The organism is Piscinibacter defluvii, from assembly GCF_004011805.1.
Taxonomy (GTDB): Bacteria; Pseudomonadota; Gammaproteobacteria; order Burkholderiales; family Burkholderiaceae_C; genus Piscinibacter; species Piscinibacter defluvii.
In genome coordinates this window covers 168,145-224,199 of the sequence record NZ_RCHJ01000013.1, presented here as the reverse complement: position 1 = coordinate 224,199, position 56,055 = coordinate 168,145, and the positions used below count along the sequence as shown (strand labels likewise).

The window sequence follows — 56,055 nt, the reverse complement described above, 5'->3', positions numbered from 1 at the left end:
AGGATCGTTGACGGCCATATCGGCGAGGACCTTGCGGTCGATGTCGATCTGGGCCTTCTTCAGGCCGGCCATGAACTTGCTGTAGGTCAGGCCGAGGCCGCGGCTCGCCGCGTTGATGCGGGCGATCCAGAGCTGGCGGAACACGCGCTTGCGGGTGCGGCGATCACGGTAGGCATACTGCCCGGCCCGCATCACCGCTTCCTTGGCGATGCGGAACACGTTCTTGCGGCGGCCGCGGAAACCCTTGGCCAGGGCCAGGACCTTCTTGTGACGCGCGCGGGCGGTGACACCACGTTTGACGCGAGGCATTTCTCTTCTCCTTTACCGGTTCAGTCGTCCGACACTCACAGACCCGCGAACGGCAGCATCTGCGCCATGTGGCCCATGTTGGTGTCGTGCACGTTGGTGGCGCCACGCAGGTGGCGCTTGTTCTTCGTGGACTTCTTGGTGAGGATGTGGCGCTTGAACGCCTGGCCGCGCTTCACGGTGCCGCCCGGACGGACGCGGAACCGCTTCTTCGCACTGCTCTTGGTCTTCATCTTGGGCATGACTGCTCCTTCTATGTTGCTGCGGCAGGCGCCGGGAACATCGCTCCCGTCTTGTCGGCCTGCAGCCGCTTCTGACAGCACCCCGGCGACCAGACCGCGGTGCTGAACCCTTCAAATCACTTCCGCTTGGGCGCCAGCACCATGATCATCTGGCGACCCTCGAGCTTGGGCATGTGCTCCACCACCGACACATCGGCCAGTTCATCGCGGATGCGCTCGAGCAGCCGCATGCCGATGTCCTGGTGCGTGATCTCGCGGCCGCGGTAGCGCAGCGTGACCTTGCCCTTGTCGCCGTCTTCCTCGATGAAGCGGCGCAGGTTGCGCATCTTGATCTGGTAGTCGCCTTCGTCCGTGCCCGGACGGAACTTCACTTCCTTGACTTCGATGACCTTCTGCTTGGCCTTGGCCTCTGCTGCGCGCTTCTGCTCCTGGTACTTGAACTTGCCGTAGTCCATCAGCCGGCATACCGGCGGATCGGCCTGGGCAACGATTTCGACCAGATCGACGTCCAGCTCGCCGGCCATGCGCAGGGCTTCCTGCAGGGGAACGATGCCCAGGGGCTCGTTCTCGGGACCGTTCAAGCGGACCTCGGGCGCCATGATCTCCCGGTTCAGCCGGTGCTTGCGCTCGGCGTTGGGGGTACGGCGGTCAGCAAAAGTAGCGATGGTGGTTACCTTTCAGCAGGCCCCCAAGGCAAGCAGAGGGTCGCAAAACGAACAAAAGCGCGCCTGGGTTCAGGCCTTCCGGGCGATGTCGTCGGCGATCCTGGCACGGAACGCATCGAGCGGCATCACACCCAGATCCTGGTTACCCCGGGCGCGCACGGCCACGGCCCCGCTTGCCTTCTCCTTGTCGCCCACGACGAGGATGTACGGGACCTTCTGCAGCGAATGCTCGCGGATTTTATACGTGATCTTCTCGTTGCGCAAATCGGCCGCCACTCTAAGTCCTTGTTTTTGCAGCGTTTTGACCACCTCCTCGGCGTAGTCCGCCTGGCCGTCGGTGATGTTGAGCACGCTGACCTGCTGCGGCGCCAGCCAGGCCGGCAGCGCGCCGGCATGCTGCTCGATCAGGATGCCGATGAAGCGCTCGAAGCTGCCGATGATGGCGCGGTGCAGCATCACCGGGTGGGCGCGGCCGCTCGTCTCCGTCACGTACTCGGCCTCGAGGCGCTGCGCCATGTTGAAGTCGACCTGCATCGTGCCGCATTGCCACGGACGGCCGATCGCATCCTTGAGCGTGTACTCGATCTTCGGGCCGTAGAACGCACCCTCGCCCGGCGAGATCTCGAACTCGCAGCCCGAGCGCCGCAGCGCCTCCATCAGCGCCTGCTCGGCCTTGTCCCACAGCGCGTCGGAGCCGATGCGGCTGTCCGGGCGCGTCGCGACCTTGTAGATGATGTCCTTGAAGCCGAAGTCGGCGTAGACCTTCTGCAGCAGCGTCGTGTAGGCCACGCACTCGTCGAGGATGTGGTCCTCGGTGCAGAAGATGTGGCCGTCGTCCTGCGTGAAGCCGCGCACCCGCATGATGCCGTGCATCGAGCCGCTCGGCTCGTTGCGGTGGCACTGGCCGAACTCGCCGTAGCGGATCGGCAGGTCGCGGTAGCTGCGCAGCTGCGACTTGAAGATCAGCACGTGGCCCGGGCAGTTCATCGGCTTGAGCGCGTAGTCGCGCTTCTCCGACTCCGTGGTGAACATGTTCTCGCGGTAGTTCGCCCAATGGCCCGTCTTCTCCCACAGGCTCTTGTCGAGGATCTGCGGGCCCTTGACTTCCAGGTAGCCGTTGTCGCGGTAGACCTGCCGCATGTACTGCTCGACGTTCTGCCACAGCGCCCAGCCCTTGGGGTGCCAGAACACCAGGCCCGGCGCGTGCTCGTCGATGTGGAACAGGTCGAGCTCGCGGCCGAGCTTGCGGTGGTCGCGCTTCTCGGCCTCCTCGAGCATCGTGAGGTACTTCTGCAGGTCGTCCTTGCTGGCCCAGGCCGTGCCGTAGACCCGCTGCAGCATCTCGTTGCGGTGGTCGCCGCGCCAGTAGGCGCCGGCCACCTTCATCAGCTTGAAGTGCTTCAGCTTGCCCGTCGAGGGCACGTGCGGGCCGCGGCACAGGTCCTCGAAGCCGCCCTCGCGGTACAGCGACACCGCCTCGCCGGCCGGGATGCTGGAGATGATCTCGGCCTTGTAGTCCTCGCCGATGGACTTGAAGTAGGCCACCGCCTCGTCGCGCGGCAGCACGCGACGCTCGACCTTCTCGTCCTTCTTCGCCAGCTCGGCCATCTTGGCCTCGATGGCGGCCAGGTCCTCGGGCGTGAACGGGCGCTTGTACGAGAAGTCGTAGTAGAAGCCGTTCTCGATCACCGGGCCGATCGTGACCTGCGCGTCCGGAAACAGTTCCTTCACCGCGTAGGCGAGCAGGTGCGCGGTCGAGTGGCGGATCACCTCCAGGCCTTCCGGATCCTTGTCGGTCAGGATCGACAGCGCGGCGTCGGCCTCGAGCCGGTGGCTGGTGTCCACGACCCTGGCCTCGGCGCCTCGGCCGACCTTGCCGGCGATGGCCGCCTTGGCCAGGCCGGTGCCGATCGAGGCGGCCACCTCGGCCACCGTCACGGGGCCGGGAAAGGAACGTTTCGAGCCGTCGGGCAGTTCAATCGAGATCATGCGGAATCCTTCGGGGCAACAAAAAAGCGCGGCGGGCGCCGCGCTTTGATGTGGGAGATGACGAAAAGGAAGATCGGGTCGTGGCGCGGCGGACGACTAGGCGAACGGGGTGCTCGTAGTCCGCGGTGTCATAACCAGGCTGCCTTTCTCGCTCTTGCTCGTTGGAGGAAGCCGCGATTGTAGCCGCTCAGAACGGCAGCAGCGACAGGTCGGCCGTGCGCTCGACGAACCAGGCCAGGCCCGTCAACATCGCCGCACCCGAGCCGCCCGCGATCGCCACGCGCGGGTAGAGCCGGTGGTCGCGCACGGCGTACAGCAGCGTCGCCACGGCCAGCACGATGGCCACCTGCCCGAGTTCGAGCCCGAGGTTGAACTGCAGCAGCGCCCAGGCGAACTGCGCGGCCGGCAGGTCCAGTTCACCCAGCACGCCGGCAAAGCCGAAGCCGTGCACCAGGCCGAACACGAAGGTCACCAGCACGCGCGGCCCGGGGAAGATCGGGCGCAGGTTGTCGATGGCCGCGAGCACGATGGTCAGCGCGATGGCCGGCTCGATGAACCATTCCGGCACCGCCACCCATCGGGCCGCGGCCAGCCCCAGCGTGATCGAATGCGCCACGGTGAAGGCAGTGACGATGCCCAGCACCGGCGCGAACGCGGCCGACCGGCGCGCCACCGGTCGCCAGCGCAGCCGGGCATCGGCGCCGCGCTCGCGCCGCATCACCGCCGGCACCAGCAGGCAGAGCAGGAACAGCAGGTGGTCGTAGCCGGTGACGATGTGGCGCACGCCTTCACCAAGCAGGGAGGCGCGCGGCCCGGCGGCGCCGCTGTCCGGCCGGTTCGGGTCGAGCACGCGCAGCGGCTCCCCCTGCCCGGCGTGCTCGACACGCAGCAGGCCGCGGTGTGTCGGGTCGATGTCGGCGAACAGCGTGTAGCGCACCGGCTGCGCATCGGCGAGCGCGCATGCCGAGCGCCAGTGCAGCACGGCATAGCTGCCGTCGCTGCGCCGCTCCAGCGCCGGGGTGCCTGCGTTCATCGCGCAACGACCGAACTGCACGTGCGCACGTGCCAGGCGCTCGATGGCCGGCCACGCGGCGCGCACCTCACCCCAGGTGAGCCGGCCGTCGCCGTCGGCATCGAGACCGAGCGCGGCGTCCAGGTCGCGCAGCGCGATGTCCAGGCGCGCCTGCACGCCGTCCGCGGCCGAGTTCAGCTGCACGTAGGCATCGCTCGCCTGGTGCGCCCGGGCGGCGCCGAGTACGGCGACGAACAGCACGACCATGCACAGCAGGCGCTTCATGACGGGCTCCTCTCGGCGTCGATGGTCCAGCGTGCATCGACCAGGCCCTGCGCCGCCGCGAGCCGCCGGGCCTCGTCCTGCGCCGCGCGGTCGCCGGCCCGCCGGGCGGCCTCGGCCAGCAGCCAGAGGTCGACCGGTTCGCGCTGCCGCGCCAGGTTGTCGCGCGCCAGCCGCACGGCGCGCGGCGCGTCGCGCTCGACCCGCAGCGCCAGCAGCGCGCGCTCGCGCCCATGCGTGAGCGCCGTCTGCGGCCGCAGCGCCGATTGCTCGAACCGAGCGCGCAAGGTGCGCGTTGCGTCCGCGTCGCCGGCGGCAGCGCGGCGCAGCAGCACCGCATCGCTGGCCGGCTGCGTGGCCAGCACGGTGCCCACTTCCGGCGCGCGGCCCTGTTCGAGCAGGAAATCGGCGTATCCGAGCGCGGCATACGGGTCGGCGTCGGCCTGCAGTGCGGCACGCCAGGCCACCTCGGCAGCCTGGGGCCGGGCGGCACGTTGCTCGAGCTCGGCCCGCGTCGTGTGCAGCCAGGCGCGCGTCGGACCGTCGAGGCCGGGGCGCTCGACCAGGCCTTGCAGCGTGTGCCGGGCACGCTCGAAGCCGCCGCGCAGGCCATCGTTCTCCGCCATGCAGGCGGCCGCATGCAGATCGGCGCGGGCACGCGCCACGCCGGCGCAGGCGCGGTGTGACTGTGCATAACGCCCCTGCACGCGGCGCACCGCGGCCAGCGTCAACCAGCCCTGGGCGTCGCCCGGGTGCCGGCGCAGCAGCACCTCGAGCTTGGCGGCCGCGGCGTCGAAGTCGTGCAGATGCTGGTCCAGGGTCGCCTGCAGCAGCAGCACCTCGCGGGGGGCGGTCTGCGCATCGGTCCAGTGGGCCAGCGCGGCCAGCGCCTGCCCGGCGAGGCGCGGGTCGCCGGTCGCACGGGCCTGCGCCAGCCCGGCGCGGGCGACGCTCACCGCGAGGCCCGCGTCGTCGGGCCGCTGGGCCAGTTGCCGGCGCGCCTGGGCCGCACCCCGGCCGGCCGACGGCAGCCGCTCGACGACCTCGTCGTCCCCGACCGGCACCAGCGGCTCGGCCCGCAGCACCCCGGCCGCCCCGGCCAGCAGTAGCCCGGCGAGCAGCACCGGCCACAGGCCGGCCCGGGTGAGCGGGCCGAGGCTCACAGCGCCTCCGGCTCGGTGTCGTCCGGACGCGGGGGCGCGAAGCGGCCCACGTCCAGCGCCTCCTTGTCCTCCGGGGCGATGCCGGCCAGGCGCTTCAGCCAGGCCACCATGCCGGTGCTGCTCGCGCTGGCGCTGTCGGGCACCGAGTCGGTCGGCGGCGTCGCCGGCGTGTCGTCCCCGCCCCCGCCGCCGCAGGCGGCGAGTGCGGCGACGAGTGCGAGCATCGACAGACGGATGGGAGTGTTCATCGCCGCCTCCCTCATTGCGCCGCCGCGCCCGCACCCGGGGTCGGCGTGAACAGGTAGGGGAAGCCCGGCAGCAGCGGCACGACCGCCTGGTCGACGCCGTCGTGCAGCTTGAAGGCGGTCGCGCCCAGCGGCGCGGCGGAGGGCTTGCAGGAGGTGCCGAAGCCGAGCGCATTGTTGTCGCCGTTGGCCACGCACAGGCCGCCCATCACCGCCACCAGCGAGATGTCGACCACGTCGTCCTTGGGCCGGCGGCCGTTCGGGTAACCCGCCAGGTCGACCGCCTGGCCGAGGTTCTGCGGCCCGCCGACGCGCAGGATCTCGCCGACGATGCCCAGCCGGTTCTGCTGCGCGAAGGGCACCGGCGGGATCGCGGTGTTCAGGCGCAGCATCTCCGAGGCCGTCACCTTGCCGGGCTGGTTGACGCCGGGAATGCCGGTCAGGAAGGTCGTCACGAGGTCGGTGCGCGGCAGGTTGGTGGGCGCGGTGTTCGGCAGCGCGAGCGCGATCTCCAGCAGCGCCGGGAAGGTCGGGTTGGTCACGTAGTCGGCGAACTGGCCGTCGTCCTTCGGCTTGCTGCCGTTGAAGCGGTCCTTGTCGGGCAGGCCGATCACCACCTCGTTGACCAGCGGCATGCCCAGGCGCGACACCTGCGTCCACGCGCCGCCGCTGATCGCGGTGGTCTGGTGGCCCTTCTTCGGCGTCGGGTCGAGCAGGCTGCCCTGGCGCAGGCTGGCGGTGGTCCAGGCGCCGATCACGGGCTCGCTGCCGCGCGTCAGGCAGCTCTTGTGGATCTCCACCGCCATCGAGGTGACGTTCGCGTCGTCGATGGTGTTGGGCACGGCGTTGATCAGGGCCGGATCGGTGATCACCGAGACCGGCGCGTTGACCAGGTCGAAGATCGTGCCGAGGTTGACCGCGAAGGCCTCCTTGCGCTGGCCGACGAACAGCTTCGCGGGCACGTTGCAGCCGGGCACGTTGACGTTGTAGATGTGCTTGGCCGCGTAGGCGGCGTAGTCGGGGATGGTCTTGGTGCCGATGTTGTCCACCGGCTTGTCGAACACCTTGGCGCCGCCGGCGGCGTTGGTGACCGCGGCGCGCTGGCCGCCGCGCCGGTCGCCGCGCACCACGTCGACGCTGAAGGTCTCGTTGACGTTCAGCGTCGCGGCGCGCGGGTCGCTCACGGTGCCGGCCTGGGTCAGCGCGATCGGCACGTTCTTGCCGCCGATCGGCAGCGCGATCGAGTTCAGCCTGTTGTCGAAGCGGAACTGGAAGCTCAGGTCCTCCTTCGCGTCGCCGTCGTTGTCGATGTGGATCTCGTACAGCGCGTTCGGATCCATCTTGAAGTAGTTCGGACCGCCGTACGGCGCCTGCAGCGGCTGGTAGTTGGCGATCAGCGTCACGAAGTCGCTGCGGCCGGCCTCGTAGCTCATGAACATGTAGAGGTCGGTGCCGTCGACCTTGGGCGCGGTGGTGATGAACGGAGCCTCGCGGTGGCTCGAGGCCTGCACGGCGAGGCTGCCGAACGCGGCGGCCACTGCCGCTGCGAGCGGCAGCACGCGGCGCGTGAAGCGGGAGAAGGTGCTCATGGGGTCGTCCTGGGTGTCCGGTGAAGCGGCCCGGCCGGGGCCGGGGGGTCACCGCGGCGAAGCCGTGGTGTGGACGGCCTTACGCCGGTCGTGACGGCGCGGATGGACGACCCGAGCGCGCCGCATGGCCTTGCATCCGGGCGGCGCAGACCTGCGTAGAAGAGCGGCCCTCAGGGCAGCGGCTTCACCTCGATCGAGCCGGGCGACTCCAGCCAGCGCGCGAAGTCCTCGGCCAGGCGCTCGCTCTCGCGCAACGCGCGGCTCCACTCGGCGATGCGCCCGGGCGTGTCGTCGGTGTAGCGCTTGAAGTCGCTGCGGTCGGGCAGCTTGCCGCCCGGCAGCGTCGCCACCCAGCCCGGCGCCGGCGACAGCAGCACCACGTTGTCGAGCCGCGCGCTGGCGCGGTGGCGGTGGCGCAGCGCCTTGTCCAGCCAGCCGGGCACCACCGACCTCTGGAAATGCGGGTACAGCACCAGGCCCTCGGGCATCGAGGCGTAGTCGAGGTGCAGGTGGTAGTCGGTGATGCCGCCGTCCCAGTAGGCGCCACGCGGGCCGCCCGGGATGTCGTGCACCGCCTCGAGCCAGAACGGGATCGAGCAGCTCGCCAGCAGCGCCGGCTGCAGGTTGCCCGGCGCGAGCGGCACGGATTGCGTGCGGTAGTCGTGCAGGTGCAGCGGCAGCGGATCGCGCGCGTCCGAGAAGATCACGCGCTCGATCCAGCCGCCCATCGCCTGGCGGCTCAGGGCGTTGGTGGCGAAGGCACCCAGGTAGCCGAGCGGTGTGCGCAGCCGCCCTTCGCGCCCGAGCAGGTGCCGGCCGCGGCTCGTGAACACATGCAGGCGGTAGCGCGGGTGCTGCAGCAACTGCGCCTCGCGCCCGCCGAAGCGCTCCGTCAGCCTGGCGCCGAACACCTCGCTGACCACCGCGGGACGCGGCGACTTGCCCGGCGCATGCGGATAGTCCTGCGCGATGTAGTCGGCCGCCAGTTGCGCGAAGGCCCGGTCCGGGTCGGCCAGGCAGGCGGTGGCCATGCGCCAGGCGCCGATCGAGGCGCCGAGCAGGTGCACGGTGTGGTCGGCGCGGGCCAGCCAGCGGCCGAACACGAAGCGGTCCAGCGCGTTCAGGATCAGCCCCTTGGGCCCGCCCGCCGCGGCGGGAACGGCGCGCACGTCCGCCGCTTGCAGGCCGTGCTCGCGCAAGTGCTTCAGCGCCCGCGCGCCGGCGTGGATCTCCAGGGCTTGCATGGGGCGCGACTGTATCGGCTCGCGGTTACCATCGCCGGCCATGGCGCATGGTCACGACCACGACCACGATCACGACGAGCACTCCTCGCTCGGCGAGATGGACCTGCGCGTGCGGGCGCTCGAGACCGTGCTGGCGGACAAGGGCTACATCGACCCGGCCGCACTCGACGTCCTGATCGACACCTACCAGACCCGGATCGGCCCGCGCAACGGCGCGCGCGTGGTGGCGCGGGCCTGGGCCGACCCGGCGTTCGCCGACTGGCTGCGGCGCGACGCCACCGCGGCCATCGCCTCGCTGGGCTTCACCGGCCGCCAGGGCGAGCACATGGTGGCGCTGGAGTGCAGCGACGACACACACCACCTCGTGGTCTGCACGCTGTGCAGCTGCTACCCCTGGCCGGTGCTGGGCCTGCCGCCGACCTGGTACAAGAGCGCGCCCTACCGCTCGCGCGCGGTGAAGGATCCGCGCGGCGTGCTGGCCGACTTCGGCGTCGTGCTGCCCGAGCACACGCGCATCCGCGTCTGGGATTCGACCGCCGAGGTGCGCTACCTGGTGATCCCGCGCCGGCCCGCCGGCACCGACGGCTGGAGCGAGGAGCGCCTGGCCACGCTGGTGACGCGCGACTCGATGATCGGCACCGGCCTCGCGCGCGCCCCCCGACCATGAGCTACACGACCCATGCCGACCTGGGCGGCCGCGACGGCTTCGGGCGCGTGCTGCCCGAGCCCGAGGGCGAACTGTTCCACGCCGCCTGGGAGCCGCGCGCGCTGGCCCTCACGCTCGCGATGGGTGCCACCGGCGCCTGGAACATCGACATGAGCCGCCGCGCGCGCGAGACGCTGCCCGACTACGCCGAGCTCGACTACTACCGCATCTGGATCGCGGCGCTGCAGCGCCTGCTGGCCGAGCGCGGCCTGCTGCAGAGCGACGAACTGGCCGCCGGGCGCGCGCTGCATGCCGCGCCGCCCTTGCCGCGCCTGCTGCGCGCCGACGACGTGGCGGCAGTGCTGGCGCGCGGTGCGCCCACCGAGCGGCCCGCGGCAGCGCCGGCCCGCTTCGGGGTGGGCGATGCGGTGCGCACCCGCGCCGAGGCGGCGGGCCACCACACGCGCCTGCCCGGGTACGCCCGCGGCAAGCGCGGCACGGTGGAGCGCGTGCACGGCGCGCACGTGTTCGCCGACCGCCATGCCCACGGCCTGGGCGAGCAGCCGCAGTGGCTCTACAGCGTGGCCTTCGACGCGGCGGAGCTGTGGGGCGACGCGGCCTGTCCCGGGTCGGTGGTCTGCATCGACGCCTGGGAGCCCTACCTGGAGGCTGCCGGGTGAGCCCCCTGCTGCCCGGCCAGCCCGCCCAGGGCGACGAGCCGGTGTTCCGCGAACCCTGGGAAGCACATGCCTTCGCGCTGGCCGTCACGCTGCACCAGCGCGGCCTGTTCAGCTGGCCCGAGTGGGCGGCCGCACTGGCCGCGCAGATCCGCCGCGCGCAGGCCGGCGGTGATGCCGACCTCGGCGACACCTACTACCACCACTGGCTCGCCGCGCTCGAGGCCCTGGTGGCCACCAAGGGCGCGAGCAGCGCCGGCGAACTGGCGCGCCACCGCGACGCCTGGGCGCATGCGGCGCAGCGCACCCCGCACGGCGCACCGATCGAGCTGCAGCCGCGCGATTTCGAGCCCTGAAGCGCGCGCATGGGCCGCTTCGTCCTGACCCGGCTCGGCCTGCTGATCCCGACCTTTCTCGGGACCACGCTGATCGCCTTCTTCCTGATCCGCCTGGTGCCGGGTGACCCGATCGAGACCCTGGCCGGCGAACGCGGCGTCGACGCGGCGCGCCACGCCGAACTGCTCAGGCTCTACGGGCTCGACCAGCCGCTGCCGGTGCAGTACGGCCTGTACCTGCTGCGCGTGCTGCAGGGCGACCTGGGCCGCTCGATGATCACCAGCAAGAGCGTGCTGGAGGAGTTCCTCGCGCTGTTCCCCGCCACCATCGAGCTGGCGCTGTGCGCGATGCTGTTCGCGCTGCTCCTGGGCATCCCGGCCGGCATCCTGGCGGCGGTGAAGCGCAACTCGGTGTTCGACCACGGCGTGATGGCGCTCTCGCTGACCGGCTACTCGATGCCGATCTTCTGGTGGGGCCTGCTGCTGATCCTGCTGTTCTCGGTGCAGTTCGGGCTCACGCCGGTGTCGGGCCGCATCTCGGTGCAGTTCTTCTTCGAGCCGGTGACCGGCTTCCACCTGGTCGACGCCTGGCTGTCCGGCGAGAAGGGTGCGTTCAGGTCGGCCGCGCTGCACCTGGTGCTGCCGGCCATCGTGCTGGGCACGCAACCGCTCGCCTCGATCGCGCGCATGACACGCTCGGCCATGCTCGAGGTGCTGGGCGAGGACTACATCCGCACCGCCCGCGCCAAGGGCCTGCCGCCGGCCCGCGTGATCGGGCTGCACGCGCTGCGCAACGCGCTGATCCCCGTGGTCACCGTGATCGGGCTGCAGGTCGGCATGCTGTTCACCGGCGCCATCCTGACCGAGACGATCTTCTCCTGGCCGGGTGTCGGCAAGTGGCTGATCGAGGCGATCGCACGGCGCGACTACCCGGTGCTGCAGGGCGGCCTGCTGCTGATCGGCGCGCTGGTGATGGCGGTGAACCTGCTCGTCGACCTGGCCTACGGGCTGATCAACCCGCGCATCGCCCATGCCCGCTGACACCTCCCTGCCCGCCGGCGCCGCCCCGGCCGCCCCGCCCGGGCCGCTGCGCGAGTTCTGGGCCAGCTTCAGCGCCAACACCGGCGCGGTGCTCGGCCTCGCGGTGGTGGTCGGCGTGCTGCTGCTGGCCGCCTTCGCGCCCTGGATCGCGCCGTACCCGCCCGACCAGACCAACCCGGCCGCGCTGCTCAAGCCGCCGGCTTGGCAGGAGGGCGGCAGCCGCGCCTGGCTGCTGGGCACCGACGCGATCGGGCGCGACCTGCTGTCGCGCCTGATCCATGGCGCGCGGCTCTCGCTCGTGATCGGCATCGCGGTGGTGGCGCTGTCCACCGTGGTCGGCATCGCGCTCGGGCTGGCGGCCGGCCTGTTCCGCGGCTGGTTCGAGACCGCGGTGATGCGGCTGATGGACGTGATCCTGTCGCTGCCCAGCCTGCTGCTGGCGATCGTGATCGTCGCGGTGCTCGGCCCCGGGCTGATGAACGCGATGTTCGCGGTGGCGCTGGTGGTGCTGCCGCACTACGTGCGCCTGACCCGCGCCGCGGTGATCGCCGAGATGGCCAAGGACTACGTCACCGCGGCGCGCGTGGCCGGTGCCGGCCGCTGGCGCCTGATGCTGCGCGAGGTGCTGCCCAACTGCGCCGCGCCGCTGATCGTGCAGGCCTCGCTGGGCATCTCCACCGCCATCCTCGACGCCGCGGCGATCGGCTTCATCGGCCTGGGGGCCCAGCCGCCCGCGGCCGAGTGGGGCACGATGCTGGCCGACGCACGTGAGTTCGTGCTGCGCGCCTGGTGGGTGGTCACCTTCCCCGGCCTCGCGATCCTGGTCACCGTGCTGGCCTTCAACCTGCTGGGCGACGGCCTGCGCGATGCCCTGGACCCGAAGCTGAAACGATGAGCCCCCTGCTCGAGATCGACGACCTGCATGTCGAGTTCGCGCTGCACGGCGCGACGCTGCGCGCCGTCGACGGCCTGTCGCTCACGCTGCGCGAGGGCGAGGTGCTCGGCATCGTCGGCGAATCCGGCTCGGGCAAGAGCGTGGCGATGCTGGCGCTGATGGGTCTGGTGGGCTTTCCGGGCCGCGTGCGCGCCGCGTCGATGCGCTTCGCGGGCCAGGACCTGCTGCGCCTGGGCGAACGGCAGCGCCGCGCGCTGACCGGGCGCGACGTGGCGATGATCTTCCAGGACCCCGGTGCGAGCCTGAACCCGAGCTTCACGATCGGCTTCCAGATCGGCGAGGTGCTGCGCCACCACCTCGGCATGGACCGGCGCGCCGCGGCGCGCCGCAGCGTCGAGCTGCTCGAGCAGGTCGGCATCCCGGCCGCCGCGAGCCGCCTGAACGACTACCCGCACCAGCTCTCCGGCGGCATGAACCAGCGCGTGATGATCGCGATGGCGATCGCCTGCAACCCGCGCCTGCTGATCGCCGACGAGCCGACCACCGCGCTCGACGTGACGATCCAGGCCCAGATCCTCGAGCTGCTGCGGGGCCTGCAGCGTGAACGCGGCATGGCGCTGGTGCTGATCACGCACAACATGGGCGTGGTGGCCGAGATGGCGCAGCGCGTGGCGGTGATGTATGCCGGCCAGCTGGTCGAGCAGGCGCCCAGCGAGGCGCTGTTCGCCGCGCCGCGCCACCCCTACACCGCCGCGCTGCTGGCTGCGCTGCCCGAGCGCGCCGCCCTCGATGCGCAGGGCCGTGCGCGCCTGGCCAGCATCCCCGGAACGGTGCCCGGCGCCTGGGACCGCCCAACCGGCTGCCTGTTCGCACCGCGCTGCGAACATGCGCAGGCGACCTGCAGCGCACCGCCGGCGTTGCGCGAGTTCGGCCCGCAGCGCGTGCGCTGCCACTTCCCCCTGGAGGTGCCGTGAGCGGCCCGATCGCCGAGGCGAGCGACCTGCAGCGGGTCTACACGATCCGGCGCGGCTGGGGGCGTGCACCGGCGCGGCTGCAGGCGGTGGACGGCGTGTCGTTCCGGCTCGAGGCCGGCCGCACGCTCGGCGTGGTGGGCGAATCGGGCTGCGGCAAGTCGACGCTGGCGCGCATGGTCACGCTGATCGAGCCGCCCGCCGGCGGGCAGCTGCAGCTGCTTGGGCTGGACGCCGTGCAGCCGCCGGCGGCCGAGCGCGCCCGGCTGCGGCGTGCGGTGCAGCTGGTGTTCCAGAACCCCTACGGCTCGCTGAACCCGCGCCAGAGGATCGTCACCGCGCTCGAGACGCCGCTGGCCATCCACACCACGCTGCCCGCCGCCGAGCGGCGCGAGCGTGCCGAGGCGATGCTCGCGCGCGTCGGCCTGCGGCCCGAGCATGCCCAGCGCTACCCGCACATGTTCTCCGGCGGCCAGCGCCAGCGCATCGCGATCGCGCGCGCCTTGATGCCCGAGCCGGCGCTGCTGGTGGCCGACGAGCCGGTCTCGGCGCTCGACGTCTCGGTGCAGGCCCAGGTGCTGAACCTGCTCGCCGACCTGCAGCAGCAGCTCGGCCTGGCCTACCTGTTCATCTCGCACGACCTGGCCGTGGTGCGCCACCTGTCCGACGAGGTGCTGGTGATGTACCTCGGCCGCGTGATGGAGCATGCGCCCAAGTCACGCCTGTTCGCGCGGCCGCTGCACCCGTACACGCGCGCGCTGCTCGGCTCGACACCGGGCCTCGGGCGCGAGCCGGTGGTGCTCACCGGCGAACTGCCCTCGCCGCTCGCCCCGCCGCCGGGCTGCGTGTTCCACACCCGTTGCCCGCGTGCGCAAGAACGCTGCCGCATCGAGCGCCCGGCGCTGCGCAGCCTCGACGGCACGCAGGTCGCCTGCCATTTCGCCGAGGAATCGGCCTAGCATCCACCCACCCGAACGACCCACCCACAAGGAGTCCGTCGCATGAACGCAGCCCACCGAGTTGCCCGCTTCGCCCCGATCGCCCTCGCCGCCTTGCTCGCCGCCGGCGCCGCATCGGCCAAGACGCTCGTCTTCTGCTCCGAAGGCAGCCCGGAGAACTTCTACCCCGGCATCAACACCACCGGCACCTCGTTCGACGCCAACAGCCAGATCTACAGCCGCCTCGTCGACTTCGAGCGCGGCGGCACGACGGTGGTGCCCGGGCTGGCCGAGCGCTGGGAGATCTCGAAGGACGGCCTGACCTACACCTTCTACCTGCGCAAGGGCGTGAAGTGGCATTCCAACAGGAACTACAAGCCGACGCGCGACTTCAACGCCGACGACATCGTGTTCGCGATCGAGCGGCAGTGGAAGGAGGAGCATCCGTACTTCAAGGTCACGAGCCCGAACCACTCGTACTTCAACGACATGGGCATGGGCAAGCTGATCAAGTCGCTCGAGAAGGTCGACGAGCACACGGTGCGCTTCACGCTCAACCGCCCGGAGGCGCCGTTCCTCTCCAACCTCGCGATGGAGTACGCCGGCATCCAGTCGAAGGAGTACGCCGACGCGATGCTGAAGGCCGGCACGCCCGAGAAGCTCGACCAGGAGCCGATCGGCACCGGCCCGTTCACCCTGGTGCAGTACCAGAAGGACGCGGTGATCCGCTACAAGGCCTTCGCGCAGCACTGGGGCGGCAAGGCCAAGATCGACGACCTGGTGTTCGCCATCACGCCGGATGCGTCGGTGCGCTGGGCCAAGCTGCAGAAGGGCGAGTGCCACGTGATGCCCTACCCCAACCCGGCCGACCTGCCGGCGATCCGCAAGGACCCGAACGTGGTGGTGCTCGAGCAGGCGGGCCTGAACGTCGGCTACCTCGCCTACAACACGCAGAAGAAGCCCTTCGACGACGTGCGCGTGCGCAAGGCCATCAGCATGGCCATCAACAAGCAGGGCATCCTCGACGCGGTCTACCTCGGCACCGGCATCGCGGCCAAGAACCCGATCCCGCCGTCGATGTGGTCCTACAACGACGCGGTCAAGGACGACCCCTACGACCCCGAGGCCGCGAAGAAGCTGCTCGCGCAGGCCGGCGTCGCCAACCTCGAGACCGACCTCTGGGCCATGCCCGTGCAGCGGCCCTACAACCCGAACGCGCGCCGCATCGCCGAGCTGATGCAGGCTGACCTGGCCAAGATCGGCGTCAAGGCCGAGATCAAGAGCTTCGAGTGGGGCGAGTACCGCAAGCGCATGCAGGCCGGCGAGCACCAGATGGGCATGCTGGGCTGGACCGGCGACAACGGCGACCCGGACAACTTCCTGCACACCCTGCTGGGCTGCGACTCGGCCAAGACCAACGGCAGCAACGTGGCCAAGTTCTGCTTCCAGCCCTTCGAGGAACTGGTGCTCAAGGCCAAGACCGCCAGCAGCCCGGCCGAGCGCACCGAGCTCTACAAGAAGGCGCAGGTGATCTTCAAGGAGCAGGCGCCCTGGTTCACCATCGCCCACGCGGTGCAGCTCAAGCCGGTGCGCAAGGAGGTGGTGGACTTCAAGCTCAGCCCGTTCGGGCGGCACAACTTCTTCGGCGTCGACCTGAAGGAGTAGGCCGGTGCTGCAGACGCAGCCCCTGCTCGCCGGGCCGCTGGCGGTGACGCTCTACCGCTGCAGCGCGCGTCTGGGCGAGCGGCCGTTCGCCGAGCAGTACGGCGGCTGGTCGGCCTCCTACGTGCTGCGCGGCAGCTTCGGCTGCCGCTGTCGCGGCCGGCACTTCGAGCTGGTGCCCGGCTCGGTGCTGCTGGGCCGGCCGGGCGACGAGTTCACCTGCACCCACGAGCACCACGCCGGCGGCGACGACTGCCTGGCCTTCGCGCCCGACGCGGCACTGGCCGACGAGCTCGGCGCCCGGCCGCAGCGCTGGCACTCGGGGGCGCTGCCGCCGCTGCCGGCACTGGTGACGCTGGGCGAGCTCGCGCGTGCCGCGGCCAGCGGCGCGGCCGAGGCCTCGCTGGAGGAGCTCGGCCTGCGCCTGGTGGCCCAGGTGGCAGCCCAGCTGCGCGGCGAGGTGTCCGCCCCGCTGCGCCCGGCTGCGGCGGACCGGCGTCGCGCTGTCGAGGCGGCCCTGTGGATCGATGCCCACGCGTCCGGGCCCTGCCCGCTGGCCCAGCTCGCCGCACAGGCGGGGCTGAGCCCCTGGCACTTCCTGCGCGTGTTCGCCGCGGTGCTGGGGGTCACGCCGCACCAGTACGTGCTGCGCAGCCGGCTGCGCCGCGCGGCGCGTGCGCTGGCCAGCGACGACCGCCCGGTCACCGAGGTGGCGCTCGAGGCCGGCTTCGACGACCTGTCGAACTTCGTGCGCAGCTTCGGCCGCGCCGCCGGCCTGTCGCCGCGGGCCTTCCGCCGCGCCGCGCGCGGCGACCGCAACTTTCTCCAAGACCGGCTGGCGCGTGCTTCGTAGCATGGCCTCGTCCATTCGACGAGGAGTCAGCCATGTTCGATCACGTCGGCCTGAAGGTCAGCGACCTGGCCGCCAGCACCCCCTTCTACCGCGCGGCGCTGGAGCCGCTCGGCCTGCGCCTGGAGTCCAGCGGCGAGGGCTACGCCGGCTTCGGCCCGGCGGGCGCGCCGCAGCTGTGGCTGCACGCCCATGCGGGCGCACGCGGGCCGGGCGCGCACGTCGCGCTGCGCGCGTCGAACCCGGCCGCGGTGCAGGCCTTCCACGCCGCCGCGCTGGCCCACGGCGGGCGCGACAACGGCCGGCCCGGCCTGCGCCCGGACTACGGCCCGAGCTACTACGCCGCCTTCGTGCTCGATCCGGACGGGCACAACATCGAGGCCGTCTGCACCGGCTGATACACTGCGCGCCGTTCGTCATCGGGGAGTAGCCGCCCTGCCGCCCGGCAGGGGCCCGCGTCAACACACTTGGCCCTTCCGGCCATGGCGCGGGCAGCTCCACAGCCTGGCAAGACCTTTGACCGCACTGCCTCCGCACGAGCCGGGGGGGCCGTGTGGTCATCGGAATCCCGCCGGCCCTGGAGACTCTCTTTCGTGGAAGCCTTCTTCGTGTCCACCGGCGTCGTTGCGCTCGGTGAGATGGGCGACAAGACCCAGCTGCTCGCCATCGTGCTGGCCGCGGCGTTCCGCCGCCCGCTGCCCATCATCCTCGGCATCTTCGTCGCGACCATCGTCAACCATGCGGCCGCCGGCGCGGTCGGCGGCTGGGTGGCCCAGCTGCTCGGGCCCGACCTGCTGCGCTGGGTGATCGGCCTGTCCTTCCTCGGCATGGCCGGCTGGATGCTGATCCCCGACGAGATCGACGCGGACGACGCCGCTCGCCGGCACCGCCACGGCGTGTTCGCCACCACCACGGTGGCCTTCTTCCTCGCCGAGATGGGCGACAAGACGCAGATCGCCACCGTGGCGCTGGCCGCGCGCTACACCGACATCGTGCCGGTGGTGCTGGGCACCACCTTCGGCATGATGCTGGCCAACGTGCCGGCCGTGTTCCTGGGCGAGAAGATCGCGCGCAAGGTGTCCATGAAGCTCGTGCACGGGATCGCCGCGGCGATCTTCGCGGTGCTGGGCGTGCTGACGCTGCTGAACGTCGGCCGGCTGTTCTGATCCGGGCAGCAACGCCATGGCCTATGCTGCGCGCGGCCATGACGGACGCTGCCTCCCCGCCTCCCCTGCCGCTCGGCCTGACCGTGGCGGCCGCCCAGTGGACCCTGGCGCTGAGCTGGACGGTCTACGTGGTCTTCCTGCCGACCCTGGCTGCACAGGCCGGCCTGGCGCCCTCGGCCGTGCTGCTGCTGCTGATGCTCGACCAGCTGGTGTTCGTGCTGGCCGACTATGCGTGCGGCGTGGCGTCCGACCGCATGCTCGCGCTGCAGGCCCGGCTCGGCCCGTGGCTGGTCGGGTTCACGCTGGTGTCGGCCGGCGCCTTCGTGCTGCTGCCGGTGCTCGCCCCCGCGGGCTCGCCGGCGCTGTTCGTCGCCGTCACCCTGGTGTGGACGCTGAGCTCGTCGGTGCTGCGCGCCCCGCCGATGAACCTGATCGGCCGGCACGCGCGGCGACCGGCCCAGCCGGCCCTGGTGGCGCTGGCGATGCTCGGGCTGGGGCTCGCGGCGGCGCTGGCACCCTGGCTCTCGCTCGAGCTCAAGGGCCGCGATGCACGGCTGCCCTTCATCGTGGCCAGCCTCGGCGTGTGTGCCGCGGCACTGGCACTGGCCGCTGCCGAGCGCCAGGTGCGCCGGCGCGCGGGTACGGCCACGGCCGCTTCGAGCCCGGCATCCGCCGCGCCACCGGGCGGCACGCCCGGGACCCTGCTGCTGGCGGCCGCGCTGCTGGCCGCGCTGTCGTTCCAGCTGCACACCAGCCTCAATGCCGCGGCGCAGTACCGCCGCTTCGTGCCGGCGGAGGCCCTGGCGTGGTGGCTGCCGGTGTTCTGGGCCGGCTTCAACCTGGCCTTGTGGCCGGCCATGAAACTCGCGCCGCGCCTGGGTGAGCTGCGGCTCGTGGCCGCGGCCGCGCTGATGGCCGCCCTGGCCGCCGTGGCCGGTGCCGCGGCGCCTTCGCTGGCCCTGCTGGCCGCCGCCCAGGCAGTGGCCGGCATGGCCTGGGCGGGGATGCTCGCTGGCGGCTTCATGGCCGCGCTGGCGCTCGGCCACGTGGGACGCGAAGGACGCTTCAGCGGCGCGCTGTCGTCCAGCCTCGCCGGCGCCGCGCTGTGCCGGCTGGCGCTGGTGGCCAGCGGCACGGCGACGGCGCTGCGCTCGGCTGGCGGCACGTGGGCGGATCTCGCCCCCGCGCTGCTGTGGCTCGCCGCGGCCGGGATGCTGCTGCAGGCGCGCGCCCGGGCAGGCGTGAAAGCCAGCACCGCGCGCGGCGCATCTCCGTTTTCCTAGGGCCTGTTCAGGGGGCGCTGGGGCCGCCCTCGTGTGAACAGACCCCAAGGCGGCCATTGCCACCCGCGACACCGAAAGCGCCACGGCCACGCCAAGCTTCCCGCCGCCGATCCGGCTCTGCCGGTCCGCCGGCGGGCGGCCCCCTCGGGGGGTAGCGAGCGACAGCGAGCTTGGGGGCTTCCTTTCAGCGCCGCTGCAGCTTCGCGAACGCCGCCGCCATCGCGCCCTGCGGCGCCGCCGCGCCGCGCGGCCCGGCGCGCTCGCCGCGCCCCGCCGGCTGGTAGCGGTTGTCGCCGCGCTCGCCCTTGGCCGCGGGCCTGGCATCCAGCTTCATCGTCAGCGAGATGCGCTTGCGGGCGAGGTCGACCTCGAGCACCTTGACCTTGACGATGTCGCCCGTCTTGACCACCTCGCGTGCGTCGTTGACGAACTTGTGGCTCAGCTGGCTCACGTGCACCAGGCCGTCCTGGTGCACGCCGAGGTCGACGAAGGCGCCGAACTGCGCCACGTTGCTGACCGTGCCTTCGAGCGTCATGCCGGGCTGCAGGTCCTTGATGTCCTCCACGCCCTCGTTGAAGCGCGCCACCTTGAAGTCCGGGCGCGGGTCGCGGCCCGGCTTCTCGAGCTCGGCCAGGATGTCCTTGACCGTGATCGCGCCGAAGCGCTCGTCGGCAAAGGCCTGCGGCTTGAGGGCGCGGATCACGTCGCTCTTGCCCATCACCTCGCCGATCGGGCGGCCCACGCTGGCCAGCACGCGCTCGACAACCGGGTAGGTCTCGGGGTGCACGCCGCTCTGGTCGAGCGGGTTGTCGCCGCCGCGCACGCGCAGAAAGCCGGCGCACTGCTCGAAGGTCTTGGCGCCGAGCCCGCTCACGTCCAGCAGCTGCTGGCGGTTGCGGAAGGCACCGTTCGCATCGCGCCAGCGCACGATGCTCGCGGCCACCGCGTTGGACAGACCCGAGACCCGCGCCAGCAGCGGCGCCGAGGCGGTGTTCAGGTCCACGCCCACCGAGTTGACGCAGTCTTCCACCACCGCATCGAGGCTCTTCGCGAGCTCGCTCTGGTTCACGTCGTGCTGGTACTGGCCCACGCCGATGCTCTTGGGCTCGATCTTCACCAGCTCGGCCAGCGGGTCCTGCAGGCGCCGCGCGATCGACACCGCGCCGCGCAGGCTCACGTCGAGTTCCGGCAGCTCCTTGCTCGCGAACTCGCTCGCGGAGTAGACCGAGGCCCCCGCCTCGCTGACCACCACCTTCTCGAGCTTCACGTCCGGCGCGAGCTGCTGCACGCGCTTGATCAGGTCGGCGGCGAGCCTGTCGGTCTCGCGGCTGGCGGTGCCGTTGCCGATCGCGATCAGGTTCACGCCATGCACGGCGACCAGCTTGCCGAGCGTGTGCAGCGCGCCTTCCCAGTCGTTGCGCGGTTCGTGCGGGTAGACGGTGGTGGTGGCCAGCACCTTGCCGGTGGCATCGACCACGGCCACCTTGCAGCCGGTGCGGATGCCGGGGTCCAGGCCCAGCACCACGCGCGGGCCGGCGGGCGCGGCCAGCAGCAGGTCGCGCAGGTTCTCGGCGAACACCTTGATGGCCACCTGCTCGGCGTTCTCGCGCAGGCGCGCGAACAGGTCGCGCTCCAGGCTCAGGCCGAGCTTGACCTTCCAGGTCCAGGCGATGGTCTTGCGGATCAGCTCGTCGGCGGGGCGCCTGGCATGGCGCCAGCCCAGGTGCGCGGCGATGCGGCCTTCCGCGAGCGTCGGCTGCCCAGGCACCACCTCCTCGTTCACCACCAGCTTGGCATCGAGGAACTCGAGCGTGCGGCCGCGGAACACGGCCAGCGCGCGGTGCGAGGGCACGTTCCGGATCGGCTCGTCGTAGTCGAAGTAGTCGCGGAACTTCGCGATGTCGGCGTGGTTCGGGTCCTTGCCCTCGAGCAGCTTGCTCTTCAGCAGCCCTTCCTCCCACAACCACTCGCGCAGCTTGCCCACCAGCACGGCGTCCTCGGCCCAGCGTTCGGAGAGCAGGTCGCGCACGCCGTCGAGCACCGCAGCGGCATCCGCGAAGCCGGCATCGGCATTGACGAACGCCGCGGCTTGCGCGAGCGGCTCGAGCGTGGGGTCGGCGAACAGCTTGTCGGCCAGCGGCTCGAGGCCCGCCTCGCGGGCGATCATGCCCTTGGTGCGACGCTTGGGCTTGTACGGCAGGTACAGGTCCTCGAGTTCCTGCTTGGTGGGCGCGGCCTCGATCGCGGCGCGCAGCTCGGGTGTCAGCTTGCCCTGTTCCTCGATGCTCCTGAGCACCGCGGCGCGCCGCTCCTCGAGCTCGCGCAGGTAGGCCAGGCGCGCCTCGAGCTCGCGCAGCTGGATGTCGTCCAGGCCGTCGGTGGCCTCCTTGCGGTAGCGGGCGATGAAGGGCACCGTGGCGCCGCCGTCCAGCAGCTCGACGGCTGCGTTCACCTGTGCCGGGCGAACCTTCAGCTCGGCGGCGATCTGCAGAAGAATCTTGTCCAACTCGGCAGGGCCCGCAGGGGGCCGGATCACGAAGCGGCGCAGTGTGCCACAGGGGGTCAGGCGCTTCGTGACGAGGCGTTGTGGTACGCCAGCGCGCCCGCGCCGGCCACCTTCGCGCCGGCGAAACACGCCGTCAGCAGGTAGCCGCCGGTGGGCGCTTCCCAGTCGAGCATCTCGCCGGCGCAGAAGATGCCGGGCAGCGCGCGCAGCATCAGCCGCTCGTCCAGCGCGTCGAAGACCACGCCGCCGGCGGTGCTGATCGCCTCGGCCACCGGCCGCGCTGCCACCAGCGTGACCGGCAGTGCCTTGATCGCCGCGGCCAGCGCGGCCGGGTCGGCGAAAGCTTCGCGCGGCAGCAGCTCGTGCAGCAGCGCGGCCTTGGCACCGTCGAGCTTCAGGCGGGTCTTCAAGTGGGTCGAGAGTGATCGCGAGCCGCGCGGCCGTGCCACCTCGGCAGCCACCCAGTCGGCGCTGTGGTCGGCCAGCAGGTCGAGCGTGGCCACGGCCTGCCCCTGCGCGGCGATCGTGTCGCGCAGCAGCGCGGAGGCGGCATAGACCAGCTGGCCCTCGAGCCCGGTGGCGGTCAGCACCGCCTCGCCGCGCTGCGCGAAGGGCCGGCCGTCCGGCGCACTGCAGCGCAGCGCGATGTTCTTCAGCGGCGCACCGGCGAAGCGGGTCTTCAGGTGCTCGCTCCAGGCGGCGACGTCGAAGCCGCAGTTGGCGGGCTGCAGCGGCGCCACGGCCACGCCGCGCTCGGCCAGGTGTGCCACCCAGGCGCCGTCCGAGCCGAGTTGCGGCCAGCTCGCCCCGCCGAGCGCGAGCACCACCACACGCGCGCCGAACGCACGCTCGCCGACCGGCGTGGAAAAGCGCAGCGCGTGCGCGCCGGCCGGCGCCTCGGCCCAGCCGGCCCAGCGGTGGCGCATGTGGAAGCGCACACCCTGGGCGCGCAGGCGGTGCAGCCAGGCGCGCAGCAGCGGCGCGGCCTTCAGGTCGACCGGGAAGACCCGCCCCGAGCTGCCGACGAAGGTCTCCACGCCGAGCCCGCGCGCCCAGTCGCGCAGGGCCTCGGGGCCGAAGGCGCGCAGCCAGGGTTCGACGGCAGTGCGGCGCCGCCCGTAACGGGACAGGAAGGGCTCGAGCGGCTCGCCGTGCGTCAGGTTCAGCCCGCCCTTGCCGGCGATCAGGAACTTGCGGCCGGCCGAGGGCATCGCGTCGAACACGTCCACCGGCAGGCCGGCCTGCGCCATCACCTCGGCCGCCATCAGCCCGGCGGGCCCGGCGCCCACCACCATCGCACCGGGCAGCATCTCGTCGTGAGTCATCGCGCGCAGTGTGACACCGGTGGCGTCAGGTCCGGCCGCGCCGCACGACCAAGGGCCCATGAAGACCACCCTGCCCCTGCTGCTGCTTGCCGCCTGCCCGCTCGCCCTCGCCGACACGCCCGCCTGCCAGGCTCGCAGCGGCGAGCGCATCGCGCCGGTGGTGGAGCTCTACACGTCCGAAGGCTGCAGCTCCTGCCCGCCGGCGGACCGCTGGCTGTCGCGCCTGGCGCGCGAGCCCGGCGTGGTGGCACTCGCCTTCCACGTCAACTACTGGGATTCGCTGGGCTGGCGCGACCGCTTCGCAACGCCCGAGTTCACGCGCCGCCAGGCCGAGCAGCGCGCGGTCAATGGCGCGCCGTACAACTACACGCCGCAGGTGGTGGTGCAGGGCATCGACAGCCGCGACTGGCACGCGCGCCCGGCACCGACCGAGATCGCGGGCCGGCCTCTGGTGGACATCACGCTCGCGGCACGGGGCGGCGGCTACGACGCCAGCGTCATGCCTCGCCCGGGCGCGCCGGTGCGGCTGGCAGCCTGGTGGGCGGTCACCGAGGACGGCCACCGCAGCGCCGTCGCCGCCGGCGAGAACCGCGGCGAGACGCTGCGCCACGACGCGGTGGTGCGCGAGCTGCACCCGGTACCGGCCTGGCGCGGCGCCACCTCGCTGCAGTTCGCGCCCGCGATGCCGGCACAGGCGGGCCATCCGCGCGCGGTCAGCCTGGTGGTCACCGACGCGGCAACCGGGCGGCCGCTGCAGGCGCTGCGGATCGGCTGTTAGGTCGCCGCGCGCAGCGCCGCACGCAGCTGCTCGCCCAGCTCGGGCTTCTGCGCGAACGGGTCGGTCGGGTTGCGGCCCTGCAGCACGTCCTCGAGCCGGGTCTGCACCATGCCCAGCGCCTGCGGGTGGCTGTAGATGTAGAAGCGGTTCGCGCGCAGCGCGTCGAACACCAGGCCCGCCACCTGCTCGGCCGTCACCTTGCCGCTGGTGACGGCCTTGTCGCTCATCGCCTGGGCGACGAGCTGGCTGCGCGTGGGCGCCGCGCCGGCGCGCAGCGCGTCGGGCCGGTTGCGCTCGCTGCGGTGGATGCCGGTGGGCACGAAGTACGGGCACAGCACGGCGGCATGCACGCGGTCGGTGACCAGCGCCAGGTCCTGGTGGAGCGTCTCGGTCAGCGCCACCACGGCATGCTTGCTGACGCTGTAGACGCCCATGTTGGGCGGGGTCAGCAGCCCGGCCATCGAGGCGGTGTTGACGATGTGGCCGCGGTAGAGCGGGTCGGCCTGCGCGGCCTCCAGCATCATCGGCGTGAACACGCGCACGCCGTGCACCACGCCCATCAGGTTGACGCCCAGCACCCACTCCCAGTCCTGCACGCTGTGTTCCCACACCAGCCCGCCGGCGGCCACGCCGGCGTTGTTGAACACCAGGTGCGGCACGCCGAAGGTGGCGCGTGTCGTGTCGGCCAGCGCCTCCACCTCGGCCGCCTTGGAGACATCCAGCCGCACGCCGATGGCCTCGGCACCCAGGCGCCGCAGGTCCTCGACCGCACGCTCCAGCGGCTCGGGCTGCACGTCGGCCAGCACCACCTTCATGCCCTCGCGCGCCGCGCGCCGCGCCGCCTCCAGCCCGAAACCCGACGCCGCGCCGGTGATCACCGCGGTGCGGCCCTTGAAGTCCGTCATGCCTGTCCTTGCACGGGCAGCGCCCGGTCGATGAGATGGTCGAAGTCGATGCCGGCCGGCAGCGTGCCGAACACCAGTCCCTCGGCGCCGCCCAGGCGGGCGCGGCAGAAGGCCTCGAACACGGCCGGCGTCGCATGGGCGTGCAGCAGCACGGCCTGCAGCGCGAGCGCGAGGTGCTGTGCCAGCCGGCGCGCCGAGGGCTCGTCGGCCAGCTCGTCGATGCGCTGCGGCAGGGCGTCGACGAAGCTGTCGCAGGCCGGGTGGGCGCCCCGTGCGGTGTCGAGCTCGGCACGCAGCGCGTCGACCACCGTGCCCGCGCGGCCGCCGCCGCGCAGTGCACGCAGCAGGTCCAGCGCCATGATGTTGCCGGCGCCTTCCCAGATGGAGTTGAGCGGCATCTCGCGGTAGATGCGCGCCATCGTGCCCTCGCCGTGCTCCTCGACGTAGCCGTTGCCGCCCAGGCATTCCATCGCCTCCTGGGCGAAGGCGGCGCCGCGCTTGCAGATCCAGAACTTGGCCACCGGCGTGAGCACGCGGCGCAGCGCGGCCTCGTGCGGATCGTCCTGGCGGTCGACCGCCCGCGCTAGGCGCAGCGCCAGCGCGGTGGCCGCCTCGGACTCGATCGCCAGGTCGGCCAGCACGTTCTTCATCAGCGGCTGCGCCAGCAGCAGCTTGCCGAAGGCGTGGCGCTGCGCGCAGTGGTTCAGCGCGAGGGAGAGCGCCTGGCGCATCAGCCCGGCCGTGCCGAGCGCGCAGTCGAGCCGCGTCAGCGTGCCCATCTCGAGGATCTGTGCCACACCGCGGCCTTCGTCGCCGACGCGCCAGGCCAGCGCGCCGTGGAACTCCACCTCCGAGCTGGCGTTGGCGTGGTTGCCAAGCTTGTCCTTCAGGCGCTGGATCTGCAGCGCGTTGCGGCTGCCGTCGGGCAGCACACGCGGCAGGAAGAAGCAACTCAGCCCGCCGGCGGCCTGCGCCAGCACCAGGAAGGCGTCGCACATCGGCGCGGAGAAGAACCACTTGTGGCCGGTGAGCCGGTAGCAGTCGCCCCAGGGCGTGGCCTCGGCGAACTCGGCGCGGGTGGTGTTGGCGCGCACGTCCGAGCCGCCCTGCTTCTCGGTCATTCCCATGCCCATCGTGACGCCGGGCTTGTCGGCGAAGGACACGAGCCGCGGGTCGTAGGCGGTGCTGGCGAGCTTGGGGAACCAGTCGGCCGCCAGCGCGGCGTTGGCGCGCAGCGCCGGCGTGACGGCGTAGCTCATCGACACCGGGCACAGGATCGACGGCTCCAGCTCGGTGAACAGCATGAAGGCCGCGGCGCGCTCGACATGCGCGCCCGGTCCGCGCGCCCAGGGCGTGCCGTGCAGCCCGGCGCCCACCGCCGCGGCCATCAGCGCGTGGTAGCTCGGGTGGAACTCGACCTCGTCGATGCGGTGGCCGAAGCGGTCGTGCGTGCGCAGGCGCGGCGGGTGCACGTTGGCCAGGCGCGCATGCCCCTGCATCGCAGCGCTGCCCAACAGCTGCCCGAGTGCATGGCGCGGCGCCTCGTCGGCGCCGGGCAGGTGAAACGCCAGCGCGTCGCGCAGCGGCCGGTTGCCGGCGTAGAGGTCATGGTCGACCAGCGGCCGCGGCTGGTTCGTGACCTCGTGGGTCATGTTCACACCAGCTTCACCAGCTGCTTGCCGAAGTTGCGCCCCTTGAGCAGGCCGAGAAACGCCTCGGGAGCGGCCTCGATGCCCTGCGCGATGCTCTCGCGGTACTTCAGCCGGCCGGCGGCCACCAGCGCGCCGAGCTCCTGCAGCGCCTGCGGCCACAGCTCCATGTGCTCGGAGACGATGAAGCCCTGCAGCAGCAGGCGCGACTTGACCATCAGCGCCGGGTAGCTCATCGGCACCGGCGTCCCGTCGTAGCTGCTGATCATGCCGCACACCGCGATGCGGCCGAAGTCGTTCAGGCGCAGCATCACCGCGTCCATCACCAGGCCGCCGACGTTCTCGAAGTAGCCGTCGATGCCATCGGGCGCGGCCTCCTTCAGTGCGGCCGAGAGCGACTTCAGGTCGCCGTGCGCCTTGTAGTCGACGCAGGCGTCGAAGCCCAGTTCCTCGACCACGTAGCGGCACTTGTCCGGCCCGCCGGCGATGCCCACCGCGCGGCAGCCGCGCACCTTGGCGAGCTGGCCCACCACGCCGCCCACCGCGCCGCTGGCGGCACTCACCGCGATGGTCTGGCCGGCCTTGGGCTGGCAGATCTGCGTCAGCCCGTACCAGGCGGTGACCCCCGGCATGCCGACCGCGCCGAGGTAGGCCGGCAGCGGCACGTGGGTGGTGTCGACCTTGCGCAGCGCGCCGGGCTGGTTCGCGTCGACCACGCCGTACTGCTGCCAGCCGCCCATGCCGACCACCTGGTCGCCGGCGGCGAACTTCGGGTGGCGCGACTCGAGCACCTCGCCGACCGTGCCGCCGATCATCACGGCATCCAGCGGCTGCGGCTGCGCATAGCTCCTGCTCGCGTCCATGCGGCCGCGCATGTAGGGGTCGAGCGAGAGGTAGTGGTGTCGCACCAGCACCTGGCCGTCCTGCAGCGCCGGCACCGGCGTCTCGACGAGGCGGAAGTTGTCCACGCTCGCCTCGCCCGTCGGGCGCGAGGCCAGCAGCCACTGCTTGTTCATCGTCATGTCGTGTTCCTCAGTCGGACGCGTTGAGCCGCTGGATGCGCCGCCCGCCCGCCGGCAGGCCGCGCAGGTACTTGAAGGTGCCGGTGGCATGCGCCACCAGCGCGCCCTGCTCGTCGACCACCGAGCCCTCGCAGAAGGCGAGCGACACGGTGCGCTGCAGCACGCGCGCCCGGGCGTGCAGCCGGCCGAGACCGGCGCGCATGAAGCTGGTCTTCATCTCCACCGTCACCACACCGTGCGATTCCGGGTGCTTCGGCTGGTTCGGGCTGCGCGCGGCATGCGCCATCGCCACGTCCAGCAGGGTCATCGTCACGCCGCCATGCGCGACGCTCCAGGAGTTGGTGAGCTCCTCGCGCAGCGTCAGCGCGATCTCGGCCTGGCCGGCTTCGCACACCAGCAGCTCGAAGCCGAGCAGCTCGACGAAGGGGATGTGCGAGAGGAACTTCATGGCCGGCCCGTCATCCGCCGCCGTGCACGGCCGAGACGCCGCCATCCACCGCCAGGATCTGCCCGGTGATGTGCTTGCCGGCGTCGCTGGCGAACAGCAGCGCCGCGCCCTTCAGGTCGTCGTCGTCGCCCAGGCGCCCGAGCGGGGCCATGGCGGCCAGCTTGTCGGCGCCGGTCTCGGCGATCGTCGCCCGGGTCATCCTGCTCGGGAAGAAACCCGGCGCGATGGCGTTGACGTTGATGCCGTGGCGGCCCCATTCGCCGGCCAGCGTGCGCGTGAAGTTGACCACCGCGCCCTTGCTCGCGCCGTAGGCGATGAACTGCGCGTCCATCGAGCCCGACAGCCCGGCGATCGAGGCGATGTTGAGGATGCGTCCGCGCCTGCGCGGGATCATGCTGCGCCGGCCGATCTGCTGGCACATCAGGAACAGGCTGCGCACGTTCAGGTTCATCACCTTGTCCCAGGCCTCGAGCGGATGGTCCTCGGCCGGCGCGCCCCAGGTGGCGCCGGCGTTGTTGACCAGGATGTCGATGTCGCCCAGGCGCCGCAGCGCCTCGCCGGCCACATGCTCGATGTCCTCGGGCTTGCTCATGTCGGCCGCGGCCCAGCGTGCATCGATGCCCTTGTCCTGCAGGTGCGCGACGGCGGACTCCAGCTCGTCGGCCTTGCGCGCGGTCAGGAACACCTTCGCGCCGGCCTCGCCCAGCGCCTCGGCGATCTGCAGGCCGAGGCCACGCGAGCCGCCGGTGACGAGGGCGTGGCGGCCGGTCAGGTCGAACAGTTGCTGCACGGGGGTGCTCATCGCGGGGTGCTCCGTCAAGGCTGGCGCAGCCAGCGGAAGAATGCCTCGTTGCTGGCCGGCCGGCCGAGGAAGCGGCGCATCAGCTCGGCCGGCGGCTGCTCGCCGCCCGGGGCGAGCACGGCCTCGCGGTAGCGCCGGCCGACCGCGGGGTCGAGCTTGTCGGCCGCGAACGCGCTGCGCAGGTCCTCGGCCTGGGCCAGGCTCCACTGGTAGGCGTAGTAGCCGGCCGCATAGCCGCCGGCGATGTGCTCGAAGCTCGCCGGGAAGCGCGAGCCCGGCACATGGCCGAGCGGCGTGGCCGATTCGAGCCGGGTCCACAGCGCCAGCGGCGTCTCGCGGGTGGCGCCGCCGGTGGGCCCGTACAGCGCCAGGTCGTAGCTCGCGAACAGCAGCTGCCGCATGGTGCGCCAGCCCTTGGCGAAATCGCGCGCACGCGCCGCGCGCTCGAGCGTGTCGCGCGGGATCGGCGTGCACTCGGCGCAGACCTGGGCGAACAGCGCCTGCACCGCCGGGTCGTAGACCCAGTCCTCCAGCATCTGCGACGGCGCCTCGACGAAGTCGAGCAGCACGTTGGTGCCGCCGTGCTGCGCGTATCGGGTCTGCGAGAGCAGCGCGTGGAAGGCATGGCCGGCCTCGTGCAGCAGGGTCTCGAGCTCGTCCAGCGACAGGCCGTGGCGGTCGAGGTTGGCCACCAGCGCGGCCACCGGCTGCACGCCGGCCGCGCCGGCGCGCACCGGCCACATCGCGGCATGACCGTACTTGTCGGGCCGCGGGTAGAGGTCGACGTAGAGCGTGCCCAGCGTCCGGCCGTCGGCCACCTCGACGATGCGGAAGGCCTGCGCGTCCGGGTGCCAGGGCGCCGGGCCGAGCGGCTCGGCGCGCACGCCGAACAGGCGCTGTGCGATCGCGAACACGAAGCGCAGGCTGGCCTCGGGCGGGAAATGCACGCGCAGCGCGTCCTGGTCGACCGCGAACTGCGCGCGCCGCACGCGCTCGAGGTGGTACTCGACGTCCCAGCGCTGCAGCACCGTCTGCGCCGGCTCGCTGCCGAGCAGCCGGGCCTTGTCGGCGCGCAGCAACGCCAGGTCGTCGGCCTCGCGCGGGGCCGCCACCTGGCGCACCGCATCGAGGAAGCTGCCCACCGCCGCCGCGCTGCCGGCCATGCGCCGGCGCAGCACGAAATCGGCGTAGCTGTCCAGGCCGAACAGGCGTGCGTACTCGCGCCGCAGGTCGGCCAGGCGCGCCAGCACGCGCAGGTTCTCGGCGCCGCCGCGGGCGTTCGCGGCGCGCCACAGGCGCTCGCGCGTGCCGGCGCGCTCGGCCTTCTGCAGCACCGGATCGAGTGTCGGGTAGTCGAGGCCGAGCAGCACGCGGCCCTGCGCGTCGCGCGGGGCGGTGCGCCACACCGACTCGGGCACACCGGCCAGTTCGTCGACGCGGAAGGCCACCCGGGTACGTTCCTCGCGCACGCGGCGCTCGAAGTCCTGGCCCAGGCGCGTCAGCTCGCGGTTGATCTCGCGCGCCCGCTGTCGCGCCGCCGGGGCGAGCGCGATGCCGGCGTCCTCGAAGGCGTCGAGCCGGTCACGCCGCGCCTGCGCGTCGATGGCATCGGCCGGCTCCAGCGCGAGCAGCCGCGCATGCACGCGGCGGTTCTGCAGGAAGGCGGCGAAGAAGCCCTGCACCGCGCTGCTGCAGCGCTCGGCCGCGTCGCGGATCGGCTTGGCCGGGTGCACCGCGGCCAGCAGGTCGAGCGGGCCGACCAGCGCCTCGGCGCGCTGCTGCAGCGCGTCCAGCGCCGGCAGCAGCGTGTCGGCCCGGGCCTGCTCGAGCGCGCGCTCGTCGGCCTTCAGGTCGCGCTGCAGGCGCCGGCAGTCGGCATCGATGCGCGCCGGGTTGTCCAGGGCCTGGAACGGGTCGACCGGCGGCGCGGCGCGCGCGGAGGCCCCGCCCACGGCCAGCAGCAAGGCCGCGACGGCGGACCGCAGCGCGCGCCTCACGGCTTGTCCTCCGGCCGGCGTGCGCGCACGACCACCAGCACCGCCCCGGCAAGCGCGACCACGCTGCCCAGGCCCACCAGGCTCCAGCCCAGCAGGTCGTCGCGGCGCTGCACCGCCAGGCCGAGGGCCACCAGGATCAGCCCGCCGTAGATCAGCACCCAGACCAGGGCTTCGAGTCGTGCCGTCGTCATCGTCAGAACCAGTCCTCGTGCATGGTGCGGCAGGTGTCGTCGCGGGTTTCGACGACCTTCAGCCAGGCCGCCACCAGCGGCAGATCGTGCCGGAAGAAATAGCGGCAGGCCGCCAGGCTGCCCTGGCGCAGCGCCTCGTCCATGCGCCCGGAGCGCGCCTGCGCGCACAGCGCGACGTCCAGCCAGACCCAGGCGATCACCACGTGGCCGAAGGCCTGCAGGTAGGGCGTGGCATTGGCCAGCGCCTCCTCGGGCTGCGCCGTGGCCCAGGCGGCCTTGGTGGCGCGACCGAGGTGCTGCAGCGCGCCGGCCAGTTCGTTGCCGAAGGCTGCGAGCGCCGGCTCGGCCATCGCGCGTTCGATCGTCGCATTGACGCGCCCGGCCAGCAGCTTCATCGCCGCGCCGCCGTCCATCAGCACCTTGCGGCCCAGCAGGTCGAGTGCCTGGATGCCGTGCGTGCCCTCGTGGATCATGTTCAGCCGGTTGTCGCGCCAGTACTGCTCGACCGGGAAGTCGCGCGTGTAGCCGTAGCCGCCGTGCACCTGGATCGCCAGGCTGTTGGCCTCCAGGCACCACTGGCTGGGCCAGCTCTTGGCGATGGGCGTCAGCAGCTCCAGCAGCAGGCCGGCCTGCGCCGCGTCCTCCGGCGTGCCGGTGCGCTGCTCGTCGACCAGTCGGGCGCAGTACAGCTCGAGCGCCAGCGCGCCCTCGCACCAGCTCTTCTGCGCCAGCAGCATGCGCTTCACGTCGGCGTGGCCGATGATCGGGATCGGCGGCTGCGCCGGGTCCTTGCCGGCCGCGCCGACCGGACGGCCCTGGGTGCGCAGCTTGGCGTAGGCGAGGCTGGCCTCGTAGCCGGCCATGCCGATCATCGCGGCGCCGAGGCCGACCGCGATGCGCGCCTCGTTCATCATGTGGAACATGCCCTTCAGGCCTTCGCCGGGGCGCCCCACCAGGTAGCCCACGGCACCGGCCCCGGCGCCGTCCAATCCGCCGCCGTGGCCGCCACGCACCGGATGGCGCCCTTCGCCGAAGTTCAGCAGCGTGTTCGGGATGCCGCGGTAGCCGAGCTTGTGGTTCAGGCCGGCGAGCGACACGTCGTTGCGCTCGCCGGTCAGCCGGCCCTCGGCGTCGACCAGCCATTTCGGCACGATGAAGAGCGAGATGCCGCGTGTGCCCGGCACCAGGCGCCCGTCGGGCCCCGGGATCTTGGCCAGCACCAGGTGCACGATGTTCTCGGTCAGCTCGTGTTCGCCGGCGCTGATCCACATCTTGGTGCCGCGCAGCCGGTAGCGCGGGCCGAGCGGCTCGGCCTCGAAGTCCGCGCCATCGGGTACGGCGCGCGTGCTGATGTCCGACAGGCTGGAGCCGGCCTGCGGCTCCGACAGGCACATGGTGCCGGCGAAGCGCCCGGCGTATTCGTGCACGGCGAAGGCGCGCTGCTGCGCCGCGCTGCCATGGGCCATCAGCAGGTTGGCGTTGCCGCTGGTGAGCATGTTGGCGCCGCCCACGCCGATGCCGGCCTTGGAGAAGAAGGCGTTGGCCGCCATCTCGACCACGCAGGGCAGCTGCATGCCGCCGACCGACTGGTCCTGCGAGGCGGCCAGCAGGCCGGTCTCGGCATAGGCGCGTGCCGCCGCCTGCGTGGCCGCGGGCAGGATCACGCGCTCGCCGTCGATCCTTGGCTCCTCGGCGTCGACCAGCCGGTTGAAGGGCGCGAACTTCTCGGCCGCGAGCGTCTCGCACAGGTCGAGCACCGCGGCGAAGGTCTCTCGGCCATGCTCGGCAAAACGCGGCCGCTCGCACAGCCGCTCGACGGCGAGCCACTCGTGCAGCAGGAAGTCGAGCGTGGCGCGAAAGCTCACAGCACCTCGAACACGCCCGCGGCGCCCATGCCGCCCCCGATGCACATGGTCACGCACACCCGCCTGGCGCCGCGCCGCCGGCCCTCGATCAGCGCATGGCCGGTGAGGCGCTGGCCGCTCACGCCGTACGGATGCCCGACCGCGATGGCGCCGCCGTTCACGTTGAGCCGGTCCATCGGGATGCCGAGCCGGTCGGCGCAGTACAGCACCTGCACCGCGAACGCCTCGTTCAGCTCCCACAGGTCGATGTCGGCCACCGTCAGGCCCAGGCGCTGCAGCACCTTGGGCACCGCGAACACCGGGCCGATGCCCATCTCGTCGGGCTCGCAGCCGGCCACCGCGAAGCCGAGGAAGCGGCCGAGCGGCTTCAGGCCGCGCTTCTCGGCCAGCGTCTCGTCCACCACGATGCAGGCGCCGCCGCCGTCGCTGAATTGGCTGGCGTTGCCGGCCGCGATCACGCCGCCGGGAAGCGCCGGCTTGATGCCCGCCACCGCCTCGACCGTGGTGCCGGGGCGCAGGCCCTCGTCCGCGCCGACCGTGACCTCCTTGGTGCGCAGGCCCATCACCGGGTCGGCCACGCCGGCCAGCACCGTGACGGGCACGATCTCGTCGGCGAACTTGCCGGCCGCCTGTGCCGCGCAGGCCTTCTGCTGGCTGCGCGCGCCGTACTCGTCCATGCGCTCGCGCGGGATCGCGTAGCGCCGGGCCACGGTCTCGGCGGTCTGCAGCATCGGCCAGTAGATCTCGGGCTTGTGCTCCTGCAGCCAGGGGTCGGCGAACAGGTGACGGTTCATCTCGTTCTGCACGCAGGAGATGCTCTCCACGCCGCCGGCGGCGTAGACCTCGCCCTCGCCGGCGATGATGCGCTGCGCCGCCATCGCGATGGTCTGCAGCCCGCTGGAGCAGAAGCGGTTGATGGTGATGCCGGCCACCGAGATCGGCAGCCCGGCGCGCAGCGCCACCTGGCGCGCGATGTTCCAGCCGGTCGCGCCCTCGGGGTTGGCACAGCCCATCAGCACGTCCTCGACCTCGCCGGGCTCGATGCCGGCGCGCTCGACGGCCGCCTTGACGGCGAAGCCGCCGAGCGTGGCGCCGTGGGTCAGGTTGAAGGCGCCCTTCCAGCTCTTGGCCAGCGGCGTGCGGGCGGTGGAGACGATCACTGCGCGGGTCATGGTGCGGCTTCCTCGGATCAGTTGAAGGTGCGGCCTTCGGCCACCAGCTTCGCCAGCAGCGGCGCGGGCTGCCAGAACGCAGCGTCGTCGTTCGGGTTGGCCGCGAAGCGCTTCATCGCCTGCACGACGTTGAACAGGCCCACCTCGTCGGCGTACTTCATCGGCCCGCCGCGCCACAGCGGGAAGCCGTAGCCGGTGAGGTAGACCATGTCGATGTCGGAGGCGCGCAGCGCGATGCCCTCCTCGACGATGCGCGCGCCCTCGTTGACGAGCGCGTAGACGAGCCGCTGCACGATCTCCTCGTCGCTCACCTTGCGCGGCGTGATGCCGAGTTCGGCGCGGTGCTTCTCGATCATCTCCACCACCAGCGGCGAGGGGATCGCGTCGCGCTTGCCGGGTGCGTAGTCGTACCAGCCGGCACCGGTCTTCTGGCCGAAACGGCCCATCTCGCACAGCAGGTCGGCTGTCTTGCTGTAGCGCAGATGCGGCTTCTCGACGTAGCGGCGCTTGCGGATGTACCAGCCGACGTCGTTGCCGGCCAGGTCGCCCATGCGGAACGGGCCCATCGCGAAGCCGAAGCGCTCGATCGCCTTGTCCACCTGCGCCGGCGTGCAGCCTTCCTCGAGCAGGAAGCCGGCCTGGCGCGAGTACTGCTCGATCATTCGGTTGCCGATGAAGCCGTCGCACACGCCCGAGACGACGCAGGTCTTCCTGATCTTCTTGCCGAGCTGCATCACCGTGGCCAGCACGTCCCTGGCGGTCTTCTCGCCGCGCACCACCTCGAGCAGCTTCATCACGTTGGCCGGGCTGAAGAAGTGCGTGCCGATCACGTCCTGGGGCCGCTTCGTGAACGCGGCGATCTTGTCGACGTCCAGCGTCGAGGTGTTGGTGGCCAGGATGGCGCCGGACTTCATCACCTCGTCGAGCGTGCGGAACACCTGCTCCTTGACGGCCAGGTCCTCGAACACCGCCTCGATCACCATGTCGGCCTCCTTCAGGTCGGCATAGCTGAGCGTCGTGCTCAGCAGCGCCATGCGCTGCTCGAGCTTGTCCTGCTTCAGCTTGCCCTTCTTGACCTGGGCCTCGTAGTTCCTGCGGATCGTCGCGACGCCCTTGTCCAGCGCTTCCTGCTTCATCTCGAGGATGGTCACCGGGATGCCGGCGTTCAGGAAGTTCATCGCGATGCCGCCGCCCATGGTGCCGGCGCCGATGACCGCGAGCTTGCCCACCGCACGCACCGGCGTGTCGGCCGGCACGTCGGGGATCTTGGTGGTGGCGCGCTCGGCCACGAAGGCGTGGCGCAGTGCGCGGCACTCGGGCGTCATCATCAGGTTGACGAAGGTTTCGCGCTCCAGGCGCATGCCCTCGTCGAAGGGCTTGGTGAGCGCATTCGCCACCGCGTCGACGCATTTCAGCGGCGCCGGGAAGTTCTTCGCCATCGCGCCGACGGTGTTGCGCGCGAACTGCAGGTAGGCCTCGGGGTTCGGGTGCGTCACCTTCAGGTGGCGCACCAGCGGCAGCGGCCGGCGCTCGGCGAACTCGAGCGCGAAGCTGCAGGCGCCCTCCAGCAGGTCGCCCTCGATCAGCCTGTCGAAGAGCTGCTGGCCCGGCGCCTTGAAGAGCAGTTCGCTCGGCACCGGCTCGCCGCTGACGATCATGTTCAGCGCGTTCTCCAGGCCCAGCACGCGCGGCAGGCGCTGCGTGCCGCCGGCGCCCGGGATCAGGCCGATCTTGACCTCCGGCAGCGCCACCTGGGCGCCCGGCGCGGCCACCCGGTAATGGCAGCCCAGCGCCAGCTCCAGCCCGCCGCCCATGCAGACGCTGTGCACCGCGGCCACCACCGGCTTGGTGCTCGCCTCCAGCGCCAGGATCAGCGACAGCAGGTTGGGCTCGGCCACCGCCTTGGGCGAGCCGAACTCGCGGATGTCCGCGCCGCCGCTGAAGGCCTTGCCGGCCCCGGTGACGACGATGGCCTTGACCGCCGCGTCGGCCAGCGCCGCCTCGAGGTGGCGCGCGAAGGCGACGCGGGTGTCGTAGCCCAGGCCGTTGACCGGCGGGTTGTCGAGCGTGATGACGGCGACGGCGCCGCGGGTCTGGCAGGTGGCGGTCATGGCGGAAGGTCCTGCAAAAAAGAACGGTCGTTCGATTCGGTCGATTCTAGAGGGCGGCCGGAGGCCGTCCTTGTCGCCGCAGCGACAGGCTCAGACCTCGAGCCACTCTTTGCGAATGTAGGCGTTGGAACGGAGTTCGGCCGGCGTGCCCTCGAACACGATGCTGCCGTGGCCCATCACGTAGCAGCGCTGCGAGATGGTCAGCGCGATGGTGAGCTTCTGCTCGATCAGCAACACCGAGACGCCGCGCTCCTTGAGTGCTTGCAGGTACTCGGCCACCAGCTCGACGATCATCGGCGCGAGCCCCTCGGTCGGCTCGTCGATCATGATCAGGTCGGGGTCGCCCATCAGCGTGCGGCACAGCGTGAGCATCTGCTGCTCGCCGCCCGAGAGCACGCCCGCGGCCGTGTGCTGGCGCTCCTTCAGGCGCGGGAACAGGCGGTACATGTCGTCGTAGCTCCAGCGCGGCTTGCTGCGGCCGCGCTGCTCGCCCAGCATCAGGTTCTGGTGCACCGTGAGCTTGGGGAAGACGTCGCGGTTCTCGGGCACGTAGCCCAGCCCGAGCCGCGCGATCTCGAAGGGCTTGCGGCCAAGGATGGGCCGGTCGCGCAGGCGCACCTCGCCGGTGGCATCGACCAGGCCCATGATCGCCTTCGCGGTGGTCGAGCGGCCCGAGCCGTTGCGCCCGAGCAGCGCGACGATCTCGCCCGGCTGCACGTTCAGGTTCACGCCGTGCAGCACGTGGCTCTTGCCGTAGTAGGCGTGCAGCTTGTCCACCTGCAGCATCAGTGGCTCCCTTCGGCCAGCACCGAGCCCAGGTAGGCCTCCTGCACACGCGCATCGGCACGCACCTTCTCCGGCGTGTCGAAGGCGATCACCTCGCCGTACACCAGCACGGCGATGCGGTCCGCGAGGCCGAACACCACGCCCATGTCGTGCTCGACGGTCAGCAGCGTGCGGCCCTCGGTCACCTCGCGGATCAGCTGCACGAAGCGCGTGGTCTCGCTGCGGCTCATGCCGGCGGTGGGCTCGTCGAGCAGGATCACCTTCGCGCCGCCGGCGATCGTGACGCCGATCTCCAGGGCGCGCTGCTCGGCGTAGGTGAGGTTCATCGCCGGCACGTCGCGCCGCTTGTCGAGGCGGATCATCTTCATGACCTCCTCGGTGCGGTCGTTGGCGTCCTTCGCGCCGGACAGGAATCGCCAGAACGCGTAGCGGTAGCCGAGCGACCACAGCACCGCGCAGCGCAGGTTCTCGAACACCGAGAGCCGGCCGAACAGGTTGCTGACCTGGAAGCTGCGCGCCAGGCCGCGCCGGTTCACCTCGTACGGCGCCAGGCCGTCGATGCGTTCGCCGTTGAGCAGGATCTGCCCGCTGCTGGGACCGAAACGCCCGCTGATCAGGTTGAACAGGGTCGACTTGCCGGCGCCGTTGGGCCCGATGATCGCGACCCGCTCGCCGGCGTTCACCGCCAGGTTCGCGCCGCGGATGATCTCGGTGCGGCCGAAGCGCTTGTACACGTCCTTGAGTTCCACGGCGACGCCGGGCCCGGCGCCGGGCCGCCGCAAGCCGGGCGAGATCCCCTCGGGGGATGGCGAGCGGACCTCCGCGCGCGAGGGGCTGTCAGTCATAAGGCCTCTCTCCGCTTGATCTCCTTCTCGATCTCCTCCTGCGCCAGGCCCCATTCGGCCACGAAGCGGCGCCGCGCCAGCTCGAACAGCGCCGCGCCGGTGACGAGCACGAAGCAGGCGCCGAACCAGGCGTCGACGCCGCGTGCATCGAGCGTCGCGCCGGCGAAGCGCAGGGTCGGCCCGAGCGCCTCGTTGAGCTGCAGGTGGTAGACCATCTCGATCATCGCGGCCGCGCCGACCAGCACGGTCAGCGCGGTGCCGCCGAGCGCGAGGTAGGCGGTCCAGAGCCGCCCCAGCTTGCCGAAGGCGGCCACGCGCAGGTTCATCATGATCAGGCTGGCGATGCCGCCCGGCGCATACATCACCATGAACAGGAACACCAGGCCGAGGTAGAGCAGCCAGGCCTTGGTGAACTCCGACAGCAGCACCGAGGCCAGCACCATCAGCACCGCGCCGATGATCGGCCCGAAGAAGAACACCGCGCCGCCGAGGAAGGTGAACAGCAGGTAGGCGCCGCTGCGCAGCGCGCCCACCACCTCGGCGGTGGCGATCTCGAAGTTCAGCGCGTACATGCCGCCGGCGATGCCGGCGAAGAAGCCGGCCACGACGAAGGCGATGTAGCGCACGTGGCGCGTGCTGTAGCCGACGAACTCGACGCGCTCGGCGTTGTCGCGCACCGCGTTGAGCAGGCGGCCGAGCGGCGTGCGCGTGAAGGCGAACATCGCGCCGGTGCAGACGAAGGTGTAGATCGCGAGCAGGTAGTAGACCTGGATCTGCGGCCCGTAGCTGATGCCCAGCACCGGCGAGCCCACCACCCGGTTGCCCGAGACGCCGCCCTCGCCGCCGAAGAACTCCGGCACCATCAGCGACATCGCGAACACCAGCTCGCCGATGCCCAGCGTGATCATCGCGAAGGTGGTGCCGGCCTTGCGCGTGGTGACGTAGCCCAGCAGCAGCGCGAAGCCGGCGCCGGCCAGGCCGCCCACCAGCGGGATCAGGCTGACCGGCAGCGCCAGGCTGCCCGCGCCGACGCGGTTCAGCGCGTGGATCGCCACGAACGAGGCCAGCCCGGTGTACACCGCGTGCCCGAAGCTGAGCATGCCGCCCTGCCCCAGCAGCATGTTGTAGGACAGGCAGGCGACGATCGCGATGCCGATCTGCGACAGGATGGTCAGCGACAGGTTGCTCGTGAACAGCAGCGGCGCGACGAGCAGCAGCAGCGCGTAGGCGCCCCAGACCACGGCGCGGCCGACGTTCCAGGGCTTGAAGCGGTAGACCTGGGACATCAGTCCTCGCGCGTGCCGAGCAGGCCGCGTGGCCGGAAGATCAGGATCAGCACCAGCAGCAGGTACGGCAGGATCGGCGCCACCTGCGCGATGGTCAGCTTCAGCCAGGTGTTGCCGGCGGCCGCCGGACCGAGTTCCACGCCCAGGCTGCGCAGCGCGCCGCCGAGCGACCAGTCCAGCGCCACCGCGAAGGTCTGCACCACGCCGATCAGCAGCGAGGCGAGGAAGGCCCCGGCCAGCGAGCCCATGCCGCCGACCACGACGACGACGAAGATCACCGAGCCGACCGTCAGCGCCATCGCCGGCTCGGTGACGAAGGTGCTGCCGCCGATCACGCCGGCCAGCCCTGCCAGCGCCGCGCCGGCACCGAACACGCCCATGAACACGCGCGGCACGTCGTGGCCGAGCGCCTCGGTCATCTCCGGGTGGGTGAGCGCCGCCTGGATCACCAGGCCGATGCGGGTGCGCGTCAGCAGCGCCCACAGTGCCAGCAGCATGGCCAGCGCCACCAGCATCATGAAGCCGCGCGTGGCCGGGAACGGCGAGCACACCACGCGCACCGCGGCGTCGGCGGCACGGCACAGCGCCGCGGGCGCCGCGCCGAGCACCAGGCTCAGCCCGTCGGCCGAGGAGTTGACCAGCGTGAAGGCCGGCCCGCGCAGCAGTTCGGGCGGCTGGAACTCCACCGCCGAGCGGCCCCACACGAGCTGCACCAGCTCGAGGATCACGTATGAGAGCCCGAAGGTGACGAGCAGCTCGGGCACGTGCCCGAACTTGTGCACCCGGCGCAGGCACCAGCGCTCGAAGGCGGCGCCCAGCAGACCCACCACCAGCGGCGCGAGCAGCAGCGCGGGCCAGAAGCCGACCAGCCTGGCGATCGAGTACGCCACGTAGGCGCCGACCATGTAGAAGCTCGCGTGGGCGAAGTTCAGCACGCCCATCATGCTGAAGATCAGCGTCAGCCCGGAGCTGAGCATGAACAGCAGCAGGCCGTAGCTCAGGCCGTTGAGCAGCGAGACGGTGAAGAACTCCATCGGGCAGGCAGAAGGAAGGGCCCGCCGAGCTCAGCGCCGGTCGGGCCCTGGATTGGCCTGGATCAGGCGCCCGGGCGCTTCATCTGGCAGCTGGTGGGCGTGCTGGAGACGTAGGGCGGGAACTCCTTTACCGGCACCAGCGTCATGCCGGTCTTCTCCGGGCTGTACGGGTGCTTCGCGTCGGCCTTCTGCCACACGGTGACGTACAGCGGCTGCTGCAGCTGGTGGTCGGCCTTGCGCATCTCGAGCTCGCCGTTGAAGCTCTGGAACTTCAGGCCCTCCAGCGCCGCGGCCACCTTGACCGGGTCGGTGGACTTCGCGTTGGCCATCGCCTGACCGAGCGATTCGAAGATGCGGATCACCGAGGCGGTGTAGAAGTCGTCGCCGAACTTGTCGTTGTATTCCTTCATCCACGCGGTCAGCGGCCCGCCGACGTTGTAGTGGCTGTAGGCCACCTGGAACACACGCCCGGCCGGGCCGGTGCCCAGTGCGGTGGGCGTGCCGGTGACACCGGTGTAGTAGGTGAAGAACTTGCCGTTGTAGCCGCCCTCGTTGGCCGCCTTGACCAGCAGCGCCAGGTCGGAACCCCAGTTGCCGGTGATCACCGCATCGGCCCCCGAGGCCTTGATCTTGGCGATGTAGGGCGCGAAGTCGCGCACCTGGGCCAGCGGGTGCAGGTCCTCGCCGACGATCTGGATGTCCGGCCGCTTGCGCTTGAGCGTCTCCTTCGCGTAAGCCGCCACCTGCATGCCGTGCGAGTAGTTCTGGTTCAGCAGGTAGATCTTCTGCACGTCCTTCTGGTCCTGCATGAAGCTGGACAGGGCCTCCATCTTCATCGAGGTGTCGGCGTCGTAGCGGAAGTGCCAGTAGCTGCACTTGCTGTTGGTGAGGTCCGGGTCGACCGCCGAGTGGTTGAGGTAGAGCACCTCGTTGCCCGGGTTGCGCTCGTTGTGCTTGTTGACCGCGTCGACCAGCGCCAGCGCCACCGAGGAGCCGTTGCCCTGGGTGATGTAGCGCACGCCCTGGTCCATCGCGGCCTTCAGCGCGTTCAGGCTCTCGGTCGGGCTGAGCTTGTTGTCCAGGCCGATCACCTCGAACTTGACGCCGGCCGGGTTGCTGGCGCTGAACTTCTCGGCGAAGAACTGGAAGCTCCGGAGCTGGTTGGTGCCCACCGGCGCCATCAGCCCGGACAGCGGGTCGATCCAGGCGATCTTGACGACCTGGCCGTTCAGCGGCTTGGCCGCCGGCTTGGGCGCAGGCTTGGTCTGCGCGAAGGCCACGCCGGCCAGGGCCAGTCCTGCCGCCAGTGCCAGGGTACGGCGCGACAGCAAACGCAGGGGGCTTGTCATGGACTCATCTCCCGGGGGGTTGAGGGCGGTGCAACGGTAGCCGAAGCCCTTTTCCATGCGCGACAGGGACTACCCCGAAGCCCTGTCACCCATGGGACAACCAGGGGCATCAGGCGCCGGGCAGCCGGTGCCCCTTGAACATCTCGCGCAGCTTGAGCTTCTGGATCTTGCCGGTGGCGGTGTGCGGGATCTCGTCGACGAAGGCCACGTCGTCGGGGACCTGCCACTTGGCGATGCGGCCCTCGAAGAAGCCGAGCATCTGCTCGCGCGTCAGCTCGGCGCCGGGCTTGCGCACCACCACCAGCAGGGGCCGCTCGTCCCACTTCGGGTGCGCGCAGGCGATCGCCGCGGCCTCCAGCACCGCCGGGTGCGCCATCGCGATGTTCTCCAGCTCGATCGAGCTGATCCACTCGCCGCCGGACTTGATCACGTCCTTGCTGCGGTCGGTGATCTGCATGTAGGCGTCGGCGTCGATCGCCGCCACGTCGCCGGTGGGGAACCACTGCTGCCCGTCCAGCCCGATCAGCGGCGACTCGTCGCGCCGGTAGTAGCTGCGGATCACCCAGGGCCCGCGCACCACCAGGTTGCCGGAGGCCCGGCCGTCCCAGGGCAGCGCCTGGCCCTCGTCGCCGACGATGGCCATGTCGACGCCGAAGATCGCCTTGCCCTGCTTCTCGAGGATGCGGCGCTGCGCCTCGACGCCCAGGTCGCGGTGCCTGGCCTTCAGGCGCGCCAGCGTGCCCAGCGGGCTCATCTCCGTCATGCCCCAGGCGTGGATCACCTCGACGCCGAACTCGTCCTCCAGCGTGCGCATCATCGCCGGGGGACAGGCCGAGCCGCCGATGACGGTGCGCTTGAGCGTGCCGAACCTCAGGTGCTGCGCCTTGGCGAAGTTGATCAGGCCGAGCCAGACCGTCGGCACGCCGGCGCTGAAGGTCACCTTCTCGGCCTCCATCAGCTCGTAGAGCGACTTGCCGTCCAGGTGCGGCCCGGGGAACACCAGCTTGGCGCCGGTCATCGGCGCCGCATAGGGGGTGCCCCAGGCGTTGACGTGGAACATCGGCACCACCGGCAGGATCACGTCGGCCCCGCCCACGCCCATCGCGTCGGGCATCACCAGCCCGTAGCTGTGCAGCAGCGTCGAGCGGTGGCTGTAGACCGCGCCCTTCGGGTTGCCGGTGGTGCCGGAGGTGTAGCAGATGCTCGAGGCGGTGTTCTCGTCGAACTCGGGCCAGTGGTAGACCCCGTCCTCGGCCTCGACCAGTTCCTCGTAGCAGCGCAGGTTGGCCAGCGAGGTCTGCGCCGGCATGTGGCTGCGCCCGGCCAGCAGCACGAACTGCTTGACCGAACGCAGCTGCGGGGCGAGCTTCTCGACCAGCGGCAGGAAGCTCAGGTCGAAGCACAGCACCCGGTCCTCGGCGTCGTTGACGATCCAGGCGATCTGCTCAGGGAACAGGCGCGGGTTGATGGTGTGCAGCACCAGCCCGGAGCCCGAGGCGCCGTAGTAGATCTCGAAGTGCCGGTAGCCGTTCCAGGCCAGCGTGCCGACCCGGTCGCCCGGCGCGCAGCCCAGCCGGGCCAGGGCCTGCGCCAGCTTGCGCGCGCGCAGCTCGGCGTCGCGGTAGGTGTAGCGGTGGATGTCGCCTTCGACGCGCTTGGAGACGATCTCCACGTCGCCGGCGTGCCGCGCGGCATGCCGCAGCAGCGACGAGATCATCAGCGGCATCTGCATCATCTGGCCCATCAGCTGTGCCATGCGGGTCTCCCGGAACGGATGAAACGGCGGCCGATCATAGGAAGCGGCTCGAGGACCACCTTCCTGCGGTTTACCCCTAGCCGCATCGCCTGGATACGCGCTCGATACACTGGCGGATTCAGCGTTCCTTCCCGTCCAGGCCATGAGCGACTACAAGGTCCGCAAGACGGACGCCGAGTGGCGCGAGCAACTCGACCCGATGCAGTACCAGGTGACGCGCCAGGCGGCCACCGAGCGCCCCTTCACCGGCCGCTACTGGGACCACTGGCAGGACGGCCGCTACGACTGCGTCGGCTGCGGCACGCCGCTGTTCCGCTCCGAGACCAAGTTCGACGCCGGCTGCGGCTGGCCGAGCTACTGGGAGCCGGTCAATGCCGACGTGATCGAGCGCGTGGTCGACCGCAGCCACGGCATGGTGCGCGTGGAGGTGCGCTGCCGCAACTGCGGCGCCCACCTCGGCCATGTGTTCCCCGACGGGCCGCAACCCACCGGCGAGCGCTATTGCATCAATTCGGCCGCATTAAACTTCGCGGCCAAATGAAACTGCTGCTCGACTTCCTGCCCATCATCCTGTTCTTCGGCACCTTCAAGCTGGCCGAAGGCCGCAAGGACTGGGCAGCGCAGTTCGCGTCGGACCACCTCGGCTTCGTCGTCTCCGGCGGCGTGGTCGGCCCCGACGAGGCGCCGGTGCTGCTGGCCACGGTGGTGGTGATCCTGGCCACGCTGGCGCAGGTGGCCATCCTGATGGCACGCGGCCGCAAGATCGACCTGATGCTGTGGATCAGCCTCGGCCTGGTCACCGTGCTCGGCGGCGCGACGATCTGGTTCCACAACGAGACCTTCATCAAGTGGAAGCCCAGCGTGCTGTACTGGGTGATGGGCCTGACCTTCTGGGTCAGCCATGCGCTGTTCCGCAAGAACCTGCTGCAAGTGCTGATCGGCGCCGAGCTGCAGCTGCCCGGGCGCGTCTGGCAGCGGCTGAACTTCGCCTGGATCGCGTTCTTCGCCTTCATGGGGCTGGCCAACCTGTACGTGGCCTACAGCTTCAGCACCGACGCCTGGGTCAACTTCAAGCTGTTCGGCGGCATCGGGCTGATGCTGGCCTTCACCGTCGCCCAGGGCGTCTACATCAGCCGCCACCTGAAGGACGACGACGAGGCCGCGGCCACCTCGCCGGGGCCGGCGCCGTGAGCGTGCGCGCCGACGACATCGAGCGTGCCCTGCAGGCTGCGCTCGCGCCGCAGGCGCTGGCCGTGCACGACGACAGCGCGGCCCATGCCGGCCATGCCGGCGCGCGTGAGGGCGGTCATTTCACCGTGCGCGTGACCAGCGAACGCTTCAACGGTTTGTCACGGGTGGCGCGGCACCGCCTCGTTTATGATTCCCTGCGCCCGTTGATCGCGCGTGGCATCCACGCGCTGGCCATCGATGCCCGGGCCCCGGACGAGCCGTGACGCTCCCCGCGCCGCAGCCGTCCCTTCCACGCTGAAAGACCCTCCACCCATGAAGACTCTCCCGCTGGCCGTTCGCCTGTCCGCGTTCTGCGCTGCCCTGGCGCTTGCCGCCCCGGTGTTCGCGCAGAACATCGCCATCGTCAACGGCAAGGCCGTGCCCAAGTCACGGGTCGACGCGCTGCTGCAGCAGGCCACCCGGCAGGGCCAGCCCAAGACGCCCGAGCTCGAGCAGCAGGTGCGCGACGAGGTCGTGCTGCGCGAGATGTTCATGCAGGAGGCCGAGAAGCGCGGCCTGGCCGCCTCGCCCGACTTCAAGGCACAGATGGAGATCGCGCGCCAGTCGATCCTGATCCGCGAGCTGTTCGCCGACTACCAGAAGAAGCACCCGGTCACCGACGCCGACGTCCAGGCCGAGTACGACAAGTTCAAGGGCCAGGCCAGCGGCACCGAGTACCGCGCGCGCCACATCCTGGTCGAGAAGGAAGACGACGCCAAGGCGCTGATCGCGCAGATCAAGGGCGGCGCCAAGTTCGAGGACCTGGCCAAGAAGAACTCGAAGGACCCGGGCTCGGGCGAGAACGGCGGCGACCTCGACTTCGCCCCGCCCAACGCCTACGTGCCCGAGTTCTCGCAGGCGATGGTCAAGCTGAAGAAGGGCGAGATGACCGAGGCGCCGGTCAAGTCGCAGTTCGGCTGGCACATCATCAAGCTCGAGGACACGCGCGAGGCCAAGTTCCCGCCGCTCGAGGAAGTGAAGGGCCAGATCCAGCAGCGCCTGGGCCAGCAGAAGATGGCCCAGTTCCGCGACGAGATCAAGGCCAAGTCCAAGACGGACTACAAGTTCCTCACGCAGTGAGATGACGGCCCCCGGCCGCGGGGTACCGCGGCCGCCCCCCGAGGGGGCCGGCCGGCCGCTTGGGAGCGGCCCGGCGCTGGCCGGCTGCGCTCCGGCATCGGAGCCATACCGTCACATCGCGAGCTGCTCGCCCACGTCGAGCCGCCCGGCCTCGATGCGCAGCTGGCGGTCGCAGCGCGCCGCGATGCCGCGGTCGTGCGTCACCAGCACGAGCGTCGTGCCGGCCTCGCGGTTGAGCTCGAACATCAGCTCCATCACCTTCTCGCCGGTGGCGAAGTCGAGGCTGCCGGTCGGCTCGTCGGCCAGCAGCACGGCCGGGTGCACGACGAAGGCACGCGCGAGCGCCACGCGCTGCTGCTCGCCGCCCGACAGCACGCGCGGGTAGTGGCGCAGCCGCTCGCCGAGGCCGACGCGGCCGAGCATCTCGGTGGCGCGCTCGCGGGCGTCGTGCCGGCCCTGCAGTTCCAGCGGCAGCATCACGTTCTCCAGCGCCGTCAGGTTGGCCAGCAGCTGGAAACTCTGGAACACGAAGCCGAGCTTCTGCGCCCGCACCGCCGCCCGCTCGTCCTCGCCGAGCGCGAACAGGTCGATGCCGGCCAGCTTCACCGTGCCGCGGGAGGGTGTGTCCAGCCCCGCGATGATGGACAGCAGCGTGCTCTTGCCCGAGCCCGAGGCGCCGACGATGGCGGCGGATTGCCGCGCCTCGAGGATGAATTCGATCTCGTGGAGAATCGTCAGCGGGCCGCTGGCGTCGTGCACCTGCTTGGTGACACGCTCGACGGCGATGATGGGTTCGGACATGGATGGGTCGGGAATGGTTCGTCGCCGCGATCGGCGCGCCTGGCTGGCGCACTGTAGCCTGATGCTGCTGGCCGGCGCCGGCGCGGGGGCGTTCGCGGCCGCCGCGCGGCCGGCCACCATCCTGGTGGTGGGCGACAGCCTGTCGGCCGAGTACGGCATCGCCCGCGGCAGCGGCTGGGTGGCGCTGCTGGGCGAACGCCTGGCGCGCGAGAAGATCGCGGCCAGCGTGGTCAACGCCAGCATCAGCGGCGACACCACCTCCGGCGGCCGCTCGCGCCTGCCGGCACTGCTGCAGCAGCACCGGCCGACCCACGTGGTGATCGAACTCGGCGGCAACGACGCGCTGCGCGGGCTGCCGCTGGCGATGACCCGCGAGAACCTGGTGCAGATGACACGCGCCGCGCGTGCCGCCGGCGCACAGGTGGTGATCGTCGGCATGCAGGTGCCGCCGAACTACGGCCGGCGCTACGGCGACGATTTCGCGGCCCTGTTCGGCAGCGTGGCCAAGGCCGAACAGGCCGCGCTGGTGCCCTTCCTGCTGGCCGGCGTGGCCGATGCGGCGGAGGCCGACACGCTGTTCCAGGCTGACCGCATCCACCCCACGGCGCAGGCCCATCCGCGCATGCTGGCCAACGTCTGGCCGGTGCTCGCGCCGCTGCTCAAGCAGCGTTGACCGCGCGGCTCAGTCGGCGCGCTGGCGGCCGCCCGGGTTGGGGCGCGCCTCGCGTTGCTCGCGCGGCTCGCGCTGCACCCGCGGCGCCTGGCGCGGCAACTCGCGCGGGGCCTCACGCAGGGCGGGCGCCTCGCGCGGCGCGGGGGGTTCGCGCGGCGTGACCGGCTGCACCGGGCGCGGCGGCTGCACCGGCCGCACGGCTGGCTCGCGCTCCCGCAGTGTCGGTGTCTCGCGGCGCTCGGGCGGCGTCGGCTGGCGCAGTGCCGGCTCGCCCGTCGGCTCGGCCAGCCGCGGCGAATCGCGGCGCGGCGCGGGGCGCAGCTCGACCCGGTCGTCGCGCCGGGCGTCGCTTCGATCGTTTCGCCAGTCTTCGCGGCGATCGTCGCGGCGGTCATCCTGCCGGTCATCGCGCCTGTCATCGCGCCGGTCATCGCGCCGGTCGTCGCGCCGGTCATCGCGCCTGTCATCGCGCCGCACGCCCGGCGGCGGGCGGCGCGGCCCCTCGGAGAAGCCGGGTGCCGGCGGCCTGGCAGCCACCAGGGTGGCCGGCGGTGCAGCCAGCACCGGCGCGCGCTCGTGCGGCCGGCCGCGCACGATCTCGCGCCCTTCCGGCAGCTCGCGCAGGGTGCGGGCCGCCGGGGCCACCGGTGCGCGCGTGCTCAGCGTGGAGGCCGGCACGAAGGTCACGCCGTGCGGGAACTTGCGGTTGCGGAAGTCGCGCCCCTCCACCGCCTGCTGCGGGTTGTTGACGATGGTGGTGAGGTTGGTGATGTTGACCACGTGCGTGATGTTCACGTTGCGCACGTAGCCCGGGCTGACGCGGTAGGCGGGCACGTAGACCTCGCGCGGGGCGAGCGGCACCCAGCCGATGGTCGGCCCGGTGCCGAGGGTGGCGCGCAGGCCGGGGCCGGCGATCCAGGCCACCAGGGCCGGCGCATAGATCGGCCGGCGCACGTAGTGGCCCGGCGACCAGCACCAGCGGCTGCCATGCCACACCCAGCGCCCGTAGTGGAACGGCGCGAAGCCCCAGGGCGCCTCGTCGACCCAGGTCCAGCCCCAGGGCGCGACCCAGGCCCAGCGGCCCATCGTGTACGGGGCCCAGCCCGGCGCGACCTGGCGCGGCACCCACAAGGTGCCGTACTCGGCGTCGTTCTGCCACTGGCCGTAGCGGTCGAGTTCCTCGGCGCCGGTCATCTCGGGCGAGACGTAGCGCTGCGCCGGGCCGCTGTCCCCGACCCGGTCGCGTTCGCCGACCCAGGACGCGAACGCGTCGCGCGCCGGCTCGAGCAGCCGGTACTGCGCCACGCCGGCGCCATCGACCCAGAACTCCGCCTTCTGCCCGGCGTGAACGGGCAGCGCGCTGCCCTGCCCTTCGTAGGTGGCCTGGCCGCTGTCGACGGTCACGAAGCTGGCCTGGTTGTCGCGGTCGAAGCGGTAGCGGCCGGTGCGCTGCACGGTGAAGCGGCCCTCGGCGGTCTGCAGCTCGAACTCCGGCACCGCCTCGGCGCTGCGCAGCCGCAGCGCCGCGCTGCCGTCGTGCAGCTTCAGCACGACGCGCTCGTCGTCCAATCGCAGCACCTCGACCTCGCTGCCGCCGTCCAGGCGCAGCGTGGTCGAGCCGATCTGCACCTCGGCGCGCGCACCGGCCTCGGTGGCCAGCCGGTCACCGCCGGTCAGCGGGCGGTTGCGCTCGGCGGCGAGCCAGTCCCCGTCGGCCGGGTGGTACAGCCAGGCCGTGCCCTGCAGCTCGGCGATGCGGCCGACGCGCCCGGGCGGATCCACCGCCGGATCGGTGCTCAGGCTGGTGGCCGACGCCGCCCCCCAGGCGAACAGCGCCAGCAGCGCGGCGCCCAGGCCGCGGCAGACGAGGTGACGCAAGCGGTTCATGGCGCTTCCAACGCTTGGGCCGCGGCCCCGGACGACCGGCCGTCCCACCGCGACACACAGCTTTACAAACGCCTCAGTCGTCGGCCTCGGCGTCCAGTCCCGGGAACAATACGCTGGTGAAGCCGAAGCGGGTGAAATCCCGCACCCGCATCGGGTAGAGCTTGCCGATCAGGTGGTCGCACTCGTGCTGCACGACGCGCGCATGGAAGCCCTCGGCCTCGCGGTCGATCGGCGTGCCGCGGGCATCGACGCCGCGGTAGCGGATGCGTGCGAAGCGCGGCACCACGCCGCGCAGCCCGGGCACCGAGAGGCAGCCTTCCCAGCCCTCCTCCTCGTCGTCCGACAGCGGCTCGATGACCGGATTCACCAGCACCGTCTCGGGCACGGGCGGGGCATCCGGGTAGCGCTGGTTCTTCGCGAAGCCGAAGATGACGACGGCCAGGTCCACGCCGATCTGCGGCGCGGCCAGGCCGGCGCCGTCGGCGGCGTGCATGGTGTCGAACAGGTCCTGCACCAGCGCGTGCAGCTCGGGCGTGTCGAACTCGCGCACCGGCTTCGCCACCCGCAGCAGCCGCGGGTCGCCCATCTTCAGGATGTCTCTGACGGCCATCAGGCAATCTTAGCGAACGCCTCGATCACCTCCGGCGGCGCCTGCACCAGCTCGACCAGCACGCCCTCGCCGCCGACCGGGAACTCCTCGTTGCCCTTGGGGTGCAGGAAGCAGATGTCGAAGCCCGCCGCCCCCTTGCGGATGCCGCCGGGCGCGAAGCGCACGCCGTTGGCGGTGAGCCACTCGACGGCCTTCGGCAGATCGTCGATCCACAGGCCGATGTGGTTCAGCGGCGTGGCGTGCACCGCCGGCTTCTTCTCCGGATCGAGCGGCTGCATCAGGTCGACCTCGACCTTGAACGGCCCGGCCCCCATCGCGCAGATGTCCTCGTCGACGTTCTCGCGCTCGGAGCGGAACGTGCCCGTCACCTCCAGGCCGAGCTTGTCGACCCAGAGCGTCTTCAGGCGCTGCTTGTCGAGGCCGCCGATGGCGACCTGCTGAATCCCGAGAACCTTGAAGGGCCGGCTCATTCGAACTCCAGGATGATCTGGTCCACCGCCAGGCTCTCGCCCTTGCTCGCGGCCACCTTCGCCACCACGCCGTCCTGCGCGGCGACCAGGATGTTCTCCATCTTCATCGCCTCGATGACGGCGAGCTTCTCGCCGGCCAGCACCTTCTGGCCCGGCTGCACTGCCACGTCGACCAGCAGCCCGGGCATCGGCGAGAGCAGGAACCTCGAGAGGTCCGGCGGCGCCTTCACCGGCATCAGCTCGTAGAGCTCGGCCGCGCGCGGCGCCAGCACGCGGGCGCGCACGCTGCGGCCGTTGTGCGTGATGCGGTAGTCCAGGCCGATGCGCTCGACCTGGGCGCAGAACTGCTCGCCGTCGCAGTCGCCCTGCATCGCGATGTCGCGCAGCGAGCCGTGCAGCGTGATCACGTGCGCGCGGCCGTCGATCTCGACGCGGCTGGCCAGGCCCTCGACCCTCACGTGCACCGGCGTGGCCTGGCGCGTGCCGTCCTCGCCGATCACGACGACGACGAAGTCCTCGCGGATGGCCATCTCGTGGCCGCGCAGCTGGCCGGAGAGCCCGGCCGCGCGCTGCAGCGACAGGCGTTTGACCGCCGTGGCCAGCGCGAGCAGGAAGTCCGGGTCGTCGTGCGGCACGGCGTCGGCCGAGAAGCCCTTCGGGTACTGCTCGGCGATGAAGCCGGTGTTGAAGTCGCCGGCGACGAACTTCGGGTGCGCCAGCAGCGCGGCCTGGAACGGGATGTTGCTCGAGATGCCACGGATCACGAAGGCGTTGAGCGCCTCGCGCATCCTGCGGATCGCGTCCTCGCGGTCCACCCCGTGCACGATCAGCTTGGCGATCATCGAGTCGTAGTACATCGGGATCTCGCCGCCCTCGTACACGCCGGTGTCCACGCGCACGCCGCCGCCGGCGGGCACCGGCAGCGCGGCTTCCATCGTCGCCGCCGGCGGCTGGTACTTCACCAGCCGGCCGGTGGAGGGCAGGAAGTTGCGGAACGGGTCCTCCGCGTTGATGCGGCACTCCATCGCCCAGCCGCGCCGCACGATGTCGCCCTGGCCGAAGGCGAGCTTCTCGCCGGCGGCCACGCGGATCATCTGCTCCACCAGATCGAGCCGCGTGATGCACTCGGTGACCGGGTGCTCCACCTGCAGCCGGGTGTTCATCTCGAGGAAGTAGAAGCTCTGGTCCTTGCCGACCACGAACTCCACCGTACCCGCGCTCTGGTACTTCACCGCCTTGGCCAGCGCCACGGCCTGCTCGCCCATCGCGCGGCGCGTGGCCTCGCTGATGAACGGCGACGGCGCCTCCTCGATCACCTTCTGGTGGCGGCGCTGGATCGAGCACTCGCGCTCCCACAGGTAGACCGCGTTGCCGTGGGCATCGCCCAGCACCTGGATCTCGATGTGGCGCGGCTGCTCGACGAACTTCTCGATGAAGACGCGGTCGTCGCCGAAGCTGTTCTTGGCCTCGTTGCGGCAGGAGCTGAAGCCCTCGAAGGCCTCCTTGTCGTTGAAGGCCACGCGCAGGCCCTTGCCGCCGCCGCCGGCACTGGCCTTGATCATCACCGGGTAGCCGATGTCCTTGGCGATCTTCACCGCCTGCTCGGGCGACTCGATCACGTCGTTGTAGCCCGGGATGGTGTTGACCTTGGCCTCGGTGGCGAGCTTCTTCGAGGCGATCTTGTCGCCCATCGCCGCGATGCTGTAGTGCTTGGGCCCGATGAAGGTGAGGCCCGCTTCTTCGACGCGGCGCGCGAAGTCCTCGTTCTCGGACAGGAAGCCGTAACCCGGGTGGATGGCCTGGGCACCGGTCTGCTTCGCGGCGGCGATGATCTTGTCGGCCACGAGGTAGCTCTCGCGGCTGGGTGCCGGGCCGATGAAGACGGCCTCGTCGGCGATCTCGACGTGGCGTGCATCGCGGTCGGCCTCGGAGTACACGGCGACGGTGGCGATGCCCATCTTGCGGGCGGTCTTGATGACGCGGCAGGCGATCTCGCCCCGATTCGCGATCAGGATCTTGGTGAACATGTTCCCTCTCCCCCTCACAGCGGGATGTTCCCGTGCTTGCGCCACGGGTTGTCGAGCTTCTTGTCGCGCAGCATCACGAGGCTGCGGCAGATGCGCTTTCGGGTCTCGTGCGGCTGGATCACGTCGTCGATGTAGCCCCGCGCGCCGGCCACGAAGGGGTTGGCGAAGCGCGCCTTGTACTCGGCCTCCTTGGCCGCAAGCTTGGCCGGGTCGCCCTTGTCCTCGCGGAAGATGATCTCCACCGCGCCCTTGGCGCCCATCACCGCGATCTCGGCGTTGGGCCAGGCGAAGTTGACGTCGCCGCGCAGGTGCTTGGAGGCCATCACGTCGTAGGCGCCGCCGTAGGCCTTGCGCGTGATCACAGTGATCTTGGGCACCGTCGCCTCGGCGTAGGCATACAGCAGCTTGGCGCCGTGCTTGATGATGCCGCCGTACTCCTGGCTGGTGCCGGGCATGAAGCCGGGCACGTCGACGAAGGTGATCACCGGGATGCTGAACGCGTCGCAGAAGCGCACGAAACGGGCCGCCTTGATGCTGCTCTTGATGTCCAGGCAGCCGGCCAGCACCAGCGGCTGGTTCGCGACGATGCCCACGGTCTGCCCGTCCATGCGCGCAAAGCCGATCACGATGTTCTTCGCGTAGTCGGGCTGCAATTCGAAGAAGTCGCCGTCGTCCACCGTCTTGGCGATCAGCTCCTTCATGTCGTAGGGCTTGTTCGGGTTGTCCGGCACCAGGGTGTCGAGCGAGAGGTCGGTGCGTTCGGCCGCGTCGCCGCTGCGCCGCACGGGTGGCTTCTCGCGGTTGTTCAGCGGCAGGTAGTTGAAGAAGCGGCGCAGCATCAGCAGCGCGTCGACATCGTTCTCGAAGGCCAGGTCGGCCACGCCGCTGCGGCCGGTGTGGGTGGCGGCGCCGCCGAGTTCCTCGGCCGACACCTCCTCGTGCGTCACCGTCTTCACCACCTCGGGGCCGGTGACGAACATGTACGAGCTGTCCTTCACCATGAAGATGAAGTCGGTCATCGCGGGCGAGTACACCGCGCCGCCGGCGCACGGCCCCATGATCATGCTGATCTGCGGCACCACGCCCGAGGCCAGCACGTTGCGCTGGAACACCTCCGCATAACCGCCGAGCGAGGCCACCCCCTCCTGGATGCGCGCGCCGCCGGAATCGTTCAGGCCGATCACCGGCGCGCCGACCTTCATCGCCTGGTCCATCACCTTGCAGATCTTCTCGGCGTGCGCCTCGCTGAGCGCGCCGCCGAACACGGTGAAGTCCTGGCTGAAGACGAACACGAGCCGGCCGTTGATCATCCCGTAGCCGGTGACCACGCCGTCGCCCGGCACCTTGTTCTCGGGCATGCCGAAGTCCGCGCAGCGGTGCTCGACGAACATGTCCCATTCCTCGAAGGTGCCCTCGTCGAGCAGCAGCTCGAGGCGCTCGCGCGCCGTGAGCTTGCCCTTGCCGTGCTGCGCGGCGATGCGTTTCTCGCCGCCGCCGAGCCGCGCCTTGGCGCGCTTCTCTTCGAGCTGCTGGATGATGTCGTGCATGGTCGGAGGCCTCCTCAGGAGTTGTTCGATTCGAAGAGTTGCAGCAGGCGGCGCGCCGCCACCGAAGGCGCCGATCGCGCGGCGCTCACCTCGGCCAGTGCGGCCGGCAGTTCGCGCTTCACCGCCGGGTGGGCGCGGAAATCGGCCAGCAGGCGGTTGCGCACCAGGTCCCACAGCCAGTCCTGTGCCTGGCGCTGGCGGCGCAGCGCGAAGGCGCCGCTGGCGCGGCGGGCCTCGACATGCTGCATCACGAGCGCCCAGAACGCGGCGACGCCCTCGCCCTTCAGCCCGCTGGCCTGCATCACCGGCGCCGCGGTGCCGTGCGCCGGGTTGCCCTGCTGGCCGAAGACGCGCAAGGCACTCGTGATCTGCGCCTGGGCGCGCGTCGCCGCGGCCGGATCGAGGTCGGCCTTGTTGATGACCACGAGGTCGGCCAGCTCCATCACGCCCTTCTTGATGGCCTGCAGGTCGTCGCCGGCGTTGGGCAGCTGCAGCAACACGAACAGGTCGGTCATGCCGGCCACCGCGGTCTCGCTCTGGCCCACGCCCACCGTCTCGACGATCACCACGTCGTGGCCCGCGGCCTCGCACAGCAGCAGCACTTCGCGCGTCTTCTCGGCCACGCCGCCGAGCGTGCCGGACGCAGGGCTCGGGCGGATGAAGGCCTCGTCGCGCACCGAGAGCTGCTCCATGCGCGTCTTGTCGCCGAGGATGGAGCCGCCAGAGACACTCGACGACGGGTCGACCGCCAGCACCGCGACGCGGTGGCCCTGCGCGATCAGTTGCAGCCCGAGGGCCTCGATGAAGGTCGACTTGCCGACGCCGGGCACGCCCGAGAGACCGATGCGCACCGCGTTGCCGGTGTGCGGCAGCAGCGCATCGAGCAGCGCGTCGGCACGCGCGCGGTGGTCGGCACGCGTCGATTCGAGCAGCGTGATGGCCTTGGCGAGCGCACGCCGGTCGCGCCGCCGTACGCCGTCGGCCAGGGCCTGGTCCGTTGCCGGCAAGGTCACGATCAGCCGGCTTTCAGGTTCGCCTTGATCTGCTCGAGCACGTCCTTCGCGCTCGCGGGGATCGGCGTGCCCGGGCCGTAGATGCCCTTCACGCCGGCCTGGTAGAGGAAGTCGTAGTCCTGGCGCGGGATCACGCCGCCGACGAACACTATGATGTCGTCCGCGCCCTGGGCCTTGAGCGCCTCGATGATGGCGGGCACCAGGGTCTTGTGGCCGGCGGCGAGCGTCGAGACGCCCACGGCGTGCACGTCGTTCTCGATCGCCTGGCGCGCGCATTCCTCGGCGGTCTGGAACAGCGGGCCGATGTCGACGTCGAAACCCAGGTCGGCGAACGCCGTGGCCACGACCTTGGCGCCGCGGTCGTGCCCGTCCTGGCCGAGCTTGGCGATCATCACGCGCGGGCGGCGGCCCTGCGCCTCGGCGAAGGCCGCGATCTCGCCCTGGAGCTTCTCCCAGCCCTCGGCACTGTCGTAGGCGGCTGCGTACACCCCGGTCACCTTCTGCGTGTCGGCGCGGTGGCGCCCCCAGACCTTCTCCAGCGCATCGCTCACCTCGCCCACCGTGGCCCGGGCGCGGATCGCCCGGATGCTCAGATCCAGCAGGTTGCCCTGGCCACTTTCCGCGCAGGCCGTCAGCGCGTCAAGACTGGCTTTCACCGCCTGGCCGTCGCGCCCGGCGCGCAGCGTGGTCAGGCGCCGGATCTGGTTCTCGCGCACCGCGTGGTTGTCGACCTCGAGGATCTCGATCGGCTCGTCCTTGGGCGGCTTGTACTTGTTGACGCCGACGATCACGTCGTGGCCCGAGTCGATGCGCGCCTGCTTCTCGGCGGCGCTGGCCTCGATCTTCAGCTTGGCCCAGCCGGAATCGACCGCCTTGACCATGCCGCCCATCGCGTCCACCTCCTCGATGATGGCCCAGGCCTTGTCCGCCATCTCCTGCGTGAGCTTCTCCATCAGGTAGCTGCCGGCCCAGGGATCGACGACGTTGGTGATGTGCGTCTCCTCCTGGATGATCAGCTGCGTGTTGCGCGCGATGCGCGCGCTGAACTCGGTGGGCAGCGCGATCGCTTCGTCCAGCGCATTGGTGTGCAGGCTCTGCGTGCCGCCAAACACCGCAGCCATCGCCTCGATCGTGGTGCGCACCACGTTGTTGTACGGGTCCTGCTCGGTGAGGCTCCAGCCCGAGGTCTGGCAGTGGGTGCGCAGCATCAGGCTCTTCGGGTTCTTCGCGCCGAAGCCCTGCATGATCTTCCACCACAGCAGACGCGCGGCGCGCATCTTGGCGATCTCGAGGTAGAAGTTCATGCCGATCGCCCAGAAGAAGCTGAGCCGCCCGGCGAACTCGTCCACGTCCAGGCCCTTGGCGAGCGCCGTCTTCACGTACTCCTTGCCGTCGGCCAGCGTGAAGGCGAGCTCCAGCGCCTGGTTCGCCCCTGCCTCCTGCATGTGGTAGCCGGAGATGGAGATCGAGTTGAACTTCGGCATGTTCTTCGCCGTGTACTCGATGATGTCGCCGATGATCCGCATGCTCGGCGCGGGCGGGTAGATGTAGGTGTTGCGGACCATGAACTCCTTGAGGATGTCGTTCTGGATGGTGCCGCTCAACTTGTCCTGCGAGACGCCCTGCTCCTCCGCCGCCACCACGTAGCCGGCCAGCACCGGCAGCACCGCGCCGTTCATCGTCATCGAG

At 71.1% G+C, this 56,055-nt stretch carries 53 protein-coding genes and 1 riboswitch (2 of these 54 cut by a window edge); of the genes, 18 read left to right on the top strand and 35 right to left on the bottom strand.

Annotated features, from left to right (window positions below):
* The 9 genes from rplT to D9C15_RS20485 form a co-directional block, all read right to left on the bottom strand.
* Positions 1–309, bottom strand: the 5' portion of a protein-coding gene (gene rplT, locus D9C15_RS20525; protein ID WP_112189437.1) for a 50S ribosomal protein L20. It extends 48 nt beyond the left edge of the window; only the first 309 of its 357 coding nucleotides appear in the window; its start codon is at positions 307–309; the stop codon falls past the left edge of the window.
* 35 nt (positions 310–344) lie between these two features.
* Positions 345–548 (bottom strand): 50S ribosomal protein L35, encoded by a 204-nt coding sequence (gene rpmI, locus D9C15_RS20520; protein ID WP_112189436.1) that lies wholly within the window; start codon positions 546–548, stop codon positions 345–347.
* Between the two features lie 116 nt (positions 549–664).
* Positions 665–1,213, bottom strand: coding sequence for a translation initiation factor IF-3 (infC, locus tag D9C15_RS20515; protein WP_128000325.1), 549 nt, complete (start codon positions 1,211–1,213; stop codon positions 665–667).
* Between the two features lie 69 nt (positions 1,214–1,282).
* On the bottom strand, positions 1,283–3,202 hold the full coding sequence (thrS, locus tag D9C15_RS20510) for a threonine--tRNA ligase (RefSeq protein ID WP_128000324.1): 1,920 nt from the start codon (positions 3,200–3,202) through the stop codon (positions 1,283–1,285).
* Positions 3,203–3,389: 187 nt separating this feature from the next.
* Positions 3,390–4,499 (bottom strand): HupE/UreJ family protein, encoded by a 1,110-nt coding sequence (locus D9C15_RS20505; protein WP_128000323.1) that lies wholly within the window; start codon positions 4,497–4,499, stop codon positions 3,390–3,392.
* Positions 4,496–5,659 carry a tetratricopeptide repeat protein gene (locus tag D9C15_RS20500; RefSeq protein WP_128000322.1) on the bottom strand — a complete coding sequence of 388 codons (1,164 nt, stop codon included), beginning with the start codon at positions 5,657–5,659 and terminating at the stop codon, positions 4,496–4,498. Before D9C15_RS20500 ends, D9C15_RS20505 begins: the two co-directional genes overlap by 4 nt.
* Positions 5,656–5,907 (bottom strand): hypothetical protein, encoded by a 252-nt coding sequence (locus D9C15_RS20495; RefSeq protein ID WP_128000321.1) that lies wholly within the window; start codon positions 5,905–5,907, stop codon positions 5,656–5,658. The genes D9C15_RS20500 and D9C15_RS20495 overlap by 4 nt, the downstream gene beginning before the upstream one ends.
* Before the next feature lie 11 nt (positions 5,908–5,918).
* Entirely contained in the window at positions 5,919–7,493 is a 1,575-nt protein-coding gene (locus tag D9C15_RS20490) for a DUF4331 domain-containing protein (protein WP_128000320.1), read from the bottom strand.
* 170 nt (positions 7,494–7,663) lie between these two features.
* Positions 7,664–8,737: a patatin-like phospholipase family protein gene (locus tag D9C15_RS20485; RefSeq protein ID WP_128000319.1), complete on the bottom strand. Its 1,074-nt coding sequence runs from the start codon at positions 8,735–8,737 to the stop codon at positions 7,664–7,666.
* A gap of 40 nt (positions 8,738–8,777) precedes the next feature.
* On the opposite strand from D9C15_RS20485, the gene nthA reads away from it, so the two are divergent.
* The 12 genes from nthA to D9C15_RS20425 all read left to right on the top strand — a co-directional run bounded on the left by nthA (position 8,778) and on the right by D9C15_RS20425 (position 19,201).
* Positions 8,778–9,404: a nitrile hydratase subunit alpha gene (gene nthA, locus D9C15_RS20480; RefSeq protein WP_128000318.1), complete on the top strand. Its 627-nt coding sequence runs from the start codon at positions 8,778–8,780 to the stop codon at positions 9,402–9,404.
* Positions 9,401–10,063 carry a nitrile hydratase subunit beta gene (gene nthB, locus D9C15_RS20475; protein ID WP_128000317.1) on the top strand — a complete coding sequence of 221 codons (663 nt, stop codon included), beginning with the start codon at positions 9,401–9,403 and terminating at the stop codon, positions 10,061–10,063. Before nthA ends, nthB begins: the two co-directional genes overlap by 4 nt.
* Entirely contained in the window at positions 10,060–10,416 is a 357-nt protein-coding gene (locus D9C15_RS20470; protein ID WP_128000316.1) for a nitrile hydratase accessory protein, read from the top strand. The genes nthB and D9C15_RS20470 overlap by 4 nt, the downstream gene beginning before the upstream one ends.
* Positions 10,417–10,425: 9 nt before the next feature.
* Positions 10,426–11,436: an ABC transporter permease subunit gene (locus D9C15_RS20465; protein ID WP_128000315.1), complete on the top strand. Its 1,011-nt coding sequence runs from the start codon at positions 10,426–10,428 to the stop codon at positions 11,434–11,436.
* Positions 11,426–12,331 carry an ABC transporter permease subunit gene (locus D9C15_RS20460; protein ID WP_128000314.1) on the top strand — a complete coding sequence of 302 codons (906 nt, stop codon included), beginning with the start codon at positions 11,426–11,428 and terminating at the stop codon, positions 12,329–12,331. Before D9C15_RS20465 ends, D9C15_RS20460 begins: the two co-directional genes overlap by 11 nt.
* A complete protein-coding gene (locus tag D9C15_RS20455) occupies positions 12,328–13,305 on the top strand; it encodes an ABC transporter ATP-binding protein (RefSeq protein WP_128000313.1) in 978 nt (325 codons plus the stop codon). Before D9C15_RS20460 ends, D9C15_RS20455 begins: the two co-directional genes overlap by 4 nt.
* Entirely contained in the window at positions 13,302–14,261 is a 960-nt protein-coding gene (locus tag D9C15_RS20450; RefSeq protein WP_128000312.1) for a dipeptide ABC transporter ATP-binding protein, read from the top strand. The genes D9C15_RS20455 and D9C15_RS20450 overlap by 4 nt, the downstream gene beginning before the upstream one ends.
* A 42-nt stretch (positions 14,262–14,303) precedes the next feature.
* Positions 14,304–15,905: an ABC transporter substrate-binding protein gene (locus tag D9C15_RS20445; protein ID WP_128000311.1), complete on the top strand. Its 1,602-nt coding sequence runs from the start codon at positions 14,304–14,306 to the stop codon at positions 15,903–15,905.
* Positions 15,906–15,909: 4 nt separating this feature from the next.
* The gene (locus D9C15_RS20440; protein ID WP_128000310.1) at positions 15,910–16,755 is read left to right on the top strand and encodes a helix-turn-helix transcriptional regulator; all 846 of its coding nucleotides are present in this window, start codon (positions 15,910–15,912) and stop codon (positions 16,753–16,755) included.
* A gap of 32 nt (positions 16,756–16,787) precedes the next feature.
* Positions 16,788–17,150, top strand: a complete 363-nt coding sequence (locus D9C15_RS20435; protein WP_128000309.1) for a VOC family protein — start codon at positions 16,788–16,790, stop codon at positions 17,148–17,150.
* 11 nt (positions 17,151–17,161) lie between these two features.
* Positions 17,162–17,338: riboswitch (yybP-ykoY riboswitch) on the top strand.
* Between the two features lie 7 nt (positions 17,339–17,345).
* Positions 17,346–17,918, top strand: coding sequence for a TMEM165/GDT1 family protein (locus D9C15_RS20430; protein ID WP_128000308.1), 573 nt, complete (start codon positions 17,346–17,348; stop codon positions 17,916–17,918).
* A gap of 38 nt (positions 17,919–17,956) precedes the next feature.
* Positions 17,957–19,201, top strand: a complete 1,245-nt coding sequence (locus tag D9C15_RS20425) for an MFS transporter (RefSeq protein ID WP_128000307.1) — start codon at positions 17,957–17,959, stop codon at positions 19,199–19,201.
* Between the two features lie 184 nt (positions 19,202–19,385).
* On the opposite strand, the gene D9C15_RS20420 is transcribed toward D9C15_RS20425, so the two are convergent.
* Together D9C15_RS20420 and D9C15_RS20415 are read right to left on the bottom strand one after the other, a co-directional pair.
* Positions 19,386–21,707 (bottom strand): Tex family protein, encoded by a 2,322-nt coding sequence (locus D9C15_RS20420; protein ID WP_128000306.1) that lies wholly within the window; start codon positions 21,705–21,707, stop codon positions 19,386–19,388.
* 56 nt (positions 21,708–21,763) lie between these two features.
* On the bottom strand, positions 21,764–23,032 hold the full coding sequence (locus D9C15_RS20415; protein ID WP_128000305.1) for a TIGR03862 family flavoprotein: 1,269 nt from the start codon (positions 23,030–23,032) through the stop codon (positions 21,764–21,766).
* 58 nt (positions 23,033–23,090) lie between these two features.
* On the opposite strand from D9C15_RS20415, the gene D9C15_RS20410 reads away from it, so the two are divergent.
* On the top strand, positions 23,091–23,810 hold the full coding sequence (locus D9C15_RS20410) for a DUF1223 domain-containing protein (protein ID WP_128000304.1): 720 nt from the start codon (positions 23,091–23,093) through the stop codon (positions 23,808–23,810).
* On the opposite strand, the gene D9C15_RS20405 is transcribed toward D9C15_RS20410, so the two are convergent.
* From D9C15_RS20405 to D9C15_RS20330, 16 genes are all read right to left on the bottom strand, one after another.
* The gene (locus D9C15_RS20405; RefSeq protein WP_128000303.1) at positions 23,807–24,715 is read right to left on the bottom strand and encodes an SDR family oxidoreductase; all 909 of its coding nucleotides are present in this window, start codon (positions 24,713–24,715) and stop codon (positions 23,807–23,809) included. The genes D9C15_RS20410 and D9C15_RS20405 overlap by 4 nt on opposite strands.
* Positions 24,712–26,373, bottom strand: coding sequence for an isovaleryl-CoA dehydrogenase (locus tag D9C15_RS20400; protein WP_128000302.1), 1,662 nt, complete (start codon positions 26,371–26,373; stop codon positions 24,712–24,714). The genes D9C15_RS20405 and D9C15_RS20400 overlap by 4 nt, the downstream gene beginning before the upstream one ends.
* Complete coding sequence (locus D9C15_RS20395) at positions 26,370–27,386, bottom strand: NADP-dependent oxidoreductase (RefSeq protein ID WP_128000301.1); 1,017 nt, start codon at positions 27,384–27,386, stop codon at positions 26,370–26,372. The genes D9C15_RS20400 and D9C15_RS20395 overlap by 4 nt, the downstream gene beginning before the upstream one ends.
* 10 nt (positions 27,387–27,396) lie before the next feature.
* The gene (locus D9C15_RS20390) at positions 27,397–27,834 is read right to left on the bottom strand and encodes a PaaI family thioesterase (protein WP_128000300.1); all 438 of its coding nucleotides are present in this window, start codon (positions 27,832–27,834) and stop codon (positions 27,397–27,399) included.
* A gap of 10 nt (positions 27,835–27,844) precedes the next feature.
* Positions 27,845–28,636: an SDR family oxidoreductase gene (locus D9C15_RS20385; RefSeq protein WP_128000299.1), complete on the bottom strand. Its 792-nt coding sequence runs from the start codon at positions 28,634–28,636 to the stop codon at positions 27,845–27,847.
* A 14-nt stretch (positions 28,637–28,650) separates the two neighbouring features.
* Positions 28,651–30,633, bottom strand: a complete 1,983-nt coding sequence (locus D9C15_RS20380; RefSeq protein WP_128000298.1) for a M3 family metallopeptidase — start codon at positions 30,631–30,633, stop codon at positions 28,651–28,653.
* Positions 30,630–30,824 carry a hypothetical protein gene (locus D9C15_RS20375; RefSeq protein ID WP_128000297.1) on the bottom strand — a complete coding sequence of 65 codons (195 nt, stop codon included), beginning with the start codon at positions 30,822–30,824 and terminating at the stop codon, positions 30,630–30,632. The genes D9C15_RS20380 and D9C15_RS20375 overlap by 4 nt, the downstream gene beginning before the upstream one ends.
* A 2-nt stretch (positions 30,825–30,826) precedes the next feature.
* A complete protein-coding gene (locus tag D9C15_RS20370; protein ID WP_128000296.1) occupies positions 30,827–32,689 on the bottom strand; it encodes an acyl-CoA dehydrogenase in 1,863 nt (620 codons plus the stop codon).
* Positions 32,686–33,861, bottom strand: coding sequence for an acetyl-CoA C-acyltransferase (locus D9C15_RS20365; RefSeq protein ID WP_128000295.1), 1,176 nt, complete (start codon positions 33,859–33,861; stop codon positions 32,686–32,688). Before D9C15_RS20365 ends, D9C15_RS20370 begins: the two co-directional genes overlap by 4 nt.
* A gap of 17 nt (positions 33,862–33,878) precedes the next feature.
* The gene (locus D9C15_RS20360; RefSeq protein ID WP_128000294.1) at positions 33,879–35,972 is read right to left on the bottom strand and encodes a 3-hydroxyacyl-CoA dehydrogenase NAD-binding domain-containing protein; all 2,094 of its coding nucleotides are present in this window, start codon (positions 35,970–35,972) and stop codon (positions 33,879–33,881) included.
* A 90-nt stretch (positions 35,973–36,062) separates the two neighbouring features.
* Positions 36,063–36,758, bottom strand: coding sequence for an ABC transporter ATP-binding protein (locus D9C15_RS20355; protein WP_128000293.1), 696 nt, complete (start codon positions 36,756–36,758; stop codon positions 36,063–36,065).
* Positions 36,758–37,507, bottom strand: a complete 750-nt coding sequence (locus D9C15_RS20350; protein WP_240668487.1) for an ABC transporter ATP-binding protein — start codon at positions 37,505–37,507, stop codon at positions 36,758–36,760. The genes D9C15_RS20355 and D9C15_RS20350 overlap by 1 nt, the downstream gene beginning before the upstream one ends.
* Before the next feature lie 92 nt (positions 37,508–37,599).
* A complete protein-coding gene (locus tag D9C15_RS20345; RefSeq protein ID WP_128000291.1) occupies positions 37,600–38,889 on the bottom strand; it encodes a branched-chain amino acid ABC transporter permease in 1,290 nt (429 codons plus the stop codon).
* On the bottom strand, positions 38,889–39,923 hold the full coding sequence (locus D9C15_RS20340) for a branched-chain amino acid ABC transporter permease (protein ID WP_128000290.1): 1,035 nt from the start codon (positions 39,921–39,923) through the stop codon (positions 38,889–38,891). The genes D9C15_RS20345 and D9C15_RS20340 overlap by 1 nt, the downstream gene beginning before the upstream one ends.
* A 62-nt stretch (positions 39,924–39,985) precedes the next feature.
* A complete protein-coding gene (locus D9C15_RS20335) occupies positions 39,986–41,272 on the bottom strand; it encodes a branched-chain amino acid ABC transporter substrate-binding protein (RefSeq protein WP_128000289.1) in 1,287 nt (428 codons plus the stop codon).
* A gap of 109 nt (positions 41,273–41,381) precedes the next feature.
* Positions 41,382–43,028: a 3-(methylthio)propionyl-CoA ligase gene (locus D9C15_RS20330; protein ID WP_128000288.1), complete on the bottom strand. Its 1,647-nt coding sequence runs from the start codon at positions 43,026–43,028 to the stop codon at positions 41,382–41,384.
* 142 nt (positions 43,029–43,170) lie between these two features.
* Between D9C15_RS20330 and msrB the strand changes: the two genes are divergently transcribed.
* From msrB to D9C15_RS20310, 4 genes are read left to right on the top strand one after another with little or no spacing between them, the layout of a single operon-like run.
* A complete protein-coding gene (gene msrB / locus D9C15_RS20325) occupies positions 43,171–43,569 on the top strand; it encodes a peptide-methionine (R)-S-oxide reductase MsrB (RefSeq protein ID WP_128000287.1) in 399 nt (132 codons plus the stop codon).
* Complete coding sequence (locus D9C15_RS20320; RefSeq protein ID WP_128000286.1) at positions 43,566–44,219, top strand: septation protein A; 654 nt, start codon at positions 43,566–43,568, stop codon at positions 44,217–44,219. The genes msrB and D9C15_RS20320 overlap by 4 nt, the downstream gene beginning before the upstream one ends.
* The gene (locus tag D9C15_RS20315) at positions 44,216–44,482 is read left to right on the top strand and encodes a BolA family protein (protein ID WP_128000285.1); all 267 of its coding nucleotides are present in this window, start codon (positions 44,216–44,218) and stop codon (positions 44,480–44,482) included. Before D9C15_RS20320 ends, D9C15_RS20315 begins: the two co-directional genes overlap by 4 nt.
* Positions 44,483–44,531: 49 nt before the next feature.
* Positions 44,532–45,338, top strand: a complete 807-nt coding sequence (locus D9C15_RS20310; RefSeq protein ID WP_128000284.1) for a peptidylprolyl isomerase — start codon at positions 44,532–44,534, stop codon at positions 45,336–45,338.
* A 111-nt stretch (positions 45,339–45,449) separates the two neighbouring features.
* Here D9C15_RS20310 and D9C15_RS20300 read toward each other — a convergent pair whose 3' ends face one another.
* Positions 45,450–46,139, bottom strand: coding sequence for an ABC transporter ATP-binding protein (locus D9C15_RS20300; protein ID WP_128000283.1), 690 nt, complete (start codon positions 46,137–46,139; stop codon positions 45,450–45,452).
* A 13-nt stretch (positions 46,140–46,152) separates the two neighbouring features.
* On the opposite strand from D9C15_RS20300, the gene D9C15_RS20295 reads away from it, so the two are divergent.
* Positions 46,153–46,812 (top strand): arylesterase, encoded by a 660-nt coding sequence (locus tag D9C15_RS20295; protein ID WP_128000282.1) that lies wholly within the window; start codon positions 46,153–46,155, stop codon positions 46,810–46,812.
* A gap of 9 nt (positions 46,813–46,821) precedes the next feature.
* Here D9C15_RS20295 and D9C15_RS20290 read toward each other — a convergent pair whose 3' ends face one another.
* The 7 genes from D9C15_RS20290 to scpA all read right to left on the bottom strand — a co-directional run.
* A complete protein-coding gene (locus D9C15_RS20290) occupies positions 46,822–48,699 on the bottom strand; it encodes a DUF6600 domain-containing protein (RefSeq protein WP_128000281.1) in 1,878 nt (625 codons plus the stop codon).
* Positions 48,700–48,772: 73 nt separating this feature from the next.
* Complete coding sequence (gene def, locus D9C15_RS20285) at positions 48,773–49,309, bottom strand: peptide deformylase (RefSeq protein ID WP_128000280.1); 537 nt, start codon at positions 49,307–49,309, stop codon at positions 48,773–48,775.
* Entirely contained in the window at positions 49,309–49,779 is a 471-nt protein-coding gene (locus D9C15_RS20280; RefSeq protein WP_128000279.1) for a VOC family protein, read from the bottom strand. Before D9C15_RS20280 ends, def begins: the two co-directional genes overlap by 1 nt.
* Positions 49,776–51,806, bottom strand: coding sequence for an acetyl-CoA carboxylase biotin carboxylase subunit (accC, locus tag D9C15_RS20275; RefSeq protein ID WP_128000278.1), 2,031 nt, complete (start codon positions 51,804–51,806; stop codon positions 49,776–49,778). The genes D9C15_RS20280 and accC overlap by 4 nt, the downstream gene beginning before the upstream one ends.
* 14 nt (positions 51,807–51,820) lie before the next feature.
* Positions 51,821–53,353: an acyl-CoA carboxylase subunit beta gene (locus D9C15_RS20270; protein WP_128000277.1), complete on the bottom strand. Its 1,533-nt coding sequence runs from the start codon at positions 53,351–53,353 to the stop codon at positions 51,821–51,823.
* Positions 53,354–53,367: 14 nt separating this feature from the next.
* Positions 53,368–54,360 (bottom strand): methylmalonyl Co-A mutase-associated GTPase MeaB, encoded by a 993-nt coding sequence (gene meaB, locus D9C15_RS20265; protein WP_375138811.1) that lies wholly within the window; start codon positions 54,358–54,360, stop codon positions 53,368–53,370.
* Positions 54,361–54,368: 8 nt separating this feature from the next.
* Positions 54,369–56,055, bottom strand: the 3' portion of a protein-coding gene (scpA, locus tag D9C15_RS20260) for a methylmalonyl-CoA mutase (RefSeq protein ID WP_128000276.1). Its footprint extends 476 nt past the window's final position; the window shows 1,687 of its 2,163 coding nt (coding positions 477–2,163); its start codon lies beyond the right edge, outside the window; its stop codon occupies positions 54,369–54,371.

Excerpts from the sequence above, each read along its gene's own strand:
- D9C15_RS20505 (WP_128000323.1), bottom strand. The coding sequence starts at position 4,499 with ATGAAGCGCCTGCTGTGCATGGTCGTGCTGTTCGTCGCCGTACTCGGC.
- nthB (WP_128000317.1), top strand. The coding sequence starts at position 9,401 with ATGAGCTACACGACCCATGCCGACCTGGGCGGCCGCGACGGCTTCGGG.
- D9C15_RS20330 (WP_128000288.1), bottom strand. The coding sequence starts at position 43,028 with ATGGCACAGCTGATGGGCCAGATGATGCAGATGCCGCTGATGATCTCG.
- D9C15_RS20280 (WP_128000279.1), bottom strand. The coding sequence starts at position 49,779 with ATGAGCCGGCCCTTCAAGGTTCTCGGGATTCAGCAGGTCGCCATCGGC.
- D9C15_RS20320 (WP_128000286.1), top strand. The coding sequence starts at position 43,566 with ATGAAACTGCTGCTCGACTTCCTGCCCATCATCCTGTTCTTCGGCACC.
- D9C15_RS20270 (WP_128000277.1), bottom strand. The coding sequence starts at position 53,353 with ATGCACGACATCATCCAGCAGCTCGAAGAGAAGCGCGCCAAGGCGCGG.
- D9C15_RS20485 (WP_128000319.1), bottom strand. The coding sequence starts at position 8,737 with ATGCAAGCCCTGGAGATCCACGCCGGCGCGCGGGCGCTGAAGCACTTG.
- D9C15_RS20355 (WP_128000293.1), bottom strand. The coding sequence starts at position 36,758 with ATGCTGCAGGTGGACAAGCTGCACGCCTACTACGGCAAGAGCCACGTG.
- D9C15_RS20465 (WP_128000315.1), top strand. The coding sequence starts at position 10,426 with ATGGGCCGCTTCGTCCTGACCCGGCTCGGCCTGCTGATCCCGACCTTT.
- D9C15_RS20290 (WP_128000281.1), bottom strand. The coding sequence starts at position 48,699 with ATGAACCGCTTGCGTCACCTCGTCTGCCGCGGCCTGGGCGCCGCGCTG.
- D9C15_RS20340 (WP_128000290.1), bottom strand. The coding sequence starts at position 39,923 with ATGGAGTTCTTCACCGTCTCGCTGCTCAACGGCCTGAGCTACGGCCTG.
- accC (WP_128000278.1), bottom strand. The coding sequence starts at position 51,806 with ATGTTCACCAAGATCCTGATCGCGAATCGGGGCGAGATCGCCTGCCGC.
- D9C15_RS20415 (WP_128000305.1), bottom strand. The coding sequence starts at position 23,032 with ATGACTCACGACGAGATGCTGCCCGGTGCGATGGTGGTGGGCGCCGGG.
- D9C15_RS20295 (WP_128000282.1), top strand. The coding sequence starts at position 46,153 with ATGGTTCGTCGCCGCGATCGGCGCGCCTGGCTGGCGCACTGTAGCCTG.
- D9C15_RS20375 (WP_128000297.1), bottom strand. The coding sequence starts at position 30,824 with ATGACGACGGCACGACTCGAAGCCCTGGTCTGGGTGCTGATCTACGGC.
- D9C15_RS20410 (WP_128000304.1), top strand. The coding sequence starts at position 23,091 with ATGAAGACCACCCTGCCCCTGCTGCTGCTTGCCGCCTGCCCGCTCGCC.
- D9C15_RS20460 (WP_128000314.1), top strand. The coding sequence starts at position 11,426 with ATGCCCGCTGACACCTCCCTGCCCGCCGGCGCCGCCCCGGCCGCCCCG.
- D9C15_RS20390 (WP_128000300.1), bottom strand. The coding sequence starts at position 27,834 with ATGAAGTTCCTCTCGCACATCCCCTTCGTCGAGCTGCTCGGCTTCGAG.
- D9C15_RS20300 (WP_128000283.1), bottom strand. The coding sequence starts at position 46,139 with ATGTCCGAACCCATCATCGCCGTCGAGCGTGTCACCAAGCAGGTGCAC.
- msrB (WP_128000287.1), top strand. The coding sequence starts at position 43,171 with ATGAGCGACTACAAGGTCCGCAAGACGGACGCCGAGTGGCGCGAGCAA.
- nthA (WP_128000318.1), top strand. The coding sequence starts at position 8,778 with ATGGCGCATGGTCACGACCACGACCACGATCACGACGAGCACTCCTCG.
- D9C15_RS20455 (WP_128000313.1), top strand. The coding sequence starts at position 12,328 with ATGAGCCCCCTGCTCGAGATCGACGACCTGCATGTCGAGTTCGCGCTG.
- D9C15_RS20335 (WP_128000289.1), bottom strand. The coding sequence starts at position 41,272 with ATGACAAGCCCCCTGCGTTTGCTGTCGCGCCGTACCCTGGCACTGGCG.
- thrS (WP_128000324.1), bottom strand. The coding sequence starts at position 3,202 with ATGATCTCGATTGAACTGCCCGACGGCTCGAAACGTTCCTTTCCCGGC.
- D9C15_RS20490 (WP_128000320.1), bottom strand. The coding sequence starts at position 7,493 with ATGAGCACCTTCTCCCGCTTCACGCGCCGCGTGCTGCCGCTCGCAGCG.
- D9C15_RS20435 (WP_128000309.1), top strand. The coding sequence starts at position 16,788 with ATGTTCGATCACGTCGGCCTGAAGGTCAGCGACCTGGCCGCCAGCACC.
- D9C15_RS20445 (WP_128000311.1), top strand. The coding sequence starts at position 14,304 with ATGAACGCAGCCCACCGAGTTGCCCGCTTCGCCCCGATCGCCCTCGCC.
- D9C15_RS20425 (WP_128000307.1), top strand. The coding sequence starts at position 17,957 with ATGACGGACGCTGCCTCCCCGCCTCCCCTGCCGCTCGGCCTGACCGTG.
- D9C15_RS20495 (WP_128000321.1), bottom strand. The coding sequence starts at position 5,907 with ATGAACACTCCCATCCGTCTGTCGATGCTCGCACTCGTCGCCGCACTC.
- D9C15_RS20385 (WP_128000299.1), bottom strand. The coding sequence starts at position 28,636 with ATGAGCACCCCCGTGCAGCAACTGTTCGACCTGACCGGCCGCCACGCC.
- D9C15_RS20360 (WP_128000294.1), bottom strand. The coding sequence starts at position 35,972 with ATGACCGCCACCTGCCAGACCCGCGGCGCCGTCGCCGTCATCACGCTC.
- rpmI (WP_112189436.1), bottom strand. The coding sequence starts at position 548 with ATGCCCAAGATGAAGACCAAGAGCAGTGCGAAGAAGCGGTTCCGCGTC.
- D9C15_RS20395 (WP_128000301.1), bottom strand. The coding sequence starts at position 27,386 with ATGACGATGAACAAGCAGTGGCTGCTGGCCTCGCGCCCGACGGGCGAG.
- D9C15_RS20365 (WP_128000295.1), bottom strand. The coding sequence starts at position 33,861 with ATGACCCGCGCAGTGATCGTCTCCACCGCCCGCACGCCGCTGGCCAAG.
- D9C15_RS20310 (WP_128000284.1), top strand. The coding sequence starts at position 44,532 with ATGAAGACTCTCCCGCTGGCCGTTCGCCTGTCCGCGTTCTGCGCTGCC.
- def (WP_128000280.1), bottom strand. The coding sequence starts at position 49,309 with ATGGCCGTCAGAGACATCCTGAAGATGGGCGACCCGCGGCTGCTGCGG.
- D9C15_RS20405 (WP_128000303.1), bottom strand. The coding sequence starts at position 24,715 with ATGACGGACTTCAAGGGCCGCACCGCGGTGATCACCGGCGCGGCGTCG.
- D9C15_RS20345 (WP_128000291.1), bottom strand. The coding sequence starts at position 38,889 with ATGTCCCAGGTCTACCGCTTCAAGCCCTGGAACGTCGGCCGCGCCGTG.